This is a genomic window from Humibacter sp., assembly GCF_051954055.1.
GTDB lineage: Bacteria > Actinomycetota > Actinomycetes > Actinomycetales > Microbacteriaceae > Humibacter.
Map to the genome: position 1 here is coordinate 57672 of NZ_JBQCIE010000035.1, position 57671 is coordinate 115342.

40 protein-coding genes, 1 tRNA gene and 1 pseudogene (2 of these 42 cut by a window edge) are annotated in these 57671 nt (G+C 68.3%); 15 read left to right on the forward strand and 27 right to left on the reverse strand.

Annotated elements, in window-relative coordinates; genetic code table 11:
* On the reverse strand, positions 1-3890 hold the 5' end (the start) of the coding sequence (locus ACTHNC_RS04845; protein WP_440293467.1) for a matrixin family metalloprotease. Its footprint begins 25039 nt before the window's first position; 3890 of the gene's 28929 nt are visible here — the first part of the coding sequence; its start codon is at positions 3888-3890; its stop codon lies off the left edge, out of view.
* Between the two features lie 22 nt (positions 3891-3912).
* Complete coding sequence (locus ACTHNC_RS04850; protein WP_440293468.1) at positions 3913-4203, reverse strand: hypothetical protein; 291 nt, start codon at positions 4201-4203, stop codon at positions 3913-3915.
* On the opposite strand from ACTHNC_RS04850, the gene ACTHNC_RS04855 reads away from it, so the two are divergent.
* The 4 genes and pseudogenes from ACTHNC_RS04855 to ACTHNC_RS04870 all read left to right on the forward strand — a co-directional run bounded on the left by ACTHNC_RS04855 (position 4198) and on the right by ACTHNC_RS04870 (position 8285).
* Entirely contained in the window at positions 4198-4341 is a 144-nt protein-coding gene (locus ACTHNC_RS04855) for a hypothetical protein (RefSeq protein WP_440293469.1), read from the forward strand. The two genes, ACTHNC_RS04850 and ACTHNC_RS04855, sit on opposite strands and share 6 nt — an antisense overlap.
* Before the next feature lie 608 nt (positions 4342-4949).
* Positions 4950-6932, forward strand: a complete 1983-nt coding sequence (locus tag ACTHNC_RS04860; protein WP_440293470.1) for an ABC transporter ATP-binding protein — start codon at positions 4950-4952, stop codon at positions 6930-6932.
* A 66-nt stretch (positions 6933-6998) separates the two neighbouring features.
* Positions 6999-7097: pseudogene (locus ACTHNC_RS04865) on the forward strand (hypothetical protein); the annotation flags it as partial.
* Between the two features lie 246 nt (positions 7098-7343).
* A complete protein-coding gene (locus ACTHNC_RS04870) occupies positions 7344-8285 on the forward strand; it encodes a sugar-binding transcriptional regulator (RefSeq protein WP_440293514.1) in 942 nt (313 codons plus the stop codon).
* Here ACTHNC_RS04870 and ACTHNC_RS04875 read toward each other — a convergent pair.
* From ACTHNC_RS04875 to ACTHNC_RS04895, 5 genes are all read right to left on the reverse strand, one after another.
* Positions 8233-11163, reverse strand: a complete 2931-nt coding sequence (locus ACTHNC_RS04875) for a glycoside hydrolase family 2 TIM barrel-domain containing protein (protein WP_440293471.1) — start codon at positions 11161-11163, stop codon at positions 8233-8235. The two genes, ACTHNC_RS04870 and ACTHNC_RS04875, sit on opposite strands and share 53 nt — an antisense overlap.
* 58 nt (positions 11164-11221) lie before the next feature.
* Positions 11222-11884 (reverse strand): aspartate/glutamate racemase family protein, encoded by a 663-nt coding sequence (locus ACTHNC_RS04880; protein WP_440293472.1) that lies wholly within the window; start codon positions 11882-11884, stop codon positions 11222-11224.
* Positions 11881-12786, reverse strand: coding sequence for a carbohydrate ABC transporter permease (locus tag ACTHNC_RS04885; RefSeq protein ID WP_440293473.1), 906 nt, complete (start codon positions 12784-12786; stop codon positions 11881-11883). Before ACTHNC_RS04885 ends, ACTHNC_RS04880 begins: the two co-directional genes overlap by 4 nt.
* A 1-nt stretch (position 12787) precedes the next feature.
* Entirely contained in the window at positions 12788-13669 is an 882-nt protein-coding gene (locus ACTHNC_RS04890) for a carbohydrate ABC transporter permease (RefSeq protein WP_440293474.1), read from the reverse strand.
* A gap of 70 nt (positions 13670-13739) precedes the next feature.
* The gene (locus ACTHNC_RS04895) at positions 13740-15074 is read right to left on the reverse strand and encodes an ABC transporter substrate-binding protein (RefSeq protein WP_440293475.1); all 1335 of its coding nucleotides are present in this window, start codon (positions 15072-15074) and stop codon (positions 13740-13742) included.
* Positions 15075-15274: 200 nt separating this feature from the next.
* On the opposite strand from ACTHNC_RS04895, the gene ACTHNC_RS04900 reads away from it, so the two are divergent.
* Genes ACTHNC_RS04900 through ACTHNC_RS04915 form a run of 4 tightly spaced genes read left to right on the forward strand, consistent with a single transcriptional unit; the run spans position 15275 to position 22685 of the window.
* Positions 15275-17257: a glycoside hydrolase family 127 protein gene (locus ACTHNC_RS04900; RefSeq protein ID WP_440293476.1), complete on the forward strand. Its 1983-nt coding sequence runs from the start codon at positions 15275-15277 to the stop codon at positions 17255-17257.
* A 1-nt stretch (position 17258) separates the two neighbouring features.
* Positions 17259-18518: a RuBisCO large subunit C-terminal-like domain-containing protein gene (locus tag ACTHNC_RS04905; protein WP_440293477.1), complete on the forward strand. Its 1260-nt coding sequence runs from the start codon at positions 17259-17261 to the stop codon at positions 18516-18518.
* Positions 18511-19806 carry a four-carbon acid sugar kinase family protein gene (locus tag ACTHNC_RS04910; RefSeq protein ID WP_440293478.1) on the forward strand — a complete coding sequence of 432 codons (1296 nt, stop codon included), beginning with the start codon at positions 18511-18513 and terminating at the stop codon, positions 19804-19806. The genes ACTHNC_RS04905 and ACTHNC_RS04910 overlap by 8 nt, the downstream gene beginning before the upstream one ends.
* Before the next feature lie 29 nt (positions 19807-19835).
* Complete coding sequence (locus ACTHNC_RS04915) at positions 19836-22685, forward strand: FAD-binding and (Fe-S)-binding domain-containing protein (protein ID WP_440293479.1); 2850 nt, start codon at positions 19836-19838, stop codon at positions 22683-22685.
* Here ACTHNC_RS04915 and ACTHNC_RS04920 read toward each other — a convergent pair.
* On the reverse strand, positions 22682-24694 hold the full coding sequence (locus ACTHNC_RS04920; RefSeq protein ID WP_440293480.1) for a phosphoenolpyruvate carboxykinase (GTP): 2013 nt from the start codon (positions 24692-24694) through the stop codon (positions 22682-22684). The two genes, ACTHNC_RS04915 and ACTHNC_RS04920, sit on opposite strands and share 4 nt — an antisense overlap.
* A gap of 171 nt (positions 24695-24865) precedes the next feature.
* Here ACTHNC_RS04920 and ACTHNC_RS04925 point away from each other — a divergent pair, with 171 nt between their 5' ends.
* On the forward strand, positions 24866-26317 hold the full coding sequence (locus tag ACTHNC_RS04925) for a helix-turn-helix domain-containing protein (RefSeq protein WP_440293481.1): 1452 nt from the start codon (positions 24866-24868) through the stop codon (positions 26315-26317).
* Between the two features lie 110 nt (positions 26318-26427).
* On the opposite strand, the gene ACTHNC_RS04930 is transcribed toward ACTHNC_RS04925, so the two are convergent.
* From ACTHNC_RS04930 to topA, 12 genes are all read right to left on the reverse strand, one after another.
* Positions 26428-27213 carry a 3-hydroxyacyl-CoA dehydrogenase gene (locus ACTHNC_RS04930; protein ID WP_440293482.1) on the reverse strand — a complete coding sequence of 262 codons (786 nt, stop codon included), beginning with the start codon at positions 27211-27213 and terminating at the stop codon, positions 26428-26430.
* A 43-nt stretch (positions 27214-27256) separates the two neighbouring features.
* Complete coding sequence (locus ACTHNC_RS04935; protein ID WP_440293483.1) at positions 27257-28456, reverse strand: thiolase family protein; 1200 nt, start codon at positions 28454-28456, stop codon at positions 27257-27259.
* 244 nt (positions 28457-28700) lie between these two features.
* Complete coding sequence (locus ACTHNC_RS04940; protein WP_440293484.1) at positions 28701-30974, reverse strand: CHAD domain-containing protein; 2274 nt, start codon at positions 30972-30974, stop codon at positions 28701-28703.
* On the reverse strand, positions 30956-31333 hold the full coding sequence (locus ACTHNC_RS04945; RefSeq protein ID WP_440293485.1) for a YciI family protein: 378 nt from the start codon (positions 31331-31333) through the stop codon (positions 30956-30958). Before ACTHNC_RS04945 ends, ACTHNC_RS04940 begins: the two co-directional genes overlap by 19 nt.
* A gap of 244 nt (positions 31334-31577) precedes the next feature.
* Positions 31578-33656, reverse strand: coding sequence for a D-alanyl-D-alanine carboxypeptidase/D-alanyl-D-alanine-endopeptidase (locus tag ACTHNC_RS04950; protein WP_440293486.1), 2079 nt, complete (start codon positions 33654-33656; stop codon positions 31578-31580).
* Between the two features lie 77 nt (positions 33657-33733).
* Complete coding sequence (locus ACTHNC_RS04955) at positions 33734-34717, reverse strand: Gfo/Idh/MocA family protein (RefSeq protein WP_440293515.1); 984 nt, start codon at positions 34715-34717, stop codon at positions 33734-33736.
* Between the two features lie 69 nt (positions 34718-34786).
* A tRNA-Thr gene (locus tag ACTHNC_RS04960) sits at positions 34787-34859 on the reverse strand.
* A gap of 154 nt (positions 34860-35013) precedes the next feature.
* Positions 35014-35670: a TetR family transcriptional regulator gene (locus ACTHNC_RS04965; RefSeq protein WP_440293487.1), complete on the reverse strand. Its 657-nt coding sequence runs from the start codon at positions 35668-35670 to the stop codon at positions 35014-35016.
* A 61-nt stretch (positions 35671-35731) separates the two neighbouring features.
* On the reverse strand, positions 35732-37261 hold the full coding sequence (locus ACTHNC_RS04970; protein ID WP_440293488.1) for an alpha/beta hydrolase: 1530 nt from the start codon (positions 37259-37261) through the stop codon (positions 35732-35734).
* A complete protein-coding gene (locus tag ACTHNC_RS04975) occupies positions 37258-38475 on the reverse strand; it encodes a DNA polymerase III subunit delta' (protein ID WP_440293489.1) in 1218 nt (405 codons plus the stop codon). The genes ACTHNC_RS04970 and ACTHNC_RS04975 overlap by 4 nt, the downstream gene beginning before the upstream one ends.
* Positions 38476-38484: 9 nt before the next feature.
* On the reverse strand, positions 38485-39204 hold the full coding sequence (gene tmk, locus ACTHNC_RS04980) for a dTMP kinase (protein WP_440293490.1): 720 nt from the start codon (positions 39202-39204) through the stop codon (positions 38485-38487).
* Complete coding sequence (topA, locus tag ACTHNC_RS04985; protein WP_440293491.1) at positions 39201-42080, reverse strand: type I DNA topoisomerase; 2880 nt, start codon at positions 42078-42080, stop codon at positions 39201-39203. The genes tmk and topA overlap by 4 nt, the downstream gene beginning before the upstream one ends.
* A 411-nt stretch (positions 42081-42491) precedes the next feature.
* Between topA and ACTHNC_RS04990 the strand changes: the two genes are divergently transcribed.
* A complete protein-coding gene (locus tag ACTHNC_RS04990; protein WP_440293492.1) occupies positions 42492-42737 on the forward strand; it encodes a hypothetical protein in 246 nt (81 codons plus the stop codon).
* Between the two features lie 44 nt (positions 42738-42781).
* Here the strand turns inward: ACTHNC_RS04990 and ACTHNC_RS04995 are convergent, their stop codons facing one another.
* The 5 genes from ACTHNC_RS04995 to ACTHNC_RS05015 form a co-directional block, all read right to left on the reverse strand.
* A complete protein-coding gene (locus ACTHNC_RS04995; protein ID WP_440293493.1) occupies positions 42782-43162 on the reverse strand; it encodes an Rv3654c family TadE-like protein in 381 nt (126 codons plus the stop codon).
* Positions 43159-43497: a TadE family type IV pilus minor pilin gene (locus tag ACTHNC_RS05000; RefSeq protein ID WP_440293494.1), complete on the reverse strand. Its 339-nt coding sequence runs from the start codon at positions 43495-43497 to the stop codon at positions 43159-43161. The genes ACTHNC_RS04995 and ACTHNC_RS05000 overlap by 4 nt, the downstream gene beginning before the upstream one ends.
* Positions 43498-43591: 94 nt before the next feature.
* A complete protein-coding gene (locus ACTHNC_RS05005; protein ID WP_440293495.1) occupies positions 43592-43762 on the reverse strand; it encodes a DUF4244 domain-containing protein in 171 nt (56 codons plus the stop codon).
* 229 nt (positions 43763-43991) lie between these two features.
* Complete coding sequence (locus ACTHNC_RS05010; protein ID WP_440293496.1) at positions 43992-44993, reverse strand: type II secretion system F family protein; 1002 nt, start codon at positions 44991-44993, stop codon at positions 43992-43994.
* Positions 44990-46144, reverse strand: a complete 1155-nt coding sequence (locus ACTHNC_RS05015) for a TadA family conjugal transfer-associated ATPase (protein ID WP_440293497.1) — start codon at positions 46142-46144, stop codon at positions 44990-44992. The genes ACTHNC_RS05010 and ACTHNC_RS05015 overlap by 4 nt, the downstream gene beginning before the upstream one ends.
* A gap of 389 nt (positions 46145-46533) precedes the next feature.
* Here ACTHNC_RS05015 and acs point away from each other — a divergent pair, with 389 nt between their 5' ends.
* Positions 46534-48507 (forward strand): acetate--CoA ligase, encoded by a 1974-nt coding sequence (gene acs, locus ACTHNC_RS05020; protein WP_440293498.1) that lies wholly within the window; start codon positions 46534-46536, stop codon positions 48505-48507.
* A 64-nt stretch (positions 48508-48571) separates the two neighbouring features.
* Here acs and ACTHNC_RS05025 read toward each other — a convergent pair whose 3' ends face one another.
* Both ACTHNC_RS05025 and ACTHNC_RS05030 read right to left on the reverse strand, forming a co-directional pair.
* Positions 48572-49042 (reverse strand): RidA family protein, encoded by a 471-nt coding sequence (locus ACTHNC_RS05025; RefSeq protein ID WP_440293499.1) that lies wholly within the window; start codon positions 49040-49042, stop codon positions 48572-48574.
* Positions 49042-49203 carry a hypothetical protein gene (locus ACTHNC_RS05030; protein WP_440293500.1) on the reverse strand — a complete coding sequence of 54 codons (162 nt, stop codon included), beginning with the start codon at positions 49201-49203 and terminating at the stop codon, positions 49042-49044. Before ACTHNC_RS05030 ends, ACTHNC_RS05025 begins: the two co-directional genes overlap by 1 nt.
* Positions 49204-49332: 129 nt before the next feature.
* On the opposite strand from ACTHNC_RS05030, the gene ACTHNC_RS05035 reads away from it, so the two are divergent.
* The 4 genes from ACTHNC_RS05035 to ACTHNC_RS05050 form a co-directional block, all read left to right on the forward strand.
* A complete protein-coding gene (locus ACTHNC_RS05035; RefSeq protein WP_440293501.1) occupies positions 49333-51996 on the forward strand; it encodes a transglycosylase domain-containing protein in 2664 nt (887 codons plus the stop codon).
* Positions 51993-53003, forward strand: a complete 1011-nt coding sequence (locus ACTHNC_RS05040) for a metallophosphoesterase (protein ID WP_440293502.1) — start codon at positions 51993-51995, stop codon at positions 53001-53003. The genes ACTHNC_RS05035 and ACTHNC_RS05040 overlap by 4 nt, the downstream gene beginning before the upstream one ends.
* A 74-nt stretch (positions 53004-53077) precedes the next feature.
* Positions 53078-55435, forward strand: a complete 2358-nt coding sequence (locus ACTHNC_RS05045; RefSeq protein ID WP_440293503.1) for a transglycosylase domain-containing protein — start codon at positions 53078-53080, stop codon at positions 55433-55435.
* Positions 55436-55505: 70 nt separating this feature from the next.
* Positions 55506-57671 carry the 5' portion of a transglycosylase domain-containing protein gene (locus tag ACTHNC_RS05050; protein ID WP_440293504.1) on the forward strand. It continues 123 nt past the right edge of the window, so the window shows 2166 of its 2289 coding nt (coding positions 1-2166); the start codon lies at positions 55506-55508; its stop codon lies off the right edge, out of view.

Sequence of the window (57671 nt, forward strand, 5' to 3'; positions counted from 1 at the left end):
AGTCCCACCGAGGCGCCGATTCCGACGGTTCCGGTGCCCTCCTGGTCCGCGTTCGCCGCGGTCTTGCTGCTTCCGGCGAAGGATGCCGTCATGGCCACGTCGCCGTTGCCGGTGATGAGGAGGCCGCCGCCTCCGCCGAGCGCGGCGTGCACCTGAGCGGTCGTGCTCGCGTTCACGAGGTTCATGGCGAACGAGCCGGCGAGCCCGAGGGTTCCGCTGGAACCGGATGCGCCGGAGGTCGCCTCCGCGTCGACCGTGTCCGTGCCGTCCGGAACGGTGTTCATCAGCGCCGACAGCACCGCCTGCGCTGCGGTGACGAGGCTACCCGCGCCGATCGAGGCGTCGTTCGTGATGTTCACCAGGTTGATGGCGACGGCCGCACCGATGGTGAGCGAGGAGCCCGTCGACGCCTTTCCGCTGGCCACCGACTTCGCGTGCGTGGTGTTCGTCGTGGCGAGGGTGACCGTGCCGGTCGACGTGACGTCGCTCCCGCCGGTGATGCGCGCGGTGCTCGAGGAGTCGATGAGGTTGAACGCGATGGCCGCGGCGACGGTGATCTTGCTGCCGCCGTTGTCGCCGGTCGAGGCGGACGGGGTCGTCGTCCTGCTGTGGGTGCCGCCGTTGGTCGTCGAGGCGCCGTCTGCGAAGGATGCCTGCTTGTCACCCTTGTCGTTGACGCTGGTCGAGTCGCCGCTCGGGTCGCTGGCGGACTTCTCGCCCTTCGCTCCCGCCGCGCTCGCCGTCGCCTCGGTGTCGCTGTCGCTCGATCCGTTCGCGTGGAATCCGACATCGCCGCCCGCGGACACCGTGCGTGCCGTCGACGAGTCGGCGTTGTGCTGGGCGAGGGTCATGGCGAACGAGGCGCCGATGGAGAGGTTGCCGCCCTTGGTCGCGCCGGTCGCGATCGTCTTCGCCTTCGCGGTCTGGGTGGCCGTTGCGCCCAGAGCTCCGCTGGTCGTGAGCGGTGCCCCGTCGGCGAGTCCGGCCGATGTGCTGACGTTGTCGACGCTCAGTGCCACGACGGCGGTCAGCACCAGACTGCTGCCGCCCGCGGCACCGCCGGTCGCCTCGGTGTCGCTGTCGCTCGCGCCGTTCGCGCTCAGGGTGAGCGCGTGCACGCCGGAGAGGTCGGCACCGCTGGTCACGCCGGCGTTCGTCGTGTCGTTCACGATGTCGATCGCGACGGATGCGCCGACGCCGACCGAGTTGCCGCTGCCGTCCTGCTTCGAGGTGGCCGACGCGCGGTCCTGCACGTTGGAGCCGCCGGTGAGCGCGAGGTCCGCGTTCACGGTCGGGGTGCCGTGTATCTCGGCGAGCGTCTTCAGCACCACGATGTTCGCGGCGATGGAGCCGGCGACGCTGACCGAGTCTCCCCCGCTGCCTGCTGCACCCGAGACCGCGGTCGCGCCGTACTGCGACTGTCCGGATGTCGCGGGTGCGACGGCCTCGACGGTCACGGTTCCGGCGTTCAGCGTGGCGTTACCGCCGACGTACGCCTGCGCGTCGAAGTCCGCGACATCGACGGCGATGCCGACTCCGACGCTGCCGTTGGTGCCCGAGCCGTCGGCGTTGCCACCGGAGGCGTTCGCCGCGTCGATGTTGACGGCTCCTGCGTGGACACGCTGCGTACCCCCCACAGTCGACACGGTGACCGCGCCGGATGCCGGCTGGATGTACGCGTGCGTGCCGCCGGTGAGCACCACGACGGCGAGCGCTGCCGCGAGTCCCTGGCTGCCGTCGGCCGTCTTCGAGTTGCCGTTCGCCCGGTCAGGTGCGTTCGCGTCCTCGCCGTTCGCGGAGGCTCCTGCCTTGCTCGTGTTCGCGGTGGATGCCGCGCCCGCGTCGCTGTCCGCGGTGACCGCGAGATCCTTCGCCGTGGTGGCGGTCGTCGACGCCGAGTCGATGTAGGAGTCCGTCGCCTGGTGCACGTAGATCACCGCGATGCCCGCGCCGTTCTTCGCCTGGCTGGCATCCGCCGTCGCCGCGACCGCGACGTGGTTGACCGCGGCGAGGGCGACATCGCCGGTCGCGCCGAGGCTCGCGGTGTCGGTGAGCGCCGTCGTCGCCGTGCTGAACACCGTGACCGTGGCGAGGGCGGCATCGACCTGTGCCTTGCCGTCGGCGCCGCTGCCGCTCTGGTCCTTCGAGCTGTCGGAGCCGGGGCTCGCGGTGCCGTGCACGTCCGAGGTCGCGGTGAACGTCATCCCGCCGCCCACAATGCGTGCCGCGCCGCCGATCGTCACGACGGCGGAGTTGTCGAACACCAGATTGTCTGTGTACTTCTCGTTCGCCGTGAAGGTCGGCACGGTGGCGGACGCGGAGAGCGCAACGGCCCCGGTCGTGGTGATCGAGCCGCCGGTGATGGTCACCGTTGCGTGGTCGTGAACGAGGATGCCGTAGAACGAGTCCGGCGTGACGTTCGAGGTCGCGGATGCGTTCAGGCTCGCGGCGTTCACCGTGGCGTTCGTGAACGTGATGCCGGTGTCGGCGCAGTGCGTGGCGAGCGTGCCGTTCGCCAGGCATCCGACCACGTTGGAAACGCCGCCGGTGACCGTCTGCGATGCGGTCAGCGACACCGCCCCTGCGGTGAGGTTCAACGCGTTGTCGAGTGCGATCTTGCGGAACTGCACGTTCAGCGCCGCCGACTGCAGGTCGACGGTGCCGGCGATGTCGAGCGAGTCGTTCCCGGTGCCCGTGATCGTCAGCGACGAGCTCGGGATCGCGAAGTCCGTCTGCTCCATGTTCTGGCAGCTCATGCGCAGGTAGCCGGCGGTCGGCGAGTCGGAGAGCGTGCATGTGTCGTCGTTCGTGCCGAACTGGAACGAGGCATCCGCCGTGGTTCCGGAGTTCGTCATCGGTGCGATGTTCGAGTACACGACGGTCGTGCGGTCGAGGATCATCGTGCCGGAGTGCTTGTCGACCGGAAGCGAGCGCATGCCCGAGGTGGAGCCGGCGAAATTCAGCGTGTTGTAGCCGGCGCCGCCGTTGAAGTTCACGGTGACGGCCGGATCGGACGAGCCACGGTCGACGACGAGCGTGTCATCGTGGCCGCCGACGACGTCGATCTCGGTGATCGCGTTCAGCGTGGTCGATTGTGTGCCTGCGTCCGTGGTGAACGTCACCGTGCCGTCGGCGTGGAATGCGAGCGTGCCGGTCCCGGTCGCCAGCTGAACGACCCAGGCGCTCGGAGCTGCAGGAGCGGATGCCTGCATGGACTCGGTGGAGACGCTCGGTGCGGCCGGCGGCGTGGAGGGCGCGGTCGTCGCGCCGCTGGAGGTCGAATCCGCCGAGGGGGCCGGCGGGGTCGAGGGCGAAGTGGATGAGGCCTGGCCGCCGGATGTTTCCGTCGAGGACGTGTCGGTCGACGGCGCGGATGCGGCGGGCGACGGCGCGGTGGACGGCGATGCCGTCGCGGGCGCCGGGGCCGGAGCGGGAGCAGGCGCCGGGGCGGGCGCAGGTGCCGGAGCGGGCGCAGGCGCAGGTGCCGGAGCCGGAGCCGGAGCCGGCGCCGGAATGAGGCTTCCGTCGACGCCGTAGCTCTCGCCCGCCGCGAGCGTCGGCGTCATCACGGTGCCTGGTGTGTGCGAGAGTCCCAGCACGTGGCCGAGCTCGTGACGCACGACGGTGATGAGGCTCATGTGCGCGGCGGGGTCCGCCGGGAAGCTGACATCCCATCCCCAACCGGATGCCGTCGCGTCGATCACGACGGACCCCGAGTTCTCGCTGCCCAGCCATCCGCCTCCGAGGGTTCCGATGCTCGCGCTGAACCCGGAGAAGTCCGCGTGCGGGTCCACCGAGCTCCACTCGGATTCCGCCTGCGCTACAGCGCTGTCGAGCTGGCCCTGCGTGAGCGCCGTCGTGACCGGCGTCGTCGGTTGGGACGCCGCCATCAGGGGTTCCGGCGTACCGGAGCTACCGGTGTTCGAGCCCGTGTCGCTTGAGCCGGTCGTCCCCGTCGGGCCGGTGGAGCCCGTCGAACCGGTCGAACCGGTGGAACCAGTGGAACCGGTGGAACCAGTCGAGCCGGTAGAACCCGTCGAGCCGGTAGAACCCGTCGACCCCGTGGAACCCGTCGAACCGGTAGAACCCGTCGAACCGGTAGAACCCGTCGACCCGGTAGAATCCGTCGACCCGGTGGAACCTGTCGATCCTGTAGAACCCGTTCCCCCGGTACCCGTCGTTGACGAGGTCCCCGACGTGCATGTCACCGAGTTCCCGTCCGCCGAGCGCACGCAGTTCATCTGCGAACTCGTCGTCGGTGTCGGCTGCTGCGTGGTCGTCTGGGGCGTCGCGGGAGCCGATGGTGACGCCGGCGCGACCACGATCGTCGCTGCCGTCTGAGTCGGTGCCTGAGCCGCGGTAGCCACGTTCTGCGCCGCCTGCGCCTGGGCCTGGGCGACCGCCGCATCGTAGGCGGCCTTTGCGGCGTTGTACGCCTGCAGCGCGGCACTGTATGCGGCGTACTTCTGGTCGAATTCCTGCGCGTTGTAGCTGTAGTGCAGGTTGTCGATGAGGGGCGTCGTCGAAGCCGGAGTCGACGCGGCGAGCGTGGTCACCTGGGACGACTGGTCCGCGATGGCCGGTGAGCCGGTCGACAACGACAGCGTGACGACGGTCACGACGGCGGCGAGAACGGCGACCGCCTCGTGCAACCACGCACGGGCGGGACCGACGCGCGTCAGGCGATCGACGCTCGCGTCACCACTCTGGCTCTCACGCACCGAACCCCCGGCAAAAATACGGGCGGCCCGGGCCCTGATCCGCGCATCACCCGAGAAGGAGGCTTACGCCCGTCCAGCGACGGCGTCAACAGTGCGGGAAGCACTTGGGTGCGAACCTCCCTCCAACTGGGGGCATCGCAGTGCTTGCCTCACCCGCGAGTGTCCCCCGAACAGGCGATGTTGCCAGCCGGCATTGATAGCCTTCGTGCGCCCCCGACTGGAGTTCCCATGAGCACGTCCATGCCCTCGCGTCGCACCCCGTTCCGCCGCCCCACGAAAGACGACGGGCCCCGCGCCACCTTCGGGCAGTTGCTGCCCTACATCTTCGAGCACAAGGCATCCATGACGGTCGTCGTCGTGCTCAGCGTGCTCGGTGCAGCAGCCAGCCTCGCCCAGCCGCTGCTGGTCAGCCAGGTGATCGGCATCGTGCAGGGCGGCAAGGCGCTCGGCGGCCTGGTCTGGGCGCTCGTGGCGCTGGTCGTGATCTCCGGTCTGATCTCGGGTTATCAGCACTATCTGCTGCAGCGCACCGGCGAGAGCGTCGTGCTCTCCTCGCGCAAACGCCTCGTCGCTCGCATGCTCAACCTGCCGATCAGCGAGTTCGACGCGCGACGCACCGGCGACCTCGTCTCCCGGGTCGGCAGCGACACGACGCTGCTGCGCGCCGTGCTGACGCAGGGGCTCGTCGAGGCGATCGGCGGCACGCTCACGTTCATCGGCGCGCTGATCGCGATGCTCGTCATCGATCCCGTGCTGCTCGGGCTCACGGTGCTCGTGATCGCGGTCTCGATCGCCGTGGTGGTGCTGCTCTCCGGCCGCATCCGCATCGCCAGCCGCAAGGCGCAGGAGCGGGTCGGCGACCTGGCGGCGTCCGTCGAGCGGGCCATCAGCTCGGTGCGCACCATCCGTGCTGCAGGCGCTACCGAGCGCGAGATCCAAGGTGTCGAAGAGGATGCCGCAGGCGCGTACCGCATGGGCGTGAAGGTCGCGAAGATCTCCGCACTGGTCGTTCCGGTGGCCGGCATCGCGATGCAGGTGTCGTTCCTCGTGGTCCTCGGCGTCGGCGGATACCGCGTCGCCAGCGGCGCCATCACCGTGGCGAACCTCGTGGCGTTCATCCTGTTCCTGTTCATGATGATCCTGCCGCTCGGGCAGGCGTTCGGCGCGTTCACGTCGGTGAACTCGGCGCTCGGCGCGCTGGGACGCATCCAGGAGATCGTCGACCTGCCGAGCGAGGACGCGAACGATCTGCCGGTCGACCAGCGTGCCGTGATGGTGGGTCCGGCGAACGCCGCCGTGAATCCGGATGCCCCTGCCATTGCGTTCGACGACGTGCGGTTCGCGTACCCCGACGCGGTCGTCGCCGCGCGGGCATCCCGGGACGAGGAAGACGCGGACACGATCGACGACTCCGCGGCGGGAGCGGCGGTGGAGGCGTTCGAGGGCAAGGACGTCGTCGCGGAGGCCGAAGCCGTTGCGGGCGGCGTCTCGGTGACCGGGCTGACGGCATCCGATTCCAGCGTGGTCGAGGAAGGCGTGCTGCACGGTGTGAGCTTCGCGGCTCCGCGCGGCAAGCGCACCGCGCTCGTCGGCCCCTCAGGGGCGGGAAAGAGCACGATCCTGGCGCTGATCGAGCGGTTCTACGACCCGACGAGCGGCGTGATCTCGATGGGCGGCCTGGATGTGCGCACCGTCGACCGCGCAGAGCTGCGCGCGCAGATCGGCTACGTGGAGCAGGACGCCCCGGTGCTGGCCGGTTCGATCCGCGACAACCTCACGCTCGCCACGCCGAACGCGACGGACGCCCAGTGCGTCGACGTGCTGCACGCCGTGAACCTCACGGAGGTGCTGGAGCGCAGCCCGCTCGGCCTCGACGCACCGGTCGGCGAGGACGGCGTGATGCTCTCCGGTGGTGAGCGCCAGCGACTCGCGATCGGGCGCGTGCTGTTGGCCGCGCCGCCCATCCTGCTGCTCGACGAGTCCACCTCGAGCCTCGACGGGCGCAACGAACAGCTCATGCGCGAGGCGATCGACGCCGTGGCCGAGAATCGCACGCTGATCGTGATCGCGCACCGGCTCTCGACCGTGGTCGACTCCGATCAGATCGTAGTGCTCGAGAAGGGCCGCGTCGTGGGCGTCGGCACCCACTCGGAGCTGGTGGAGACGACGCCGCTCTACCGGGAGCTCGCGAAGCACCAGCTGCTGGTGTGAGCGGTCGGCGCCGCGGCGGCCAGCGCCAGTCGTGGTCGGCCGAGAAGCGGTGCTCACGCGACGACCATGCGGGAGCGGTGGGACTCGCTGCTGCCCGAGGGCACGGTCAAGCCGGGCACGATGACGTCGTTCGACCATTATGCGCTGGGCGCGGTCTCGGACCGGACATACCGCGTGGTTGGCGGGCTCGCCCGCGCCGATCATGGTCGCTCCACGGGACCGCCGAACGGTGGCGATCCGGTCCGAGCACTAGCAGAATGCTGGTACGTGCGCGCCAGGCTGGCGCAGGGCCGAGGGGTTGAATATCCTTTCGTAAGCGAATGTGCATCCAGCAGACATTCGCCGATCCGAACGGGAGCCCTCGTGTCAGTGCCTCACTACGGTCGAGCCGCCGACGGGCAGGTCAGACTCATGACCAAGGTAGCCCGCATGTATCACGAGCGCGGCATTCGGCAGGCGGACATCGCCACCTCGCTCAACATCTCGCAGGCGAAGGTTTCACGGCTGCTTAAGCGCGCCGAGACCGTCGGAATCATCCGCACGACCGTGACGGTGGCGCCCGGCGTGCACGCCGAGCTGGAGGAACGGCTGGAGCAGCGATTCGGCATCGCCGAGGCGGTCGTCGTCGACGTGGATCCCGACGCGGACGAGCACGAGACGATCGGCGCACTGGGCGCCGGCGCCGCCGCCTACCTGGAGGCCACGCTGAGCGGGAACGACCGCATCGGCGTCTCCTCGTGGAGCCAGACGCTGCTCGCGATGACCGAGCACATGCGCCCGTTCACCACGGGTGGGGCGACAGAGGTCGTCCAGCTGCTCGGCGGCGTCGGGTCGCCCGAGGTGCAGAGCCACTCGCACCGGCTGCTCGGCGACCTCGCACGCATCCTCGGCGCCGACCCGGTGTACGTGCAGGCTCCGGGTGTTGTCGCCAGCTCCGCGATCCGCGACAGCCTCCTCGGCGACCCCTCGATGCAGGAGGTCGCCCGCCACTGGCGCGACCTGACGATGGCGGTGATGGGCATCGGCAGCATCGAGCCATCGGACATCCTCGCCGTGAGCGGCAACGCTTTCGCCACCTCCGACCGCGAGCGGCTCATCGCCGACGGGGCCGTCGGCGACATCTGTCACCGCATCTTCCGGGCCGACGGCACCGCGATCACAGGCGCTGTTGACGACCGCATCATCGCGATCCCGGTCGAGGATCTTCGCCGCATCCCGCGACGCATCGGCATCGCGGGCGGAAAGCGCAAGCGGGAGGCGATCCGCGGGGCGGTCTCCGGCGGCTGGGTCAACGCATTGGTCACCGACCTGCAAACGGCGGAGGAACTGGCGGGACCGGCCGAGGCGAACTGAACCGCAGCCGCCACGACGCGGGTTCGAGCGGGACGCGGTACTGCTCGGGCAACGCAGGCCCGCACGACGCCGATCCCAGCCCCTGTTGCGCGTGGTCGAGGTTCAGCCAGACACATCCAGAATCGACGAGGTCGGCAGGATGCTCCGCCTCGGCGAGCGCCAGGCTCGACCATCGACGTGCCGTGAACGCGAACGCAGGGTCGCCCGTGACACGAAGGGGCGCGCATCCGTCGCCGGTGAGTTCCAGCACGCGGGTGTCCAGATGGTTGCCGTTCTCCTGCGGGTACGGATAGGGCGTCTGCAGCTCGTCGATCTCGGCCACGTAGCGTCCGACCGCCGCAGAGGCGCAAGAGTCGACATACGATTCGTTCGGTCCTCGACCGAACCAGGCCGCCGATCGGTACTCCCCCGGCAGCCGGAACAGCAGACCAAGCCGCGGGGGAACGACCTCGTGATGCCCATACGGAGTGTCCGACCACGGCCCGTCGAACGCGACGTCGACGACTAGCTCGACGGCGTCGTCCTCCACCAGCCAGGCGAACCGGTACCGCAGTCCGAACGGTTGCGACGCAGGCGCGACGCGCCCCGTGACGGTAAGCCCGTTGCCCTCGCGCGTCACGGACTGGGTGGTGGCGATGAGGTCGTCGAGTCCGGTTCGGTGCCAGACGGTCGCCAGGTCGTTCCGGCCGCCCTGCCCGCGATCGTTCTCGGTCGGCGCCCGCCGAAGATCGAGGTCCGGTCCGTCGAGCTCGATCGAACCGAAGCGCAGCATCCGGCCGCTCGCGGCGTCGAACAGCGCGTCACCGACGCGAAGAGGTTCGCCCGGTAGCGGCGCCGCTCGCTCGCGCTCGTTCACGGTCCAGGCGTTCACCGGAGGGGCCTCGCGCACAGCAGGGCGAGCATCCAGTCGTCCCTGGCCCCAGGCGACAATGTGTCCGGCAGGTGCCCACAAGGCGTCGTGCGCGAGTCGTGCTTCGACGGTCAGCCACCACTCTCCGGCGTCGATTCCTGGCCGGCAGGGCAGCTGGGCGGTGAGCGACTCGCCGGGCCGCAGAGGCGGCACGGCCAGGGCGCCGGAGCCCGAGGGCTCGCCGTCCCGTTCGAGCCGCCAGACGAACTCGAGCTGATCGGTGCGCACCGCGTCGAACCCGTTGCGGATCCGGACGACGTCGCTCACCGAGATGGTGATCGGCTCGTACGCCTTCTTGACCTCCGCCAGCGCCGGCGAGGGCGTTCGGTCGGCGAACAGCAGACCGTCGAGGCAGTATCTCCCGCCGTTCGGCGTCGCCGCGACGTCGCCGCCGTGCATGACGAACTCCCGGCCATGCTCGTCGAGCGCGCGGAAGCCGTGATCGATCCACTCCCAGATGAAGCCGCCGCAGAACCGATCGGACGACGAGAGGATGCCAGCGTAGTCGACGAGCGAGCCGGGCCCGTTGCCCATGGCGTGCGCGTATTCGCAGAGCAGGAACGGGAGCCCGCGACGTCTGCGGTCGTCGTCGTCCGCGACTCCTTCGAACGGCTCCTCCTCGCGCCGGCCGATCGCCTCGAGGTCGTCGAGAGACGGATACATCACGGAGTGGAAGTCCGAGTTGTGGTAGGTGCGGTCCCGCTCGTAGTGAATCGGACGAGACGGATCGCGATCGCGGATCCACCCCTCGACGGCATCGAAGTTCTCTCCGCCCTCGCTCTCGTTGCCGAGCGACCAGATCACGACGCTCGGCCGATTCTTGTCGCGTTCGACCATGCGTCGGGTGCGGTCGAGGAAGACATCCTTCCACCGCTCGTCCGCCGGCGGATTCCCCTCCCACTCGGTGTAGATGAAGCCGTGCGTCTCGATGTCGCATTCCTCGACGACCCAGAGCCCGTACTCGTCGCACAGCCTGAGGAACTCGGGATGCGGCGGGTAGTGCGACGTGCGCACCGCGTTGATGTTGTGCCGCTTCATCAGCTGGATGTCGCGCACCATCGTGGCTGTGTCGAGCGTGCGACCCGTCTCCCAGTCGTGCTCGTGCCGGTTGACGCCGCGGAAGAACACACGGTGCCCGTTGACGGTGAGCACGCCGTCGACGATCGCGACGGTGCGGAACCCGATGGCCAGCTCGACCGTCTCGGTGGGAGACCGCAGGGTGCCTCGATAGAGACGAGGATGCTCGGCACTCCACGGCTCGGCGGCCACTGTCGCCGACTCACCCGCCGGCATCCGGATGCCCAGCTCCGGCACCTCGACGATCGCCTCGGTCGTGGCGTCGACCCGCAGCGTGCCCATGCCGGTCTCGTGGTCGAAGCCGGCGTGCACTGTGTGGTCGTCGATCGAGGCGACGGTCCGCTCGATGAGTTCGACGTCGCGGAAGATGCCCGGCAGCCACCACATGTCCTGGTCTTCCAGATAGCTTCCCGCCGACCACCTGTGCACCCGCACCGCGAGCACGTTCTTCCCTGGCCTCACCGGCGCGTCGAACTCGAACGGGAGGCGGCTGCCTGTCGACCAGCCCAGCTCCTCGCCGTTCAGCCACACCTTGGCGCACGAGTCCACGCCCTGGAATCGGAGCACCGCGTTCGCCCAGCCATCCGGAACCGTGAAGCAGAGCCGGTAGTCGCCTGTCGGGTTCGCGTCGGGCACGCGCGGAGGGTCGATCGGGATCGGGTAGGCGGTGTTCGTGTAGCGCGGGCCGTCCGCGGTGCCGAGAAGCGAGCGGGGTGACGTCTCGCCGGGTGGAGTGACGCTCTGCAACACCCAGTGCGAGGGAACGGCGACGCGGTCCCACGTCGAGTCGTCGAAGGCGTCGAGCATGAACTCCTCGCCGGTACCGGCGGCGGTCGGCGACAGCCGGAACGCCCAGGTGCCGTTCAGAGACAGCACGCGGGCGTCGGTCACGGCATCCGCACGCGGTTCCCGTCTACCGGCGCCAGGGCGAACGATTCCCAGTAGTGGCTCATCCCTCGGCGGCGAGGCGGTCGCGGAGTCGCTGGATGCCCGGCTCGAGACTCGTCAGCACCGGCACGTCCACCTCGACGGCATCCGCCGCGCTGGCCATCGAGGCCTGCGCGAGCACGACGACGTCCGTGTTCGGGGCGACGCGTTCGATCGCCGCGGCGACGAGCCGGTCGTGCGTGCCCCGGTCACCGCCGGATACCGCCGCGAAGGCGCCGTCGATGACCTCGCTGGTGATGTCGCGTTCGACTCCGGCCAGCGCAGCTCGCTCCTGGAGGAGCGCCACGGTCGGCGCACACGTCGTCGGAAGCGTCGCGAGAACCGCGATCCTCTCCCCCGACTGCACCGCCTGGTCGGCCATCGCCTCGTCGATGCGCAGCACCGGGATGCCGACGCGCTCGGCAGCGGTCGCCGCCAGCCCGGAGATCGACGAGCAGGTGAGCATCACGACGTCGGCTCCGGCACTCTGAGCCGCCTGCACGAGATCGGCCACGCGGTCGGGCACCGAGGCCGCCCGCTCGGCGTCGCCCAGATCGGCAACGATGCGGTCGTCGAGATAGTTGATCGTTGTGGCGTCGGGAAGCAGCTTGCCCGCAAGCTCCATCACGGGCGGAATGACGACCGCGCCGGTGTGCAGGAAGGCGACTCTCGTCACTGTGCTCATCCCTTCAGTGAGCCGGCGGCGAGGCCGGCCATGATCTTCTTGTTGAGGAAGACGAAGACGACCATCATCACGATGATGTTGATGCTGACCGCCGCGAACAGCGGCCCGTACTGCGTCGATCCGTACTGGTCGTTCAAGCTGAGCAGACCCACCTGAATCGTCGCAAGAGAGGGATCGGTGGTGAACGTCAGCGCAATGAGAAGGTCGTTCCAGACGCTGAAGAACTCCACCAGCGCCACGGTCAGGATCGCGTTGCGCATGAGCGGGAAGCCGATCAGGAAGAACGACTTGAGCGGCCCGCAGCCGTCGACTGTCGCGGCCTCGAACATCTCGCGCGGCACCGATCGGAAGTATGCCGCCATCAGGAAGGTGGTCAGCGGGAGCCCCATCACCGTGTAGGTGATGATCATCGGCAGGAGAGTGCCGGTGATCCCGATCTTGAAGTAGATGACGAACAGCGGCACGAGGATCATCTGCCCGGGAACCATGATGCCGCCGAGGATCAGCAGCAGGGTGGACTTCTGCCCGCGCCAGATCATCACCTCAAGCGCGTACCCCGCGGCCACGCCGAGCGCGATCATGAGCGCCACCGACGGGATCGTCACCAGGATGCTGTTGCGGTAGTTGACCGCGACGTTCCCTCTGGTGAACGCCTCGACATAGTTGCTGAGGTCCCAGTGCTGCGGAAGGCTCCAGGTCGAGTTGGAGAGGAACTCCGTCTGTGACTTGAACGAGCCCATCAAGACCCAGAACTGCGGGTATAGCACGACGATGAGGAGGACCGTGACCACGATCCACACCGGGATGCGGCGCAGGATGCGCCTGACCCGTCGCGAGGCGGAGCTTCGTACGACGCGGGAATCGGTCATGCTCGAGGCGACGAGCTGCTGTGTGGATGTCATCTCAGCTGTCCGCCTTCCTGCTGGAGGAACGGAAGATGGCGAGGGTGAACACCAGGCAGAGCAGGGTGAGCACCAGCGCGATCGTGCTCCCGTATCCGTAGTCGGAGTAGTCGAAGGCCGTGCGATACATGTACAGGGTGAGCGGTGACGTCGAGGTGCCGGGACCGCCGTTGTTCAGCGCGAGCAGGCTGTCGAACACCTTGAGCGTCGAGTTCAGGCTGAAGATCACCGACGACAACAGGATCGGCATCGAGAGCGGGAGCACGATGTGCCGAACCAGCCGCGCGCCGCTCGCCCCGTCGAGGCGCGCGGATTCGATGATCTCGTCGGGGATGTCGAGCAAGCCGGTGTACAGGAGCACGGCGTAGAAGCCCATCGAGCTCCACAGCGTCATCGCGAGCGCGACGCCCATCGTTCCGATCGTCGACGCGAGGAACTCGACGCTCCTGCCGCCGAAGAAGTTGATGATGTCATTGACGGGGCCTTGGTTGTTGCCGACCGACACGAAGTTGCGGAAGAGCAGGGCGACAGCCACGGTCGGCAGCACCATCGGGAAGAACACCGCGGTGCGGATGAATGCCGATCCCTTGCGGAGCACGAAGACGTACAGCAGCGCGAGCAGGTAGCCGAGCACGATCTGCCCGACGGTGGCGAGAACGGCGAAGACAATGCTGACGATGAGCGACTGGATCGCGGCCGGATCCCCCACGAACTTCACGAAGTTGGCGAACCCGATGAACGTGAAGCCGCTCAGGGTGTTCCCGGTGAAGAACGAAAGCCCGAGCGACCAGCACACCGGCACGAGCTTGAGGAGAACGTAGACCGCCAGTGTCGGCCCGAGCAGGATGAGGATCGTCTTGCGATCGCCGAACACGCGTTTCATCGATTTCCCTTGATCGCCGCATGCGGCCCGGGCTGTGGGAACGGCCCGGGCCGCGCGCGAAGCGGTCGTATTACTTGTTGGCCTGGATGCTCGCCTGGAGCTGGGACATGTAGGTCTGCGCCGACATCTGGCCGGTGGTCAGCAGCGAGACGTTCGACTGGGCGAGGGCGGTGGACTTGGCATCCATCAGCGCCTCGAACCAGAGCACGGTCTGCTTGATGTCCGCGACCTTCTGCTGAACCATCTTGGTCGACGCGTCGATGTTCTTCACCGGCGTGTTGATCTTGAAGCCCGAGACGACCCCGGAGTCGGCCAGCGCCTGCGATCCGTAGTTCTGTGCAATGCACTTGAGCCACGCGCCGACCTTGGGTCCGTACGACTTCGGCGACATGGCCATCGCGGCGCCCGCGTTCGCCGGCCACTGATCGATGCTTCCGCTGCCGCCCGAGACGGCCGGGAACGACATCAGGCCGATGTGTTCTGCACCGATCACGTCTTGCGACTTGTCGTTGATGTTGCTCAGCACCCACGAGCCGTCATACATCATGGCGGCCTTGCCGGTCAGGAAGTTGTTCGTCGCTTGAGCCGCGTTCGTGGAGATGAAGCCGGTGCCGAAGTAGCCCTCTTTCGCCATGTCCTGGATCGCCTGGGCTGCCTTCACGTACTTCGCGTCCGTGAGCTTGGCCTTGCCGCTCTGGATGTCCTTCATCGCGTCGGGACCCAGGCTGCGGAAGATGTACATGCCGATGAGCCGAGTGATCGGCCAGGCGTCGGCGCCGTCCGTCGCGAACGGGGTGTAGCCGGCGTCCTTGATCTTCGCCGCGTCGGACATGAGCCGGTCGAACGTCGTCGGCTCCGAGATGCCGAGCTTGTCGAAGATCTGCTTGTTGTACCAGATGCCCTCGATGTTGTACTGGTACGGCAGCGAGACCATCTGTCCGTAGACGGACTTCACGGTGGATGCCGCGGCTGGCAGCACGTCGTCCCAGACGCCGAGCTTCTTCAGCGCGGTCTCGTAGTTCAGGACGAGGCCGTTCTTGCCGAGGTCGCCGTCCGGTCGCACCATCGCCGTTCCGGCGATGAAGTGCGCAGGCAGAGCGTTCTGGCTGGCGAGCAGCGTCACCTTCTGCACGACATCGGCCTGCGCAACGGTCTGGTCGGAGAGCGGCAACGCCTTGTTCTCGGCCTGACACTTGCCCGACGCGAGGTTCTGCAGCTCCTTGGACAATGTCGGGTTCTCGTTCGCCGTCAGCACCGTGAACTTGGCCGGGTCCTTGCCCGTGGCACCCCCGCCGGAGGTCGAACCGGCGCTCGGGCCGCCGCCCGAGCAAGCGGCGAGTGAGACCACCACGGCGAGGGCGATACCGGCCGCCACGGCGGTGCGGCGGTGTCGTCGATTGATCATGACGTCCTCCTTGACGAGGTGAATCGGGCATGCGGGTCTGATGAGAGCGAGATTAGGCATCGCCAGGCGTTCGTGTCAATACTCAGGCTTGAAATTCTATTCACTTCACAGCGAAATCGCGCTACGATGCACATCCATGCAGCCTCGTGAGCTTCTTCCCGTGGCTCGATTCGACCAGCGCTGATGCACGGGAGACCTCCATGCCGACCAGTACCCTCAGCAAGCCGCCTCTGCGGCCCCTGCACGCCCACGATGCGAGTTGGACCACCGGGTTCTGGCACGACGTTCAGCGGCGAACGTTCGACACGAGCATCCCCGCCATGTGGCGCTCGCTCAGCGACCCGGCGGTGAGCCCCGGGGTGCAGAACTTCCGTATCGCCGCCGGCGAGATCGAGGGCGAGCACCAGGGCCCGCCGTTCATGGACGGCGATTTCTACAAGTGGCTCGAGGCGGCGATCACCCAACTCGAGGTGGAGGACGATCCCGAGCTCGCGCAGCTCGTCGACGACGTCGCGCGACTCATCGCATCCGTGCAACGCGAAGACGGATACCTGCATACACCGACGCTCATCGCCGCCCTGAATCGTGAGGAGTCCCTCGAGCTCGCCGACCGCTTCCAGTTCGAGACCTACAACCTCGGCCACCTCATCACCGCCGGCGTGCGGCACCACCGTGCCACCGGATCCGCAACTCTCCTCACCGTCGCGCGCAGGGCGGCAGCGTTCCTCGAGCACCTGGCGACGGACAAGCCGCTCGAGCTCGCCCGCAGCGCGATCTGTCCCTCCCACTACATGGCCGTGATCGACCTGTATCGCGAGACGGGCGACGAACGATACCTTCGCCTGGCGGAGGCGTTCGTGCGCGTGCGCGACGACTTCGACGAAGGCGGCGACGACAACCAGGACCGCCTGCCGGTGCGCGAGCAGCGCACGGTCGCCGGGCACGCCGTTCGCGCCAACTACCTGTATGCCGGTGTCGCCGATCTCGCCATCGAGACGGGCGACGACGAGCTCGTCGGGGTGCTTCAGACGCTCTGGAACGACGTCGTCGACTCGAAGCTGTACGTGACGGGCGGCTGCGGCGCCCTGTACGACGGCGCGTCACCGGATGCCTCACCCTGGCAATCCGAGATCAGCCGAGTGCACCAGGCGTACGGCCGTGCCTATCAGTTGCCCAACACGACGGCGCACAACGAGTCGTGCGCCAACATCGGCATGATCCTATGGAGCGAGCGGATGCTGTCGATCACCGGCGACGCGCGCTACGCCGACGTGATCGAGCTGGTCGCGTACAACAGCCTGCTCGCCGGCGTCGGGCTCTCGGGAACCGACTACTTCTACACGAACCCGCTCCGACAGGTTCGAGACCTGCCGTATCCTCTGCGCCGCCCCGGCGACACCGCGCTGCACCCGACACCGGCCCCGCCGCCCTCCGACGCGCGACTTCGACAGGAGTACCTCAGCTGCTTCTGCTGCCCGCCCAATACGGCCAGAACACTGGCACGGCTGCACGAACTGGCCGGGTCCGTGTCGGAGAGTGGCGCGTACGTGCACCTGTACGGCGGCGCCGAGCTGCGCTTCGCTCACGGCTCTCGAGTGCTCGCCGTCACCGAGACGAGCGACTATCCGTGGGACGAAGGAGTGACCTTCACCGTCACCGAGGTCGCTGACGGCGGCATGCCCTTCCACGTGCGCATTCCGGGCTGGGCCCGCTCCGCCCGGGTCAGTGTCAACGGGGAGGCCATCTCCGACCCGGCTCCTGGGCAATATGCCGTCATCGACCGGGAATGGCAGGTGGGCGACACGATCGAGGTGCTCCTGCCGATGCCCGTGCGCATCCTGCGGGCCAACCGGCTCGCCGAAGAGATCACGAACCAGGTGGCCGTGCAGCGCGGTCCCGTCGTGTACTGCCTGGAGAGCAGCGACGTCGATGCGGGCATCCCGCTGGAGCGGCTCGCGCTGCGTCGCCATGCCCGACTCGAAGCCATCGATGGCGAGGTCCAAGGGCATCGACTGCGCGTCATACCCCTCGAACTCGAAGTGCTGCCGGAGGGCGGCGACGACCTGTACGAAGACATCAGCGAGGCAGAGCTGGCCAGGACGAGGTCTCGGTTGATCCCGTACTTCGCCTGGGGCAATCGTGGCCCCTCGGAGATGTCGGTGTGGCTTCCGGTGGTGTGGTGAGATGACGAACGAACGCTTTGTGACGGCGACGTACATCGTCGAGACCTGCCTTCCTCTGCAGCGCGCGGTGGATGTCCTGGCCGGCGAACAGTCGACCGGCACCTTCGTGCGCGTCGGCCGGGAAACGGCAGAGCTGCGAGCCGAATTCGCCGCAACGGCCGTCGAGGTCACCGAGTTGCCGCTCACCGGATCCTCTGCGTTGCCCGGCACGGTCGGCGACCCGGCCCATCGCCGAAGGGCTCGTGTCGTCGTGCGTTTTCCGCTCGACAACTTCGGCCCGTCCATCCCGAACCTGCTCGCCGCCGTGGCCGGGAACCTCTTCGAGATCAAGGAACTCGCGGCGATCAAGCTGATCGACCTCGACCTGCCCCAGGAATTCGCCGAGCGATACCGGGGGCCGCAGTTCGGCGTCGAGGGAACAAGACGCCTGGTCAGCAGACCCCGCGGCGCGATGCTCGGCACGATCATCAAGCCGAGCATCGGGCTCTCCCCCGAGGAACTCGCTGAGGTGGTCGGCGAGCTGGCCGGCGCCGGCATCGACTTCATCAAAGACGACGAGCTGCAGGGCAACGGACGGAAGGCGCCGCTGGCGGAACGGGTCAAGGCCGTGATGCCCGTGCTCGAACGGCACGCCGATCGCACGGGCGTGAAGCCGATGTACGCCTTCAACATCACCGACGACATCGATCGGCTTGAGGCGAACCATGATCTCGTGGTCGCCGCGGGCGGCACCTGCGTGATGGCGTGCGTCAACATGATCGGGCTCGCGGGGCTCGAGCACCTGCGGCGTCGATCGCAGGTGCCGATCCACGGGCATCGGGCCATGTTCGGCGCCTTCTCGCGCTCCGATCAGCTTGGGATAGGGTTTCGGGCGTGGCAGAAGCTGGTGCGGCTGTGCGGAGCAGACCACCTGCACACCAACGGCATCAGCAACAAGTTCTACGAGACGGATGACCAGGTGCTCGACTCGATCGCGGCGGTGCGGGCTCCATTGCTCGGGCTCAGATCGATGGTCCCCGTTCTCTCGTCGGGACAGTGGGGCGGCCTCGCGCACGCCACGTTCCGGGAGGTGGGCACCACCGACCTGCTCGTGCTCGCCGGTGGGGGCATCCACGGGCACCCGGACGGGGTCGCGGCGGGCGTCGCCAGCATGCGGGACGCCTGGGAGTCGGCTGCTCGTGGAGACGACGTGACGAGCGCACTCGAGCGGTCGACACCGCTGCGGCGGGCGACGGAGACGTTCGGGCCGGTGCGTGTCTGACGATCTGATCGCGTTCTACGGCGACGACTTCACCGGAAGCGTCGACGCGCTGCTCCAGTTCTCCCGTCGCGGGTTGAGCGGACGGCTCTTCGTTGGCCTGCCCTCTGCCGACGCGCTGGCGGAAGCCGCTGCCGGCTGCGATGTGATGGGTGTCGCCGGCATCGCACGATCGCTGCCGACCGAGCTGCTGGCGGACGAGCTCACCGCCGTCTTCGAGGCGTTCGTCGCGGTCGGTGCACGCGTCATCCAGTACAAGGCGTGCTCGACCGCGGACTCGTCGCCGACGATCGGGAGCCTCGGCCGGGTGATCGAGCTGGGCAGGATGCTCGTGGCATCGCGAGCGGTTCCCGTGCTTCTCGCGCAACCCGACTTCGGCCGGTACACGGTGTTCGGGCACCACTTCGCCGCAGAGAGCGGAACGGTCTACCGCCTGGACCGGCAGCCGACGATGTCGAGGCATCCGTCGACTCCGATGCACGAGTCGGATCTGGCGCTGCACCTTTCGGCGCAGACCACGCTGCCGATCGACCATATTCCGTTCACGGAGTACGGCGCCGGACCGGCACTGGGCGACCGCTTGGCCGCTTCCGATGCCGGCGCGGTGGTGCTCGATGCGTTCAGCGATGACCAGCTGCGGCCGATCGGCGAGACGATACTGGCGCTGCCCCGGCCGGTCTTCGCCGTAGGGTCAGGCGGCCTCAGCCGCGCACTGGCCGAAGCTCTCGTTCCCGTTCGCGACGCCGGTGACGCACCGGCGACCGAACCGCTCTCCCGCCCGGGTCCCACGCTCGCGGTCTCCGGAAGCAGATCGGCCCAGACGGCACGTCAGCTCCAGGCCGCGCGGGATGCCGGCTGGCAGGTCATCGCCCTCCCGCTCGGCCACGCCGACGCGATCGCGCGAACCGCTGAGCGGGCCGTTGCCGCGCTGAACGCGGGAGACAGCCTCGCGATCACGTCGCACGACAGCGAAGCACCCACCGAGGATGCTCTCGGCTCGATCGCGGAGAGCGCCGCCACGATCGTCGCCGCGGCCACCTCCGCCGGGGCGACGCGTCGCGTGATCGTCTGCGGTGGCGACACGTCGAGCCGGGTGACGCGACTGCTCGGCATCCAATCGCTGTCGATCGCAGCGAACCCGTGGGGGAACGTCATGCTCCTGCGCGGTCACGCTCCTGGCTCGGCGATCGACGGAGTGGAGCTGCTGCTCAAGGGCGGCCAGGTAGGCACCGACGACCTGTTCGAACGGGTGCGGCGACTCGGCGGCGCCACCGCACCGGCCATCGAGTAGACGGCATCGGGTAGACGATGGATTCGGCAATGCACGACACGAGCGTGGAGGTTCACGTGCCGCTCACCGGCGAACTGCAGGATGCGACCGAGGCCAGCGGACTGCTGACGAGCCTTCGGGCGGTCTCCGCGCACGTCGGCGCGACGGTCACCGATCGACTCACCGCCGCACACGATGCGTCCCACTACCGGCTCGTGCCGCAGGCCGTTGCTCTCGCGGGCGATGCGATTCAGGTGGCGGGCATCCTGGCGGCCTGCAGCGCGCGCGAGGTTCCCGTGACCTTCCGCTCGGGCGGCACCAGTCTGTCGGGACAGGCCGGCGGCGAGGGTGTCGTCATCGACACCCGGCAGCGATTCCGCAGCATCGAGGTGCTCGACGGCGGGGAGCGGGTGCGCACACAGCCCGGCGCGACCGTGCGCGCCGTCAATACCCGGCTCGCTCGGCATGGCCGCCGGCTGGGCCCTGACCCGGCGAGCGAGATCGCGTGCACGATCGGCGGCGTCGTCGCGAACAACTCCAGCGGGATGTCATGCGGCATCCACGCGAACACGTACCGCACGCTGCAGAGCGCCGTGCTCGTGCTGCCCAGCGGCACCATCATCGACACGTCGTCACCGGACGCAGCCGAGCTGCTGCATACGAAGGAGCCCGGCATCGAGCAGGGGCTGCTCGCGCTGCGCGAGCGGGTGCGCGGCAATCCGGAGTCCGTGGCGACGCTGCGCAGGCTGCACTCCATCAAGAACACGATGGGCTACGGGCTCAACTCGTTCCTGGATCACGACGAGCCGGTGCGCATCCTCGAGCACCTCGTCGTCGGCTCCGAGGGCACGCTCGCGTTCGTCGCCGAGGCGACGTTCCGCACGCTCCCGGTGCTGCCGCACGCCGCGACCGGGCTGCTCGTGTTCCCCTCGCTCGCCGAGGCGACCGCCTCGCTGCCCGCCCTGGTCGACGCTGGGTTCGCGACGATTGAGCTGCTCGACGCGGCCTCGCTCCGCGTCGCGCAGCAGGATCCGGAGGCACCCGACGACCTGCGCGACCTCGCTGTCGCGGAACACGCCGCGCTGCTCGTCGAATTCCAGGAGCAGACGGCGGATGAGTTGGATGCCCGCATCGCGCAGTCACGCGACCTGCTGGCCGGTCTGCCCCTGGACCGACCGGGCGAGCTCACGACGGATGCCCGTGCGCGCGCCGACCTGTGGCACATCCGCAAGGGCCTCTACACCGCTGTCGCGGGAGCCCGCCCGTCAGGCACCACCGCGCTGCTCGAGGACATCGCCGTGCCCGTCGACCGCCTGAACGAGACCTGCACGCGCCTCATCGCGCTGTTCGACGAGCACGGCTACGAGGGATCCGTCATCTTCGGGCACGCGAAGGACGGCAACATCCACTTCCTCGTCAACGAGCGCTTCGACGGGCCTGCCGCCATCGAGCGCTACCGTGCGTTCACCGAGCAGATGGTCGATCTGGTGCTCTCTGAGGGCGGAACGCTGAAGGCGGAGCACGGCACCGGGCGCATCATGGCGCCGTTCGTGCGGCGGCAGTACGGCGACGAGTTGTGCGAGGTGATGTGGGAGCTGAAGCGGCTCATCGACCCGGGCATGATGCTCAATCCCGGGGTTCTGCTGACCGACGACGCGGAGGGCTACCTGAAGCATCTGAAGGTCGCACCGACCGTGGAGGCAGAGGTCGACCGATGCGTGGAGTGCGGGTACTGCGAACCCGTCTGCCCGAGCAAAGACATCACGCTGACACCCCGCGAACGCATCGTCATGCGCCGTGAGCTGCAGCGCGCACGGGATGCCGGCGACGCCGAGCTCGTCGGCACGATCGAACGCGAGTACCGGTACGAGGGCGTGCAGACTTGCGCGGTCGACGGCATGTGCCACACCGCGTGTCCCGTGCTGATCAACACGGGCGACCTCGTGCGCCACCTGCGCGCCGAGGCGAACGGTCGCGTCGAGCAGGCCATGTGGTCGACCACGGCGAAGCACTGGGGTGCGACATCGCGTGCGGGCGGCGCAGCCCTGTCGGTAGCGAAGGCGATGCCCGCCGGGCTGCCCGAACTGGCGACCCGCGCCGCCCGCGGTGTGCTGGGCACCGACACCGTGCCGCAGTACTCCGCCGAGCTTCCCGGCGGGGGCAGCCAGCGTCGGCCCATTAGCGCTGACCAGCCGGTGGCCGTCTACTTCCCCAGCTGCACGAACACGATGTTCGGGCCGGTCGGCGGCGACGGCGTCTCCGAGTCGTTCCTGCGGCTCTGCGAGCGCGCCGGCGTCCAGGTGGCGACGCCCGAAGGCATCCCATCGCTGTGCTGCGGAACGCCGTGGAAGTCCAAGGGCCTCACCGACGGCTACGCGGCGATGTCGGACCTGGTGGTCGCGGCGTTGCTGAAGGCGACGGATGCCGGCAGGCTACCGGTCGTGTGCGACGCCTCCTCGTGCAGCGAGGGTCTCGACGTCATGCTCTCAGCGGCGGCGGCCACGGGCATCCGGGTGGTGGATGCCGTTGAGTTCGTCGCCGAACACGTGCTGCCGCAGCTACCGGCCGGGCAGAAGATCGACTCCCTCACGCTGCATCCGACGTGCTCGTCCACCCGCATCGGTGCGAACGCGGCGCTCGTGCGCGTCGCCGAGGCGGCCGCGGAGCGGGTGACCGTGCCGGAGGACTGGGGATGCTGCGCCTTCGCCGGCGACCGCGGCATGCTGCATCCCGAGCTCACCGCGAGCGCCACCGCCGCCGAGGCGGCCGAGGTCGCTCGCATCTCCAGCACCGAGCACGCGTCATTGAACCGCACCTGCGAACTGGGGATGACCCGAGCGACGGGCCACGAGTACCGCCACGTGCTGCAGGTGCTCGACGACTCCCTCGCAGGGACCTAGTGCCGTAGGCGGTAGCGCAGCGACTCGAGTTCGGCCGTCATCGCCGGCGGCACGCGTCCGCCGAACCGGGCGAAGAAGTGCTCCGTGAGGTCGCACTCGGCCAGCCAGGCGTCCGGGTCGATCTCGAACAGCCGATCGAGGGCATCCGGTGCCAGGTCCAGTCCGTCCACGTCGAGCGATGCCCGTGCCGGGACGCGTCCCACCGCGGTGTCCACCGCGCCGGCCGTGCCCTCGAGGCGCCCGACGATCCACGCGACAACCCGCATGTTCTCGGCGAATCCCGGCCACAGGAACGACCCGTCCGGCGCCTTGCGGAACCAGTTCACCTGGAACACGGCGGGTGCCGCCGCGTCAAGCTTCTCGCCGATGCTCAGCCAGTGCGCCCAGTGGTCGGCCATGTTGTATCCGCAGAACGGCAGCATCGCGAACGGGTCGCGGCGCAGCTCGCCCACGGTGCCCTCAGCCGCTGCGGTGCGCTCGGAGGCGATCGTCGCCCCGAGGAACACGCCGTGCTTCCAGTCCCGCGCCTGCAGCACGAGCGGAACGTTGGACGCCCGGCGACCGCCGAAGACGATCGCGTCGATCGGTACGCCGTCCGGGTCCTCCCAGTCGTCGGCGATGGTCGGGCACTGCTCGGCGGCGACGCAGAACCGGGAGTTCGGATGCGCCGCAGGACGCCCGGATTCCGGCGTCCAGTCCTCGCCGCGCCAGTCGATGAGGTGCGCCGGCGGCTCGTCGGTCAGGCCCTCCCACCACACGTCGCCGTCGTCGCGCAGCGCGACGTTCGTGAAGATCGTGTTGCCCCACATGGTCTCCACCGCCGACCGGTTGGTGGACTCCCCCGTTCCCGGTGCGACGCCGAAGAAGCCGCGCTCCGGGTTGATCGCACGGAGCCGGCCGTCGGCATCCGGCTTGAGCCAGGCGATGTCGTCGCCGATGGTCTCGACCTTCCAGCCCGGCAGCTGCGACCGAAGCATCGCGAGGTTCGTCTTGCCGCACGCCGACGGGAACGCCGCGGCGATGTGGTGCGTGCGACCGGCGGGCGAGGTCACCTTGATGATGAGCATGTGCTCGGCGAGCCAGCCCTCCTCGCGCGCCAGCTGCGAGGCGATGCGCAGCGCGAAGCACTTCTTGCCGAGCAGAGCGTTGCCGCCGTATCCCGAGCCGTACGACCACACCTCGCGGTCCTGCGGGAAGTGCACGATGTACTTCGTGTCGTCGCACGGCCACGGGACATCCGCACGACGGATGCCCGTGGCATCCACGAGCGGGTATCCCACGCTGTGCACCGTGCGCACCCACGGCTGCCCCGCCTCGATGAGGTCGAGGGCCTTGCGCCCCATGCGGGTCATGATGCCCATCGACACCACGACGTACGGGGAGTCGGTGATCTCGACGCCGAGCTGGGAGATCGAGCCGCCGAGCGGACCCATCGAGAACGGCACGACGTACATCGTGCGGCCGCGCATGCTGCCCTCGAAGACGCCTGCCAGTTCTTCGCGCATCACGGCGGGCTCGCGCCAGTTGTTCGTCGGCCCTGCGTCGTGCTCGTGCTCCGAGCAGATGAAGGTGCGCGCCTCCACCCTCGCCACGTCGCCGGGGTCGGTGCGGGCCAGGTAGCTGCCCGGCCGCCACTCCGGGTTCAGCCTGATGAGCTGGCCGCTCTCCACCTGCAGGCGGAACAGCCGGTCGGCCTCGGCGCGCGATCCGTCGCACCAGACGATCTCGTCGGGCTGCGTCAGCGCCGCGATCTCGGCGACCCACGCGGCGAGCGCGGGGTCGGTCGTTCCGGCGGAGCCGGCAGCCGATGCCCCGGCAGCGGTGCCGACGCCCGTCGAAGGCGAAGCCGGGCGGATGTCGGTGCCCTCGCCATCCGCCCGGCTGGTCTGTGTTGTCTTGGTGAGACTCGGCGCGAAAGCGTACGTGTTCCGCGGTTTCGTCGAGTTCTGCGTCGTCGCGCCTTGCGCCTTCGAGTTCTGCCCCGTCTTCGGCCGCTGGATGATCGTCATGCCCGCTCGTCCTCGTCTCAGCTCATGTCGTCGAAGCACGCTGTCGGCGCGCTGCGTTGCGCTGTGCTCCAGGCCTTGTTCGGCCCTTGTTCTTCACTCTCACGCCACATCGACCGCTCCAGAACCATCTTCGACGCTAAAGAATCGCGATTCTTTTGCTACGGTGAACGAATGGATGCTGACACCGCGGACATCGCCACGATCGGTCACCGAATCCGTCACTTCCGCACCCGGTCCGGCCTCACCCTGGAACGGGTGAGCGACCTCGTCGGGCTGTCGCAGAGTCAGCTGTCGATGATCGAGAACGGCAAGCGGGAACCGAAGCTCACCGTGCTGCAGTCCATCGCGACCGCGATCGGCGTCGACCTCGCCACGCTGCTCGTCGCCGAGCCGCCGGATGAGCGCACCGCCTACGAACTGGAGCTGCGGCGTGCTCAGGAGTCGTCGCTGTACACGGCGCTCGGACTTCCGGCCGTGAAGCCCACGAAGGGCACGCCGACGGAGACCCTTGCCGCACTGGTCGGCCTGCACAGGGAGCTCGCCCGGCAAGCGAGCAAGGCCATCGCGACGCCCGAGGAGGCCAGGCGCGCGAACACCGAGCTGCGGGAGTGGATGCGCGGCCGCGACAACTACCTGCCCGAGATCGAGCGTCTCGCCGAGGAGCAGGTGAAGGCATCCGGCCACGTCTCCGGCGCGCTCACGCACCGCGAGGTGAGTGTGATGGCGAAGCGGCTCGGCTTCCAGCTCGTTTATGTGGACGACCTGCCGAACTCGACGCGTTCCATCACCGACCTGGCGAATGGCCGCATCTACCTGCCGCCTGCATCCATCCCCGGCGGCCACGGCCTGCGCTCCATGGCGCTTCAGGCGCTCGCGCACCGGCTGCTCGGACATGAGCGGCCGGAGAGCTACGCCGAGTTCCTGCGGCAGCGACTGGAGATCAACTACTTCGCGGCGTGCTGCCTGATGCCGCAGAGCGCCGCCGTCGCGTTCCTGCAGGAGGCGAAGAAGGAGCGAGACCTGGCGGTGGAGGACTTCCGCGACGCGTTCGGTGTGACCCACGAGGCGGCATCCCTGCGCCTGACGAACCTCATCACTGTGCACCTGGGGATGCGGATGCACTTCCTGCGGGTCGGCGAGGACGGCGCGCTCTACAAGGGGTACGAGAACGACGGCCTGCCCCTGCCGAAGGACGTCACAGGGGCGATCGAGGGCCAGCTCGTGTGCAAGAAGTGGAGCGCGCGCGACGCGTTCGCGCAGACGAATCGCACCACCGAGTTGTACCAGTACACGGACACGCCCGCCGGCACCTACTGGTGCGCCACCCAGACCGGACGCGGCGACGACGGGAGCTTCACGATCACGGTCGGCGTGCCGTTCGCCGACGCCAAGTGGTTCCGCGGGCGTGAGACGACGCAGCGCGCCGCCTCGACCTGCCCCGACCCCGGCTGCTGCCGGGTTCCGGATGCCTCGCTGGAGTCGTCGTGGGCGGACAACGCGTGGCCGAGCGCCAGGCTGCACGCGCACATCCTGTCGCCCCTGCCGACCGGCGCCTTCCCCGGAGTCGACGACGCAGAGCTGTACGCGTTCCTCGACGCCCACTCGGGCCCTCTCGGGGAGTGAACTCCTCTCGCTGGTTGAGTAGCGCCGCAGGCGCGTATCGAAACCAGAGATACTGATCGCATCAGGTTTCGATACGCCCGCTTCGCGGGCTACTCAACCAGCGGAATAGATCACTTCGGCTGCATGCGGATGGCTCCGTCGAGCCGGATCACCTCGCCGTTCAGCAGGGGGTTCTCCACGATGTGCCGCACCAGGGCCGCGTACTCGGCGGGCGTGCCCATGCGAGACGGATGCGGAATCTGCTCCTCGAGCGAGCGCTGCACGTCTTCGGGCATCCCCGCCATCATCGGCGTCTTCATGATGCCGGGCGCGATCGTCATCACCCGGATGAACTGCTTCGAAAGGTCGCGGGCGATCGGCAGCGTCATGGAGGCGACGCCGCCCTTCGACGCGGAGTACGCCGCCTGGCCGATCTGCCCGTCGTAGGCGGCGACCGACGCGGTGTTCACGATCACGCCGCGCTCGTTCGTGGCCGGCACACCGGGAAGCGACTGCGTGTCCACCGGGTCGTTCTGCGCCATGGCCGCCGCAGCGAGCCTCGTGACGTTGAACGTGCCGATCAGGTTGATGCGGATGGTGCGCTCGAATCCGTCGAGGCCGAGCGGTCCCTCCCGTCCCACCGTGCGGCCCGCAGTGGCGATGCCCGCGCAGTTCACCGTGATGCGCAGCGGCGCGAGCGCCTGCGCCTTCTCGACGGCCGCCTGCACCTGCTCCTGGTCCGTCACATCCGCCGGCGCGAACACGCCGCCGAGCTCGGCCGCGGCCTCCTCGCCGCGCGACGACGGAAGGTCGACGATGACGACCTTGGCGCCCGCTTCGGCGAGCACCTGAGCGGTGCCGTTGCCGAGGCCGGATGCTCCGCCGGTGACGATCGCACTGCATTCCTGAATCCGCATATATCCCTCCGTGTTGTGTTGCCGGTGGCGAGAGTCGCTCGGGTCAGAGCCGTTCGATGATGGTGGCGTTCGCCATTCCGCCTCCCTCGCACATGGTCTGCAGCCCGTAGCGGCCGCCACTGTGCTCGAGCCGGGCGAGCAGGGTGCCGAGCAGTCGCGTACCGGTGGCGCCGAGCGGATGCCCGAGCGCGATCGCCCCGCCGTCGGCGTTCAGCCGGTCGGGATCCGCTTCGAACTCGGCCAACCACGCGAGCGGCACGGGCGCGAACGCCTCGTTCACCTCGTACGCATCGATCTCGTCGAGGTTCAGGCCGGTCTGCTTCAGGATGCGCTCGGTCGCCGGCATCACGCCCGTCAGCATGTAGAGCGGGTCGCTGCCCGTCACCGCGAAGGCGTGGAACCGGGCCCGGGGCGTCAGCCCAAGCTGTTCGGCGCGGCGAGCGCTCATGATGAGCGCCGCGGACGCGCCGTCGGTGAGCGGCGACGAGTTGCCCGGCGTGATCTTCCATTCCACGTCGGGAAAGCGCTCGGCGAGGGCATCCGTGCGGAAGGACGGGTTCAGGCCGGCGAGGCCCTCGACCGTGGTCGCCGGCCGCACCGTCTCGTCGCTGCCGATCGTACGGGTGCCGCCGTCGGCATCCGCCACCTGCACCGGGACGATTTCGCGGTCGAATCGACCGGACTCGGCCGCCTGAGCGGCACGGCGGTGCGAGCGGGAACTGAACTCATCGAGTTCGTCGCGCGTGAAACCGTACTTCTGGGCGATCAGCTCGGCCGAGACGCCCTGCCCGACGAGACCGTCCGGGTACCGCGCCGCGACGCGGTCGCCACGCGGGTCGCGCCGCAGAGTGGAGGTTCCGAGCGGAACCGCGCTCATCGACTCGACGCCGCAGGCGATCACGACATCCTGCACGCCGGCCATGATCGCCTGAGCGGCGAAGTGCGCGGCCTGCTGACTCGATCCGCACTGCCGGTCGATGGTCGTGCCCGGCACGTGCTCGGGGAATCCGGCGGCGAGCACCGCGTTGCGCGCGGTGTTGTACGACTGCTGACCGACCTGACCGACGCATCCGGCGATCACGTCGTCGATCGCGCCAGGGTCGAGGTCGTTGCGACGGACGAGCTCGGCGAGCAGGTCGCCCAGCAGATCCACCGGATGCACGCCGCTCAGCGCACCTCCCGGCTTGCCGCGCCCGCTCGGGGTGCGCACGACATCGACGATGACGGCCTCTTCGACGCTCATCCCTCCAGCCTAGGGTGTGTCTCACAATGCGGGCTGGGCTGCGGTGCGCTCGGCACGGCCGCTCCCTGCGTCCTCGTCGTCGGCGTCACCACCAGTGACGCTCTCCTCCTCGTCCTTGCGATCGACCGCACCGAGCACATCCTCACCCGCCCCCGCATGGTGAGACACACCCCAGGCGGCGGCGAACAGAGAATTGCGGACGCGAGATGCCGTTGTCGCGCGAACTAGCGGCACGAGGCGTCCATTAGTTCACTGCGCGTACCGCCCGCGCAACGGCGTCGACGAGAGCGTCGAGGCCGGCGAGTCGCTGCTCCGCCTCGTGACGGATGTCTCGCGCGAGCCCTGCGAGCCGCGCCGCAGCGGGAGCGTCGACGCCTTCCGACCACGCCTCCACCTGACGCGCGAGCAGGATGTCGTCCCGGTGCTCGCCGAGCACGTCCTGCACCGCCTCCGCCGCTCGGGCGAGAGCGGCGAACTCGTCGGCCGCTTCCGCGCGTGAACGGTGCGGCCCGTTCTCCGGACGCGTCCTGCGCACCCCCTCCACCGCCTCTGCGGCGTAACGCAGGCGCCGCGCGGCCTTCCGCAGGGCGTGAAGCTCGTCGAGATCGCGCCCCTTCGCCCGGTGTGCTGCGGTCGCCACCTTCCCGGCAGCCGTCGTCAGTGCGGGCGCCACGACGTCGAGCGCGCCCCGGCCGGCATCCGGTCCCGGCTCCGGATGCTCCGCGAAGGCGCGGACGAGCCGCACGTCCTCATCCGCACGCGACGAGCCCAGGTATCCGACCACCAGCATCCGGCACTCCTCGGCCCGCCGCTCGGCTTCTGTCACGGGGCCGCCCAGGGCCGAGCGCAGCTCCGGGTCGGGCGACGTCTCCCGCCGTTCACGCAACGCCTCGGCTCGCACCTCCGCGTCGCGGGCTTCCCCGAGCACGCTTCCGAGCGCCTCCAGCGGCGGGCGGAGCGCACGCGCTGCTTCGCTGTCGAACACCGAGCGATACACCGAAAGGATGCTGCGCACGATGCGCACGCGCGTGCGCGCCTGGTGCAGGGCATCCGGAGCGTTCGCGGGTATGCCCGCCGCGTGTTCGCCGAGTTCCTCGACCGCGAGCCGCAGGGCTCCGGCGAGCACGTCCATGCACGTGCTGCCTCCGCCGAGTTCCGAACGACGCCGCTCGAGGTGCGCGCGCAGCACCGGGTCGACGGTCAGGTCGATCGCCCGCTGGTACGCGGCATCCGCCTCGTCCCGTCGACTCGCAGCGGCGAGCAGGTGGGCCCGCGTCGCCCAAGCTGGTTGGAACCGCGCGACGCCAGGGTCGTCGATCGCGTCGAGCTCGACGAGGCCGGGGTCGGGTCCGTCCACCTCGGCGATCGACGCGGCGAGCGCCACCCGGGCGCCCAGGGTGGGCGCGACGGCGACCAGCGCCCGGTGCAGCGTGACGAGGGTGCGGCGGTCGACCCGTCCGGTGCGAGCGCGATCGTCGTGCGCGGACTGGATGGCCGCCTCAAGCTGAAAACGCCCCACCGTTCGCAGCTGCCCCCGGTCGTCGATCACCAGCCGGCTCGCGGTCAGCAGGTGCCGCTCTCCGCGAGCGATGAGCGAGGCATCCCACCGATCGACGTCCTGCTCGTCGATGGGCACGAAGCGCCCACGGTCGTCGAGCCGAGCAGATGCCCGCGCCAGCGACAGGCAGAGCAGCGCCGCGAGACCCAGCACCTCGGGTTCGCGGGGCAGGAGCTGAGCAGCGATCTCGGCGAGGGCGAGAGCCTCGCCGCTGAGCGAATCGCGGAGGACGCCGGGTCCCGAGCCGCTCGCACCCGTGTCGCCTCGCTCGGTGGTGCCGGCCACCAGCGGCCAGTCGATCGCGTACGCACCGTAGATCGCCTCGAGCACGGCCGGCAGCCGCTCGGCGAGGGCGTCGGTATTCGGCTCGGAGAACGGGATGCCCGTCTCCTTGATCCGACGTTTCGCCCGCACCAGCCGTTGGGCCATCGTCGGCGCCGGAACGGCGAACGCGCGTGCGATCCGCTCGGCGTCCAGCCCGAGAACGGTCTGGAGCATGAGCGGCGTTCGGGCCGCCGGATCGATCGCCGGATGCGCACACACGAACAGCAGCGCGAGCCTGCGGTCCGGGATCTCGTCCGGCTCCGGCGTCTCCCGCTCGGGTGCTGCCGGCTCACGCCGCGGCTCGCCGTCATCGCCCACCTCGAGCGACGCGTTCCTGTGCTCCGCCGAGCGGAACCGGTCAAGCATCCTGCGCCTCGCCGTCACGACGAGCCAGCCGGCCGGGTTGTCGGGCACGCCGTCGGCCGGCCACGAACGCAAGGCCCGCTCGAACGCATCCTGCAGACAGTCCTCGGCGAGCGCGATGTCGCGCGTTCCGGCGGCCAGCACCGCGAGCATCCGACCGTACGACTCGTGCACGGCGGCGTCGAGCGCGCGCCGCGCGGATGCCTGCGCTGCCCCGCTCGAACCGCTCGCGGCGCGGCCGTTCGCGGAGTCGGTCAGCCCGGCCACACCCACTGGCCGTCCACGAGCGAGATCGCGGAGGGCCGCACCTCGATCACCCCGTACTGCGCGCCCGGGCACTTCTCCGCCCAGGCCAGTGCGGCATCGAGGTCGGGCACATCGATCACGAAGGTGCCGGCGAGCTTCTCCTTCGTGTCGACGAATGGGCCGTCCTGCACGGTCAGTCCTCCGTTCCGCAGGGTCACCTGCGTGGTGTCGGCCACCGGACGAAGGATCTCGCCGGCCACCAGTACGCCAGCCTTCGCGAGCGCCTTGCCGTACTCGTCGAATGCGACCTTGAACGGCTCCATGTCTTCTTCGGAGATGCCGGCATCCTGGGCTTCCAGGCTGTGCAACAGCAGTGCGTACCGCATTTCGTCATCCTCTCATCGCACCGCCTCGTGCGGTGCTGACGACGTGATGACGGATGACCGGCATCCGGATCGACAGCCGCGACGGGGGGACCGTGCCAGCCACCCCACTGCACCGTGCGCAGTTCAGGACCACTGGGAGTTCGGCCGCGATATGTCGCCGAGCCGCTTCTCCTCCTGAACTGCGCACGAGGTCCGAGTCGCCGCCGCTGGGCGGCGCGCGGGTCACTTCGCGATGCGGGCCCCATCAATTGTTCGACAGGTTGTTCCCGCACTCGTAGAACGCTGTCGTGAGGTTGTCTATCGCGTTCAGCGCCGCGTTGTCGCTTCCGTAGTTCAGCGCGTAGATCGCGAAAGTGAGGTCGGTGCCATCCTTCGCGTGGATGACGCCGGCAAGCGTGCGCGACGTGTTGATCCATCCGGTCTTCGCGTTCACGTGGCCGACGGCGTTGGACGAGAACGAGCCGTCGAACCGGTCGTAACCCGGGCCGAGCGTGCCGGTCTTGCCGGCGATGGGCATCCCGTCGTAGATGTCTCCGAGCGAGCCCTGCCGGTTCAGCACCTTCACCAGGAACTGCGTGAGGTACGACGCCGGAACCTTGTTGTCCGCGCTCAAGCCGGAGCCGTCCGCGAAGTAGAGCCCGTCCTCGGAGATGCCGTACGCCTGCAGCCCCTTGAGCGTGCCCGCGTTGATCGCCGAGAAGCTGTTGCCGGCACCGGTCTTGATGGCGACGAGGCGGGCGAGCTCCTCCATGATCGTGTTGTCGGAATACGTCAGCGCCTGCTCCGCCAGCGCGGACACCGGCTGCGACAGCACCTGGCCCAGCTGCTTGGCGCCCGCAGGAGCAGTGCCCTGGCTGATCGAGACGTTCCCGCCGAGGTCGTCGGCAAGCGCGTTGGCCGCCCGGCCCACAGGGTCGGTGCTCCGCGGCGACTCCACGGCGGTCGGGTCGTTGCGGTCGCCGTCCACCATGAACGACGTCATGTACGGCGTGGAGCCCTCGACGACACGCTCCTCGTGCTCATCCCAGCTGGGCAGCCAGACCGGCCCCGAGTACAGCGACGTGTCGACGACGAGCGAGGTGATCGGTTGACCCGCGTTCGACGGGTCGGATGCCCACGCCTGCTTCACCTGGTTCGCGAGGTCGTCGAGATGGGGTGCGTTCGTGTAGAACGACTGCTCGCCAGTCGGGAGCCGGGTCAGGGTGACGTCGCCGCCACCGATCACGACCACCTGGCCGGGCTGTGATCCCTTCACGACGGTGGTCGGCACGCGGTAGTCCGGACCGAGCACGCTGAACGCGGCGGCGGCCGTGAGCATCTTGAGCACGCTGGCCGTCGGCGCGGGGTTCGATCCGTTGCGGTCGAACAGCACTTCGCCGGTGGATGCGTTCATCACCTGCGCTTCGAGCGTTCCGAATCCACCATCGCCGGCGTACGACGCCACGGAGCAGGTGCGGATCTTGCTCGCCGAAGGCGCCGGGCTCGGGATCGGACGCACGGTCGGCTTGGCGGTCGGCGTCGCGCTGGCCTTGGTCAACGCCATCGCACTGTCCGCTCGCGCTGGGGAGGTGGCAGCGCCGATGCCGAACGAGAGGCCGCTCAGCACGACGACGCCCACGGCGACGGCGGCGATCAACGAGGTGCGCGGGTTGTTGCGGATCCAGGTGAGGATGCCGGCCATGGGGCCGTCTCCGCGTCCCGGTCCGCTCGTGCCTCTACCGCCCGAGCCGGACCCGGACCCGCCAGAACCACGGCCCGAACCTCGACCACCGGAACCGGACCCGCCGGAGCCGCGACAAGAACCTCGGCCGCCGGAACCGGAGCCACCGGAGCCCGAGGTGCCGGCCTCCGAACCACCGGTGGCCTCGTCTCGGCGAATGGAGGCGAACGCGCCGCTTACGGCGCCGAGAACACCGGCGAACCAGCCCTTGTGAGCGGGCCCGTCCGCGGAAGGCTTGAGCGTGCCGTCTGTGTCATCTCGAGAAGCCGACTCAGCGGCGGCGATGTCGCGAGCCCGCAGGGGGAACTGTGCGACGTGCGGCGCCGGCTCCGGCTGAGTGGGTGGTGGGAAGGCGTCGGCAGCCGGCGGCTGGATGATCGGCGCCTGCGGCGCGGGCTGCACGGGCGGCTGCGCGGCAGCCTGCATCGGCGCCTGCGCCGCGGGCTGCTCCGGGAGCGGTGGCTGCGCGGCGGTGGTCTCGACCACAGGATTCTCCTGCGTCGGGTCGCCGAAGAGCGCGCTCAGGCCGAGCGCATCGTAGGCCGATTCGGTGGGATCGCCCGAGCGACGATCACGGCGCGACTGGGGGGACTCGTCGTGCATTCCGCCGAGTGTACCGACGGGTCCTGAGAGAGTTCGGCGCGGGCCACCTCCGCTGAGCGTGCTGCCAGGGGCGCCGGTCACCGCTCCTGCGGGTACACCAGCCCGATCTCGGCGCGAACCGCGTCGAGTGTTCGCATGATCGAGACCGACTCCTGCGGCGACATGACGTCGCTCGCGGTGCGCCCCTCGGCGATCAGTCGCTCGGCCTCGCGCGCCTGGAACTGCTTGCCGGCTCCGGTGATGCGTGTCTTGTACTCCTCGATGACCTCGTTCCCGGCGCCGATCACGCGGAAGTTCGTGGGGGTGTACCAGACGCTGTCGATCTCGATGCGGGCATCCGTTCCCACGATCGATGCGGTGTTCACGCCGCGAAGATCGAGTGCGCAGCGTGTCACGGCGAGCGCGCGGTCGCCGTAGCCGAAGACGGCGTCGGTGGCGGCATCCGCTCCCGTGGCTTCGAATCGAGCGGATGCCTTCACCGTCTCAGGCTCACCGAGCAGCATCGAGGCGAACGAGATCGGATACACGCCGAGGTCGAGGAGGGCTCCGCCTCCCAGCTCCAGCGCGTTGATGCGGTGCAGGGGGTCGCTCGGCAGCAGCTGCATGTGGTCGGCGCTGAATTCGCGCACGTCGCCGAGCGTGCCGTCCGCGAGGATCCGCCGGATGCGCTCGACGTGCGGCAGGAACCGGGTCCACATCGCCTCGAGCACGAACAATCCAAGGTCGGCCGCGAGGTCCACGACCCGCTGAGCCTCGGCCGCGTTGAGCGTGAAGGGCTTCTCCACGAGCACGTGCTTGCCCGCGCGAAGGGCCAGTTCGGCGTTGGCGGCGTGTTCGGGATGCGGCGTGGCGACGTAGACGATGTCGATGTCGTCATCCGCCACCAGCTTCTCGTACGAGCCGTACGAGGTGGGGATCTCGAACTCGTCGGCGAAGGCATCCGCCCGCTCCTGAGTGCGGGAGCCGACCGCCGCGACGTCGTGCTCGTCGTCGAGCAGATCCCTCGTGAACGTGTGGGCGATGCCGCCGGTGCCCAGGATGCCCCATCGGATGTCGCCCATCGCTCCCCCATCGTGCTCGCGCCGATAAGCCACGAAGAGGGCCCCTTCCGGGACCCTCTTCGTGCTGGGAGCCGCCTGTCGGAATCGAACCGACGACCTATTCATTACGAGTGAATCGCTCTACCGACTGAGCTAAGGCGGCGTGTCGCGGCCTCCCGCGCACAGCAGACAAGCCTAGCGGATTCTCTGCGCGCTTCAGACCACCAGGGATGCACCCTATCGCGGCTTGCGCCGCTCAAAGACTCAATCGGGTCGGCCACGCGAGCAGGCTCGCGCGGCTCTCCCCTCAATCGCCTCTAGCGAGTCTCGTCGCTCACCAGCTCGTGCAGCTCGTCGAACGTGTCCATCAGACGGTCGGCCAGGGCGCCATGGCCGCCGGTCTCCGCCCAGCACGTCCAGGCGTGACGGATGCCGGCGAACGCCACATAGGTCACGAGCCGTGCCCTGCTGTGCAGCCGTTCCGGGTCGTCAGCGAGGGCACCGTCGTCGCGCCTGAGCCGCCGCTCCACCACGGAGACCAGCTCCAGCTCGAGCTGCTTCATGCTGGCCATGCGCAAGGTGAAGAGGTACGGATGCTCGCGCAACAGTTTGCGGCGCAGAGTCTCGATGTCGGCTCCGTCGGGGTTCGGCTCCTGGTCGACCGTGGACAGCAGCAGGTCGCGGATGCCTTCCAGCATCGGTTGCTCGGATCCCGCCGCGACGAAGCGTTCGATCGCTTCCTCGTCGGGCATCTCCGGTACGTCGCCGATCACGGCGGCTTCCTTGGTCGGGAAGTAGTTGAAGAACGTGCGCGGCGATACTCCGGCCGCGTGGCTGATCTCCTCGACCGTGACGCCGTCGAATCCCCGCTCCAGCGCGAGCGTCAGCACGGCGCGCTGGATCGCGTTGCGGGTGGCGAGGCGCTTGCGCTCGCGAACACCGCTGCGTGCAGGGGCCGGACTGGTGGCGATCACGCACCCATTATTGCAGTCAGTGCAAAGTCCCGCCCCGAAGGATGCCGCCGCCCAGCTCGAATCAGCACTCGGGGTCGGTCTTCGGCACCGTGCCGTTCACGAGGAAGCCGTCCACCGCGTCGTTCACGCACGAGTTCGACTTGTTGTACGCCGTGTGACCGTGTCCGTGGTAGGTGACGAGGTGTCCGCTGTCGAGCTGGTGCGACAGATTGACCGCCCACTGGTACGGGGTCGCGGGGTCGCCGGTCGTGCCGACCACGATGATCGGCGGCGCTCCGGCAGCGTGGATCGGTGCCTCCTGACGGGTCGGCTTGTACGGCCAGACCGCACATCCGATGTCTCCGTAGGACATGTAGGGGCCGATCACCGGCGCGGCCTTCGTCAGTTCCGCTGCCTGCTTGCGCATTGTGGCGGGGTCGGCATCCGACGAGTAGTCGAGGCAGTTGATGGCCGTGAAGGCTTCGGTCGAGTTGTCCGAGTAGGTGCCGTCCGAGTTCCGGTCGTAGTAGCCATCCGCGAGGATGAACGCCACCCGCGCGCTGCCGTGCATGACGTCCTTGAACAGGCCGTCGAGGGTGCTCCAGGCCGAGGCGTCGTACAGCGGGTAAATGATCGCCGTGACCATGGTGTCGGCGCCGAGTTCACGGCCGTCCGAGTTGCGGATCGGGCTCGCATCCAGCGATGCCAGCAGGTTCGACACGGTCGACAGGGCGTCGTCGAGCGAGCCCGAGAACGGGCATCCTTTCCGCCCCAGGCAATCCGTGAGATACGAGCTCAGCTCCTGCTCGAACCCCTTCGACTGGCCGAGGTTCACGTCGAAGCTCGTCGACGACGGATCGAGCGCGCCGTCGAGCACCATGCGGCCCACCCGCTTCGGGTAGAGGCCGGCATAGGTGGCGCCGAGCAGCGTTCCGTACGAGTAGCCGAGGTAGTTGAGCTTGGCGTCGCCCAGCACGGCGCGCAGCACGTCCAGGTCGCGCGCGGCGCTCGTCGTGCCGACCTGGCCGAGGAGCGAACCGGTGTTCTGCTTGCACGCCGCGGCGAAGGCCGTCGCCTCGCGGGTGGATGCCTGGATCCAGGCGTCGGACCCGCGCTGTCCCGGCGTGATGCCGAACAGGTAGTCGTCCATCTGCTTGGCGCCGTAGCACTTGACCGCCGTGGATGCGCCCACTCCGCGCGGGTCGAACCCGACGATGTCGTAGTGCTGCTGAAGGTTCTTGTCGACCGCGTAGTCGAGGCTGTCGCGCACGAAGCCGACGCCGGACGCCCCTGGTCCCCCGGGATTGACGAGCAAGGACCCGAGTCGCTTTCCGGTGGCGTAGTGCCTGATCAGCGCCAGCTCGATGCTTCCCGACGAGGGGTCCGACCATTCCAGCGGCACCTTCACCTTCGCGCACTGGAACTTGCCGCACGTGCTCCAGCCCACGTGCTGTCCGTAGAACGGGGCGAGCGCAGACGACACCTTCTCGGGTCGCGGGGTCGAGGTGACGGGCGGATGCGCGACCGGGAAGCATCCGCTCAGCGCCAGCGACAGCGTCACCGCGATCGCGGCGAGAAACCCCGCGCGGCGCCAGCGCCTCGATCGCGTCATCGGATCTCCCTTCCCGCCCCGTCGGCGGTTCGCGGTCGTCGCGCGGTCACCAGCATGGCCTCCAACGCGAGCGCGGGCGCGACGTTGCCGTCGATGCGCTCGCGTGCCGTCTGCACGGCATCCATGGTCGCAAGCGTGGCTGCTGCACTGGATGCCTGTGCCGCCGCGAGCAGACGCTCCGCCAGTTCCGCATTCACGAGCTCCGCGCCGGAGTCGAGCTGCAGCATGAGGATGTCGCGATACAGCGACAGCAGGTCGGTCAGGATGCGATCGATGCCGTCGCGAAGACTCCGCGTCGCACGCCGCTTCTGGTCGTCTTCGAGCTGACGCAGCTGGGCGCGCAGACCGGGCGGAACGGGTCCACCCTCCTGCACCCCCAGGGACTGTAGGGTGTGCGCCCGCTCCTCGGCGTCGCGCTCCTCCGTGATCGCCTTTGCGTCGGCGCCCGCGATCTCCAGCAGCCGTGCGGCACCTGCGATCACGTCCGCGACGGTGCGGATGCCCAGCGCCAGCTCGAGGGTCTCCTCACGTCGCGCCCGCGCCTCCTCGTTCGTCGCCAACCGGTGAGCCATGCCGATGTGGCTCTGTGCGTGCCGCGCCGCGCGTTCGGCGATCTCGCCCGTTACCCCGTCGCGCCGCTCGATGAGACCAGCGACGTCAGCGACCGACGGCACACGGAGGCGCACAGTACGAACGCGGGAGCGGATCGTCGGCAGCAGATCGGCGTCGCTCGGAGCGCAGAGGATCCACACGGTGCGCTCCGGCGGCTCCTCCAGCGCCTTCAGCAGAACGTTCGACGTGCGCTCCGACATGCGGTCGGCATCCTCGATCACCATGACGCGGAAGCGGCTCACCGACGGCGAGAACTGGGAACTCGAGACCAACGAGCGCACCTCGTCGATCGAGATGATCACGCGTTCCGTGCTGAGCACGCTGAGGTCGGGATGCGTTCGCGCCTGCACCTCGCGCGTGGTGACCTCGTCGCCGTCCGGACCATCGGGGCTGAGCAGTGCGGCCGCGAACGCGTAGGCGAGATTCGAGCGGCCAGAGCCCGGCGGCCCGGTGATCAGCCAGGCGTGCGTCATCGCCGCCGTTGCCGTCGCCCCTGCCGCCGCCCGCAGGGTCGCGATCGCGTCCGGCTGGCCGGTCAGATCGTCCCACACCGACGACCCATCGGTCGGCGCCGGTCTCACCGAGGTCTGGGCAGCTGGCATGGTTCGACGCTACCCGGTGCGTCCGTCAGCGCCGGCGGTTTCCGTGGCAGCGGCCGACCGTCGCGGCACGATCCCGCGCGCGGCGAGCAGCTCATGGACGTGCGCTCCGATCCGGTCGGCGAGGGACTCGGCGGATGCCGCGCCGTCGACGACGAGAAAGCGGTCGCGTTCCACCTCGGCCAGGGCGAGGAACGCAGTGCGCACCCTGGCGTGGAACTCGCCGGCTTCGGCCTCCATTCGGTCGAACCGCTTGTTGGCGGCGTCGAGGCGGCTTCGTGCACCGGTCTCGTCGATGTCGAGCAGCACCGTGAGGTCCGGCAGCAGGTTCTCGGTCGCCCAGAGCGAGAGTTCGCGGATCTCTGCCGCATCCAGCTCCCGGCCGACCCCCTGGTAGGCGATCGACGAGTCGAGGTAGCGGTCTTGCACCACGATGGCCCCCGCGTCCAACGCGGGCCGCACGACGGTGGCGACGTGGTGTGCTCGGTCCGCAGCGTAAAGAAGGGCCTCGGCACGCGGAGCGATGTCGCCGTGATGGTGCAACACGAGCTCGCGGATCTCCAGCCCGGCCTCCGTACCTCCCGGTTCCCTGGTGTGCAGCACGTCGTAGCCCGCCGTGCTGAGGCGCTCCGCGAGGAGGGATGCCTGCGTCGACTTGCCCGAACCGTCGCCTCCCTCGAAGGTGATGAAGAGGCCGCGCGTGACGTTGACCGGGCCCGAGGAGTCGGTCACGAGTCCGTGCCAGGTTTTTTCGCGGCTGTCGACTTCGGCATGCCCGTCTTCTTCGCCGTCGAGGATGCCTTCTTCGCGGTCGACTTGGTCGCGGTCTTGGCGGTCGCGGTCTTGGCAGTCCCCGTCTTCGCGCCCGTCGCCTTGGTGGTTCGACGGGTCGTTCCGGTGCGCTTCGCCGGACCCTTGGCACGCTTGTCGGCCAGCAGCTGCACGGCACGCTGGAAGTCGATGTCTTCGACGGACTCGCCGCGCGGGATCGTCGCGTTCGTCTCCCCGTCCGTGACGTACGGACCGAATCGGCCGTCCTTCACCCTCACCGGCTTTCCGCTGACGGGGTCGGCCTCGAACTCCTTCAGCGCGCTTGAGGCTCGTCGCGCACCGTACTTCGGCTGGGCGAACAGTTCGAGCGCACCGGGAAGGTCGATGTCGAAGATCGCGTCCTCGCTCGGAAGGGATCGCGTGTCCGCCCCCTTCTTCAGATACGCGCCGTAGCGCCCGTTCTGGGCAAGGATCGGCTCGCCCGATTCAGGGTCCTCTCCGACCGTGCGCGGCAGGTCGAGCAGCTTGAGCGCGGTCTGCAGATCCACGCCAGCGGGATCCATCGATTTGAAGAGCGAAGCCGTACGCGGCTTCTCGGCCTTGGCGACCTTGGTCTTGGCGGCCTTCTTCTTCGGCGCGCTGACCTCGCCGGTCTCGAGGTCGACCACCGCGTCAACGGCATCGGTGATGTCGACCGAGTCGGGGACCGGGTCCTCCTCGGCCTCCAGCTCGGTGACGTACGGCCCGAACCGGCCGTCCTTCAGCACGACGAGCTTGCCGTTCGCCGGGTTCACGCCGAGTTCCCGGTCGGACTGCACGGGTGCCTCGATGAGCTCCTTGGCCTTCGGCACGGTGAGTTCGTCGGGGGCGAGATCCGGCGGGATGTTGACACGCCGCGGCGTGGCATCCGGGTCGGTGTTGGGCTCGCTCACTTCGAGGTAGGGGCCGTATCGCCCGATGCGCAGCGTGATCTCGTCGGTGATGCGTACGGAATTGATCTCGCGGGCGTCGATCTCGCCGAGGTTGTCGACCACCTCGCGCAGCCCCCGATGATCGCTACTGCCGAAGTAGAACCCCTTCAGCCAGTCGGCCCTGGTCTCCGCACCGTCGGCGATGCGGTCGAGATTGTTCTCGAGCTCTGCCGTGAAGTCGTACTCGACCAGGTCACCGAAGTGATCCTCCAAAAGCCGCACGACCGCGAACGCGATCCAGTTCGGCACCAGCGCCTGGCCCTGCGTACTGACGTAACCGCGGTCGACGATCGTGGAGAGGATGGTGGCGTACGTCGACGGGCGTCCGACGCCGAGCTCCTCCATGCGCTTGACGAGGCTGGCCTCCGTGTAGCGCGGCGGCGGAGACGTCTCGTGCCCTTTCGCCTCGACCTCGCCGACGACGAGGCTCTGGCCCTCCGTCAACGGCGGCAGCTTGGCCTCATCGGGCGTCGCCTCCGCGTTCCGCTCCTCGTCGCGGCTCTCCTCGTAGGCCTGGAGGAACCCGCGGAACGTGATCACCGTGCCACTGGCCGTCAACTCGGCGATCGTGCCGTCGAGGGCGCCCTCGTGCACGTGGGCCTCGATCGTGACGGACGCGGTCTGACCCTTGGCGTCGGCCATCTGCGAAGCGACCGTGCGCTTCCAGATCAGTTCGAACAGTCGCAGCTCGTTGCCGTGCAGAACGGATGCCATCTGCGCTGGCGTGCGCCACGTGTCGCCGGCCGGCCGGATGGCCTCGTGCGCCTCCTGGGCGTTCTTGCTGCGGTTCGGGAAGGTGCGCGGCGCGCTCGGGATGGAGTCGGCACCGTAGAGCGCCTTCGCCTGTGCGCGGGCCGCACTCACCGCCTGCGCCGACAACGCCGTGGAGTCGGTGCGCATGTAGGTGATGTGTCCGTTCTCGTACAGCGACTGCGCGACGCTCATCGTCTGCCTCGCCGTGAACCGCAGCTTGCGCGCGGCCTCCTGCTGGAGCGTGGAGGTCGTGAACGGTGCCGACGGCTTGCGTGTCAGCGGCCTGGTCTCGAGCTTCGCGACCGTCACGGCCGTGGACGGCTGCCGCAGGGCATCCGCCAGTGCCCCGGCCGAGCTCTCGTCGAAGACGCGAGCCTCGCTCTTGAGCTGACCGCGGTCGTCGAAATCGCGCCCCGTGGCCACCCGCTGCCCGTCGACACGGCTGAGGCGGCCACTGAACGACTGGGCATCCGCGTCGGCCGCCAGCTGGGCGGTCAGGTCCCAATAGGATGCCGCGACGAACGCCATGCGCTCACGCTCGCGGTCCACGATGAGCCGGGTCGCCGGGGACTGCACCCGTCCTGCCGACAGGCCCTGCCGCACCTTGCGCCACAGAACGGGCGACACCTCGTAGCCGTACAACCGGTCGAGGATGCGCCGGGTCTCCTGCGCGTCCACCAGCGACATGTCGAGGTCGCGGGTGTTGTCCTTGGCCTGCTCGATGGCATCCTTGGTGATCTCGTGGAACACCATGCGCTTGACCGGCACCTTGGGCTTGAGCTCCTCGAGCAGGTGCCAGGCGATCGCCTCACCTTCGCGGTCCTCATCGGTGGCGAGCAGGAGTTCGTCGGCGTTCTTCAGCAGCTTGCGCAGCTTCGCGACGACGCTGCGCGCCCGGTCTGAGACGACGTAGTACGGCTCGAAGCCGTTGTCGACGTCGACGCCGAACTGTCCGAAGGCTCCCCGCTTCTTCTCCGCCGGAATGTCCTTGGGCTCGATGAGGTCGCGGATGTGCCCGACCGATGCCTCGACCGTGTATCCGTCGCCCAGATACTTCTCGATCGACTTGACCTTGGTCGGTGACTCGACGATGACCAGCTTGTTCCCTGGCACCTGTCTCCTTACCTCGACTCCTGTTGGATGTCGACTGCTGCTTATCCGGCTGCTGCGCTGCCGGCTTCGGCGGCCTTCGGGTGTTCGAACTGATGAGCGCGACCCTGGAACTGTGCGCCGGGCTCGGTTCGACGGATCGTCGATCAGGATGCCTCAGCGCGCGTCGTCGCGTCGACCGATCGTCGTGGGAACAACCCGGCAGTGCGGTCGCCGATCCCCCGCTCTCTCCCCTTCAGTCGCTCCGGCTCACCCTGTCGAGTGGAGCCGCGCCGCTCATCAGGCACACCATACACACGTTCTCCGGCGGACTGCCTAATCTGCGACTCCGTCGTGGCGCACGTCCCGAAGGAACGCATCGAGCACCGGTTCCGTACGGGTTGACCCCCGTGGCGGGCGGAGGACAATGACAGCATGGGTACTTCATCGAGCGGTGCCTACACCGCAAAGCTGACCGACGGACCACTTGAGGGCAAGACCGTCACCACGGACTTCCTGGACTCCGGAGAACCCCAGCCGCGCATCGAGATCCCCGCGTCGAGCGGCGAGAAGCGCTACGTGTACACGCGCTCGGGCGGCGTCGAGTACGCCTCGGACTCGGGCGACTCCGATCGTCCCACCGCGGTCGACTACCGCTACATCGAGGCCGTCTTCAGCTGATCGGCGAGCCGAACCGCTTGCGTCGCCACAGCCAGTGGACGCCGTCAGTCGGGTGTGCCCGGTGGGCCGGCCCTCGCCCAGACGGCGATGGGAACTCCGCCGACGTCGTCCTCGGCGCTGACCAGCGCGACGAGCCCATCGACAGAGCACGAGCCGAGGCGCGCACCATTGAGTCGCACGGCCTGAGCCGCTCGATCGCACGGCGCGCCCGCCACGCGTCCGCTCGCGGTGTCGGCTGCGGCGAGTGCGGCGGCATCCGCCGCAGCCGACACGTGCTGCTTCGCCGCGAGAAGCGCACAGGCACCCACCGCCGCTGCACTCGCCAGCAGCAGCGCGGCGAGCAGTCCGACGACGACTAGCGCCGCGGAGCCGCGTTCCGCCCGATCGCCCGAAGATCGACCATCCGGCTCCTTCACTCCGCTCACCTTCCGGTCCCCTTCTCTTCAGACGCGTCGTCGCCCAGCGCGCATACCCGGCTCTGCACCGTGAGTCCGGTCAGAGCGGCCGGCCCGGCGGCCTTCTGGGTCAGCGAGACGCAGACGAAATCACCGCTTCTACTCACCGACACCATCGATTGCCCGACGGCTCCCGCGATGTTCGAGCGGGCGACCCCCTCGCCGTCTCCTCGGGCGAGCGAGCGGGCTCCGTCGGCTGCGGCATCCGTGAGCCGGGCCTGCTGAACCACCACCTCGATCGCGCCGAGCCCGAATGCCAGCACGAGCAGCACCGCCGGCACGATCGCGGCGAACTCTGCGGTCACGCTGCCCCGTTCCCCGCCGGGTCCCCACTTCCGGCCCGGTGCCCGCAGTCGGCAGGGCGCCAGCCGAGTTGCCGCGCTCCTTCGCGGCGACACGTCAGCCCGCCACGGTCAGCGCGCGGCGAACCAGATCGGTGAGGATGCCGCGCACCTCATCGCCGCGGAGGATGAGCACGAGCAGCCCGGCGAAGCCGACCGCCGCCATCGTGGCGACCGCGTATTCCGCGGTGGCCGAACCGCTCTCATCCGCCAGCGCGCGCCGCAGCATCGTGGCTCCTTCCGTTCTCACTCGGGCTGCCGCTGCCCGTCGTTCGGGTCGAGCGTTCGTCGTTCGCGATTCTTTGTGTTGCATGGCGTCCTCCTCGTGACAGTTCTGCGCCGGATGCCATCGAGGGCCGTCTCGCTCGGCGAGACCGCGCCCCGTCGCGTCCGGCACTTCGAGCATTGTTCGGAGCCCGGTTCGCCCGGGAGCCGAACAAGCGATCGGTGTGAAGCGGTCAGATTCCGTGCAGTGTGGACGACAGGATCGACATCACGAGTGGCGCCACCGAAAGAAGCATGAACGCGGGCAACACGCACACGGCCAGGGGCGCCATCAGCCGCACACCGAGCGCGGCCGAGGTCGCCTGCGCGTTGCTGCGTGCATTCCGCCTCGCCTGCTCCGCCTCGGCCCGCAGAAGTTCGACGGTTCCCACTCCGGCGCGCTGTGCCAGCGCGAGCACGGAGTCGACGGCGGCGGGGTCGGGTGGGGCGAGGTCGAAGCGGGTACAGGCATCCGCCACCCGACCGAGTGCGCCGGGTGCGGACCCGCCGCCTGTCATCGCCACGGCCACGAGCTCGATCGGGAGCCCGGGCATCCGTTGTCGCGGCCTCGCTCGTCTCAGCAGCGCTCGGTTCCACGCCCGCGCTGCGAGCAGAAGTGCTGCTCCGGCGGCGAGGCAGCCGAGCCCTGCCGGCGTCGCGACCAGCACGTGCAGCGTGTCGAAGCCGAGGCCAGCACCGAACAGGATGCCAACGGCCGGCAGCGCGAGCACCATCCGCGCCGTCGCTCGCGGGCCGGCCAGCGCCGTCTCACGGTCGCGCTGCGTCTGACCGAGGTCGCGCAGCGACGAGGCGAGATCTCGGAGAGCCTCGGCGAGCGGCGCGCCGGATTCCGTGGCGACCTGGAGGGCGACGCCTAGCCCGCGCCACGCCTCCTGCACGTCCGTGTTCCGTCGCCGCGTGCTCCGATGCTTCGTCCCCGGAGCGGCGGCGTCGGCTGCCGCCGCGATGGCTCGCGGCACGTCGCCGCCCCGTTGGGCGGCGCCGGCCGCAGCACGGATCACCGCATCCGTGACCGTGAGACCGCGTCGAGCATCACCGGTGGTCTCAGCGAGGTCGACCGACTCCGAGAGATAGCCCCACGCGGCACCGGGCGGCACGCCGGCGGCGAGGAGCACCGCGAGTCGTCCCGCGGCGTCTGCGACGTCTTCGACGGCCGGTCGGCGCGGCGTCGTCATGGCTCCCGAGCCTCCTCCACGATCAGCCGGCCCGCACCATCGGTACGGAACGAACCGCAGTGAGCGACGCGACGGATGCCTCCCACTCGCTCCAGGTGCACCACCAGGTCGAAGGCGCTCACGGCCTGACGCGCGACGGCCCAGGCATCCAGGTCAGCGAGGGCGCCGAGAGCTTCCAGCCTCGCCGGTACGTCCTCCATGGAGTTCGCGTGCAACGTCCCGGCGCCGCCGTCGTGACCGGTGTTCAGCGCCGACATCAGGTCTCGCACCTCGGCTCCGCGGCACTCGCCGACGACGAGGCGATCGGGGCGCATGCGTAGCGCCTCTCGCACGAGCCGGGCCAGGCCGATCGCGCCGGCACCCTCGAGGTTGGCCTGCCGCGCCTCCATCGCCACGACGTGCGGATGCCGCACGTGCAGCTCGGCGACGTCCTCGATGCAGACGATCCGCTCGTGCTCGGGCGCCTCGGCGAGCAGAGCGGAAAGAAGAGTGGTCTTGCCGCTGCCCGCCGCGCCGGTCACGAGAAGGTTGGCCCGGTCTCGCACGGCGGCCTGCAGTCGCCGGCGATGCGGGCCGAGCATGCCGACCGCGTCGAGTTCGTCGAGCGTGAATCGGCTGGGCCTCGGGACGCGGATCGAGATCAGCGTCCCGTCGGTTGAGACGGGCGGAAGCACGACATGCACGCGGATGCCAGCGGCCAGCCGAACGTCCACGCAGGGATTCGCCTCGTCGACGTGTCTGCCGCCCAGTGCGACAAGACGCACCGCGAGTGCGCGCAGCGATCGCTCATCGCACGACCAGGTCGGATCGTGCACGGCTCCGGCTCCCGTGTCGACCCAGAGCCCGGCCGGGCCGTTGAGGAACACGTCGGTGACGCCCGGCGCCGCGACGTACGGGGCGAGCGGGCCGAACGCGGACCAGTCCGCGCGCTCGGCCGAGCCTTCGCCATCGCCGGGCGCCTGGTCGTCGAGCGCCTCGCCCTCGAGCGCTCCATCGCCGAGTTCGGCGTCTCTGACGACCTCGCCCCCGAGCTCGTGACGACGCTCGACGGCATCCGCCGGAATCCCAGGCGACGGCCGCGCGCCGAGCGCCGCGGGCGGGTGCGGCACGAACGGCACGGTCGCGCTGCGAGAGCGGTGAACGACGGGCATGGGGCGACGCTACGTGCGCGGCCCGACGCGCAAGGCATCCGTTCGCGGGTGCGTGCAGTTCGCTGTTACTGCCCGGACTGTGGACGGGAAGTCACCACGCACTTTAAATGCAAGGGGCGGCACCTATTGGGGGGAACAGGTGCCGCCTCAGCGACGAGGGATTGGGGGGAATCGCTCTCGCCGCACGCCAGAATTATCATTCGGCCGATCGATAGTGTACGCCATAGGTGCCATCATGCAAGAGGCATTTTTCACGACCCTGCAGAAGCCTCCCGACCGCCTGTTCCCCAGCATGTCGGCCCGTTCGCGACCACCCTCGGGCAACCGGTATCGTCGTAAAGCGTTGTGCCAGCCGCCCACGTGACACACCTCGCGAAGGAGCGAAATCCATGTCTTCCGACACGATCGACAACCTGTTGCACGAGTCCCGCCGCTTCGCGCCCGACGCGGAGTTCGCCGCGAACGCCGTGGCGACGGCGGAGCTGTACGAGCAGGCTGCGGCGGATCGTCTGCAGTTCTGGGCCGATCAGTCCCGCGAGCTGCTGCACTGGCACAAGCCGTTCACCCGCACACTCGACTGGTCCAACCCGCCGTTCGCGAAGTGGTTCGACGACGGCGAGCTGAACGTCGCATACAACTGCCTCGACCGTCACGTGCTGGCCGGCAACGGCGACCGAGTGGCGATCCACTGGGAGGGCGAGCCGGGCGACACACGCACCATCACCTACGCGGAGCTCACAGCCGATGTGAAACGCGCAGCGAACCTGCTGACGAGCTTGGGCGTGCGCGAAGGCGACCGGGTCGCGATCTATCTGCCGATGATCCCCGAGGCCGTCGTGGCGATGCTCGCCGTCGCCCGCATCGGTGCTGTGCACTCCGTCGTGTTCGGCGGTTTCAGCGCCGACAGCCTGCGCCAACGCATCGACGATGCGAACGCGAAGCTGGTGATCACAGCCGACGGTGGCTACCGCAAGGGCTCGGTGTTCCCGCTGAAGAACGCGGTGGATGCCGCGCTCGCCGACGGCGGCACGAACGTCGACAAGGTGCTCGTCGTGCGCCGCGGCGGTAACGACGTCGAGTGGGTCGAGGGGCGTGACCTGTGGTGGCACGAGGAGCTCCCCCAGGTCGACGCCGACCACGAGGCGAAGCCGTTCGCAGCCGAGCATCCGCTCTATATCCTCTACACGAGCGGCACGACGGGTAAGCCGAAGGGCATCGTGCACACCTCGGGCGGCTACCTCACCCAGGCGGCGTACACGCACAAGAACGTGTTCGATCTGCATCCCGAGACGGATGTCTACTGGTGCTCCGCCGACATCGGCTGGGTCACCGGTCACACGTACGTCGTCTACGGCCCGCTCGCCAACGGTGCGACGCAGCTGCTCTACGAGGGCACGCCGGACTTCCCGGAGCCCGGTCGCTGGTGGCAGCTCATCGAGAAGTACAAGGTGAGCATCTTCTACACGGCGCCCACGGCCATCCGCTCGTTCATGAAGCAGGGCCGGCAGATCCCGCAGAAGTACGACCTGTCGTCACTGCGCGTGCTCGGCTCGGTCGGCGAGCCGATCAACCCCGAGGCGTGGATCTGGTACCGCGAGGTCATCGGCGGTGACACGACCCCGGTGGTCGACACCTGGTGGCAGACCGAGACCGGCGCCATCATGATCTCCGCGCTGCCCGGTGTCACCACGCTCAAGCCCGGAAGCGCGCAGGTGCCACTGCCCGGCATCTCGATCGACGTGGTGACGGATGCCGGCGAGTCCGTCGGCGCGGACGAGGGCGGCCTGCTCGTCATCACCGAGCCGTGGCCGTCGATGCTGCGCGGCATCTGGGGTGATCCCGAGCGCTACAAGGAGACGTACTGGGCGAAGTTCGGCGACAAGTACTTCGCCGGCGACGGCGCCCGCAAGGACAAGGACGGCGAGATCTGGCTGATGGGCCGGGTCGACGACGTGATGAACGTCTCCGGTCACCGCCTGTCGACGGCGGAGATCGAGTCGGCGCTGGTCGCGCATCCGTTCGTGGCGGAGTCCGCGGTGGTCGGGGCATCCGACGAGACGACCGGACAGGCCGTCGTGGCGTTCGTGATCATCAAGGGCAACCAGCGCGAGGCGGCCGGCGCAACGGATGTCAACGCCGAGCTGCGCTCGCACGTCGCCCAGCAGATCGGAGCGATCGCCCGTCCGCGCGACATCTACGTCGTCGAGGAGCTGCCGAAGACCCGTAGCGGCAAGATCATGCGCCGCCTGCTGCGCGATGTCGCCGAGGGCCGCCCGGTCGGCGACACGACGACGCTGGCGGACACCACCGTGATGTCGATCATCACCGAGAAGCTGAGCGGCCCGGCCCCCGCGGAGGACTGAGCTGCCGCAGTCGGCACCGTGCCGATCGCGCTGACTTGCACAATTAGTGCGACGACCGACGCCGCTACTCGAAGGCGACGACCAGCTCGATCTCGACCGGGGCATCCAGAGGCAGCACGGATACGCCGACCGCGGAACGGGCGTGGCGTCCAGCGTCGCCGAACACCTCGCCGAGCAGGAGCGATGCGCCGTTGATCACGCCGGGCTGCCCGGTGAACGACGGATCGGATGCCACGAAACCGGTCACCTTGACGACCTGCGTGATGCGATCCAGCGACCCGATCACCGACTTGACAGCGGCGAGCGCGTTGAGGGTGGCGGTGCGTGCGAGGTCTTTCGCGTCATCCGCCGGCACGAGTCCGTGTCCATCGCCCACCTTGCCGGTGAGCGGCAGGGCACCGGAGACCATCGGCAGCTGTCCGGCGGTGTAGACGAGCGAGCCGTTCACCAGAGCGGGCACGTATGCAGCGACCGGAGGAACGACCTCCGGGAGCTCGATGCCGAGCTCCGTCAGGCGTGCCTCGAACGCACCCATCAGTCGTCCTCGCCGATCTCGCGCTTGAGGTAGGCGACGAGGCCGCCTTCCGGGCCGGTGACGACCTGCACGAGCTCCCAGCCTTCCGATCCCCAGTTGTTCAGGATCGCCGCCGTGTTGTGCACGATCAGCGGTGTGGTCACGTACTCCCACCGACGCATGTGTCCTTCTTCCTCCACGCTGCTTACGGCTCCATCGAGCCGCCCTGACGATCGTGCCACGGCGGCGGCGCTCTTCGCATGCCGTGCCAGGCAGGCGGTTTGCCAGCTTCTGCCGATAGCCTGGGCCCCATGTCTGCCCAAAAACCCACGGCTAGAGGTGCGCTCGGCGCGCTTGGGGCGTTCGTAGGAATGAGCGTCGTGGCCGGCCTTCTTGTGACAGCAGCAGTGACACCGGCCATCGCGGTCACCGGAATGGCGGCGAACAACGGCATCGGCGCGTTCGACGGCCTCCCCGAATACCTCCAGATCGGCGCGCTCCCCCAGGTCTCCACCATCTACGCGAACCAGGGCGGTCAGCCCGTTCCGATCGCGACGTTCTACTCTCAGAACCGCGTCGAGGTCGGGTGGGACGACATCTCTCAGCTGATGAAGGATGCCACGATCTCGACCGAAGATCCGCGCTTCTACCAGCACGGCGGCATCGACCTCGAGGGCACGACGCGCGCGATCGTTCTCACCGGACTCCTGCACAAGTCGACGTCGGGCGGATCGTCGATCACGCAGCAGTACGTGAAGAACGTCAAGGTGCAGCAGTGCGAGACGTACAACATCATCGTCAGCGCTCCCACCGAGGCCGAGCAGAAGAAGCGCCAGGCTGCCCAGGACAAGAAGTACGAGGACTGCTACAACGAAGCGACCGATCCCACTATCTCCCGCAAGCTGCAGGAGATGAAGCAGGCGATTGGACTGGAGAAGAAGTACTCCAAGAACGACATCCTCAAGGGCTACCTGAACATCGCCGGCTTTGGCGGATCGGTGTACGGCGTGGAGTCGGCGGCGCGCTACTACTTCGGTGCGACGGCGAAGACGCTGACGCTCCCCCAGGCGGCGACCCTCGTCGCCATTCTGAACAACCCGGCGAACCTTCGTATCGACCAGGACAAGGCGACGAACCCGGGCAACAACGCCGATAACGGGTTCAAGCGCACGCTGGAGCGTCGCGACTACGTGCTGCGCAGCATGCTGAAGAACCATAAGATCACGCAGAAGCAGTACGACGACGCGGTCAAGACCAAAATCGAGCCGAAGATCACGCCGCAGCCGAACGGATGCGAGACCGCGGCTCAGTACAACGCGGCGTACTACTGCGACTGGGTGCAACACCTGGTCACTGAAGACACCGGTCTCGCCAAGACGCCGGATCAACGTAGCGCCCTGCTTCGCGCCGGCGGTCTCAAGATCTACACGCCGCTGAATCTGGATGTCCAGGCCGTAGCGCAACAGTCGCTCAGTTCCATCGTTCCGTCGTCGAAGCCCGGCGTCGCACTGGGCGGAACGAACCTGTCCGTGGAGGTCGGCACCGGGCGCGTCATCTCCATGGTGCAGAACACCAACTACACGGCCACGGCGTCGGATGACCCCAATTTCTCGGGCATCAACTACAACACCGACTTCAACGAAGGCGGCTCCGGCGGCTTCCAGACCGGCTCCACCTACAAGCTGTTCACACTGCTCGAGTGGCTGAAAGAAGGCCATTCCATCAACGACTACGTCACCGCGCCGTCGTCGCGTACGACCTTTCCCGCGAGCAGGTGGCATACCACCTGTTCCGACACGTCTCCGGCGGCGAGTTGGACGGTGGAGAACGACGGTCCCGGCGAGGGCGGCACCATGAGTGTCTCGAGAGCGACCGCCAACTCCGTCAACACGGCTTTTGCCGTCATGGGCACGAAGCTGGACCTCTGCGGCATCCGCCAGAGCGCACTCAACATGGGCATCCACCCGGCGAGCGACAAGGTGTGGACGACTGACGCGGCAGGTAACGAGGTGCAGGTCGCCAATCCGCTTCTGGGCAACCCGGCCGCGATCCTCGGTACGAACGACCTTTCCCCGCTCACACTGGTGAGCGCGTACGCGGGTGTCGCCAACGGCGGCAAATGGTGCACGCCGGTTGGCATCGACAAGATCATCGGTCCGGACGGAAAAGATCTGCCGGTGACGCCGACCAAGTGCACGCAAGGGGTCGACCCGAACGTCGCCGCCGGTGCGATCAAGGCGCTTCAGGGTGTCGTGAGCAGCGGAACGGGCACCATCGCCAATCCGCATGACGGTGTGCCGATCTTCGGCAAGACCGGCACCACCGACTCGGCTGCCCAGAACTGGTTCGTCTCCTCCACGACGAAGACGGCAACCGTCTCTTGGGTTGGTCAGACCAAGCAGACGAACGGCAACTGGGTCAACTTCGGCAACTTCAGTCTCGGCGGCCACGGCGGTCGTGACGCGAAACTGTTCGTCGCGAGGCCTGTCATCGCGGCTCTCAACAAGATCTACGGCGGGGACCAGTTCCCGCAGCCGACGGGCAGCGTGCTGCAGGCGAAGCAGGTGACCGTTCCCGACGTGACGGGCAAGTCCCCGTCCGACGCGCAGTCCACACTGGAGGGCCTCGGCTTCACCTACCAGGACGGCGGTCCGGTCGATTCGGCCCAGCCCGCCGGCACCGTGGCGAGCACCAACCCGCCCGCGGGCAGCAGCGCAGGAATCGGCGCGGTGATCACCGTGTACACGTCGAAGGGCAACCTGGTGGCCGTACCCGACGTCTCGGGTAAGAAGGCATCCGATGCGGTCCAAGCGCTGACAGGCGCCGGGTTCACCGTGCAATACAGCGGCGATCCCAACGCAACGGTCACCGCGACAGACCCGCCCGCCGGCACACCCACCCCGACCGGCTCACCGGTGAAGCTCTCCGTGAAGAGCGACAAGGGCAACGGCAACAACACCGGGGGTAACGGATGACACGCGGCCGCCGCGTGAGCGCGGTCGGAACCGTCGCGCTCGCGCTAGGCGCGGCATCCGCCGGTGCGCTGCTCTGGGGCACGCTGGTCGAGCGACGCTGGTACGTGCTGCGGCAGGTCAGCGCCCCCGTGCTCCCGTCCGGGTCGAAACCGATTCGAGTGCTGCATCTGAGCGACCTGCACATGGCGCCGTGGCAACGCGACAAGCAGCAGTGGATCCGCTCGCTGGCTGCCTTCGCGCCCGACCTCGTCGTCGACACCGGGGACAACCTCGGGCACGAGCGAGGCTTCGACGGCGTGGAGCACGCGCTCGACGCGTTCCGCGGCACGCCCGGCGTGTTCGTGAACGGATCGAACGACTACTACGGGCCGATCCCGAAGAATCCGATGCGGTATTTCAGTGGCCCATCGCCCTTGCACGCGAAGCCGTCGAACCTCGACACGGACGAGCTCACTAGGTACTTCACCGGCGACCTCGGCTGGGTCGACCTCAACAACCACGCAGGCGCCCTCACGGTGAACGGAACGCGCCTCGAGTTCTTCGGGGTGGACGACCCACACCGCAACTTCGATCGACTCGACCGGGTGACGGGCGAACTCGATGAGTTGCGGGCATCCGAGGTGACGGATGCGACGTGGCCGGAAGCCAACGCCGACGGCGAGCACGACGCACCGACGGTCGCGATCGGGGTTGCGCACGCACCGTACCGGCGCATCCTCGATTCGTTCGTCACGAACGGCGCGAGCATGATCTTCGCCGGACACACGCACGGCGGCCAGGTCTGCGTGCCCGGGTTCGGAGCGCTCGTCACGAACTGCGACCTCCCCCGCCGTCAGGCGAAGGGTCTCAGCACCTGGACGCACGCACTGCGCGTCGCCTACCTGAACGTCTCGGCGGGACTCGGCACATCCATCTACTCGCCTGTGCGATTCGCCTGCCGGCCAGAAGCATCCCTCGTCACACTCGTGCCCCACGACACGACGTACGACGGGGTCGACGTTCGCTGAACGTTCTGGCTTCTCTGAGAGACGACATAGACGGCACAGACAAACGGGTCAGAGTGACCGCGTAGCGTATTCGGGTGAAGACCACTCGCAGAACCTGGGGTGCTCTCGGTGCCTTCGTGGGTATGAGCGCGGTGGCCGGAGTGCTCGTCGCCGCAGCGGTGACACCGGCCGCGGCCGTCACCTCGCTGGCCGTGAGCGACGCGACGAACGCGTTCGACGGCCTGCCCGACTACCTCGTACTGCAGCCCCTCGACCAGACGACGACGTTCTACGCGACGAAGGGCGGCCAGGAGGTGCCGTTCGCCACCTTCTACGCGCAGAACCGGCAGGACGTGTCGTCGAGCCAGATCGCGCAGAGCGTGAAGGATGCCGCGGTCGACACCGAGGACCCGCGATTCTTCTCCGAGGGCGGCATCGACGTGTACGGCACGATCCGTGGCGCGCTCGCCACGGGCACCGGCGGCAACGTGCAGGGTGGTTCGTCGATCACCCAGCAGTATGTGAAGAACATCCTGGTGCAGCGCTGCGACCAGGAGGATCAGCTCGATCCCAACGCGTCGGCGGCGGCACAGAAGAAGCAGCAGGCGAAGTTCGAGCAGTGCTACCAGGACGCCGCCGGCGTCACCATTTCACGCAAGCTGCAGGAGATCCGGTACGCGATCGGGCTCGACAAGCGCTACAGCAAGACGCAGATCCTGCAGTCCTATCTCAACATCGTCGGGTTCGGCGGTCAGGTCTACGGCATCCAGGCGGCCGCGCAGTACTACTACGGCGTCGACGCGAAAGACCTCACGCTGCCCCAGTCCGCGACCCTCGTCGCCATGCTGAACAACCCGGCGAATCTACGCATCGACCAGGACGCATCCGCGAACCCGGCGAACAACGCGACGAACAAGTTCAAGCTGACGCTCGCTCGACGCAACTACGTGTTGCAGCGGATGCTCGTGCATCACTCGATCACCGAGGCGCAGTACGACAAGGCGGTCGCCACGCCCATCACGCCGAAGATCACGCCCAAGCAATCCGGATGCCAGTCAGCGGTCGCCTACGACGCCGGCTTCTTCTGCGACTACGTCAAAGACGTGATGCTGCAGAATCCGGCCTTCGGCAAGACGGCGGACGAGCGGCAGCTGCGCTTCCAGCGCGGCGGCATGAAGGTGTACACGACGCTGAACCTCGATCTGCAGAGCACCGCGCAGAGCGCGCTCAGCAAGTACGTGCCTTCAACGGATCCGGTGGTGGACATCGGTGGCGCGAACGTGTCGGTCGAGGTCGGCACCGGACGCATCGTGACGATGGTGCAGAACAAGCAGTTCGACAACTCGGCCGGTGGTGGGCCCGGGACCACCGCTATCAACTACAACACGGATCACGCGTACGGCGGATCGAACGGGTTCCAGACCGGCTCGTCTTTCAAGGCGTTCGACCTTGGAGAGTGGTTCGAAACGGCGCACACGGCCTACGAGAGTGTCAACGCGCACTACTCCGGTTACTCGTTCCCGTTCAGTGCGTTCAAGTGCCACGGCCAGGCACTGAGCGGTGGGACGTATCCGGTGAGTAACGACTCCTCATCGGAAGGCGGAACGATGAGCGTGCTGCAGGCGACCGAAGAGTCGGTCAACACCGCATTCATGCAGATGGCGACCGAGACCGACCTGTGCGGTATCGCCGATGTGGCGAAAGCGCTGGGCGTGCACTCGGCCAATCCCGCCCAGAACCCCTTCGAGACCGTACCGTCGATGGTCATCGGGACGAACTACATCGCTCCGCTGACCATGGCGACCGCATATGCCGGAATCGCGAACAACGGCAAGTTCTGCACCAACGTCGCGATCGACAAGGTCGTCACGAATGACGGTTCGACGATGGCGGTCCCGAAGTCGACCTGCACCCAGGCGATCCCTCCGACGGTGGCCGCAGCACTGGCGTGGACCCTGGAGCACGTCATCACCGCAGGAACGGCGACCTCGGCCAACCCGCACGACGGCACGCCGATCCTGGCGAAGACCGGTACGACTGACAGCTACCAGCAGAACTGGCTCGTGACGTCGAGTTCGAAAGTGGCGAACGCGATCTGGGTCGGGCAGATCTCGGGATCCCACGATCTTCGCTCCTACGACTACAACGGCACCGAGCTCGCGTACTCGAAGTTCTACGCCGACCGCCTGATCCTGACCGCCCTGGATGCCGCGTACGGCGGTTCCGAGTTCGCCACACCACCAAGCTCGCTGCTGTACGGATCGTCGAAGAGCTCGACGCAGTCCGGTAACGGCAACAGCGGCGGGAACAATGGCGGCACCAGCGGCGGGAACAACGGTGGCAACGGCGGCGGCGGCAACGGTGGCTCGTCCACGAACAGTCCTGCTCCCGCGCCGACGACCTCGCCGCTACCCGTGCCGACCAGCACCGGACTTCCGTCATCCGGCGGATAGATGACCGAACCCACGCAACCTCCGGAGGGTCCCGATGACGAAGTGGAACCGCGAGCGTAGCCTCGAAAGGGTGACATCACGAGCCGGAGCCTGGGGAGCCCTCGCAGGGTTCATCGCGATGAGCGCCGTTGCCGGGGTCCTCGTGGTCAGCGCGGTGACGCCCGCTCTGGCCGTGACATCCTTGGCGATCAGCGACGGCACAGGCATGTTCGATGGCCTGCCCGACTACCTCGCCCCTCAGCCGCTTGACCAGACGACCACGTTCTACGCGACCAAGGGCGGGCAGGAGGTGCCGATCGCCTCGTTCTACGCGCAGAACCGCGAAGACGTGCCCTGGGATGGCATCTCCCAGTCCGTCAAAGACGCGGCCGTCGCCACTGAAGACCCCCGTTTCTACAGCGAGGGCGGCATCGACGTCTTCGGTACGGTGCGCGGGGCGCTGTCGACCGCGAGCGGCAAGGACGTGCAGGGCGGATCATCCATCACGCAGCAGTACGTGAAGAACATCCTCGTTCAGCGCTGTGAGCAGAACGACGCGGTCGACCCGGATGCCTCCGCCAAGGTGCAGAAGCAGCAGCAGGCGAAGTTCGAGGCGTGTTACACGGACGCGACCGGGGTGACCGTGCAGCGCAAAGTGCAGGAGATCCGCTACGCGATCGGCCTCGACAAGCGCTACAGCAAGGACCAGATCCTGCTCAGCTACCTCAACATCGTGGGCTTCGGCGGACGCGTGTACGGCATCCAGGCCGCCGCCCAGTACTACTTCGGAACGGATGCCAAGAGCCTGACGCTGCCGCAGGCTGCGACCCTGATCGCCATCCTCAACAACCCGAACTACCTGCGCATCGACGACCAGTCGACGTCATCGACGAATGTCGCGGCGAAGGGATTCCCCGCCACCACCGAGCGCCGCAACTACGTGCTGCAGCGGATGCTCGTCAATCACAAGATCACGAGCGCCGAGTACAAGCAGGCGATCGCCACGAAGATTCAGGCGCACATCACGCCGAAGCAGTCAGGGTGCACGAGCGCCGTGCAGTTCGACGCGGGCTTCTTCTGCGACTACATGCGCCGCATCATGCTCTCGGATCCGTCCTTCGGCAAGACCGCGGAGCAGCGGCAGGCGCAGTTCCAGCAGGGCGGGCTCAAGGTGTACACGACCCTGAATCTCGACCTGCAGAACACGGCGCAGGCGGCGCTGAGCGGCTACATTCCCCCGACCTACGGCAACCTCGATCTCGGCGGTGCGAATGTGTCGATGGAGGTCGGGACGGGCCGCGTGGTCACCATGGTCGAGAACAAGCAGTTCGACGACAGCGGCGACGCACCACCCGGCACGACATCCGTCAACTACACGACGGACTACGCGTACGGCGGGTCCAGCGGCTTCCAGACCGGATCGTCGTTCAAGGCCTTCGACCTCATCGCGTGGCTGGAGGCCGGGCATTCGCTTTACGAGTCGGTCAACGCCAACACTCACCTGTTCCAAGAGAGCCAGTTCGCCACCTGCGGGCCGCCGACCACCGGCCCTTGGTCTGTCGCGAACGATGAGTCCTCGGAGGGTGGCACGATGTCCGTCCTCCAAGCCACAGAGGCTTCGGTCAACACGGCGTTCGCGATGATGGCGACGAAGCTCAACATGTGCGACATCTCGAAAGCGGCTACCGATCTCGGTGTGCATTCGGCGAACCAAGATGTGAATCCTTGGACGATCCTTCCGCCGTTCATCATCGGCGTGAATTACATCTCGCCGCTCACCATGGCGCAGGCCTATGCAGGCATCGCCAACGGCGGGCGGATGTGCACCCCGATCGCCATCGACAAGGCCCTGGATGCCAACGGGAACCCGATCACGGTGCCGAAGACCACGTGCACGCAGGCGATCCCGGAGAACGTCGCCGCGACGGTCACCTGGGCGCTGCAGCACGTGATGACCGGAGGAACGGCGACCGGCGCGAATCCTAACGACGGCGTTCCGATCATGGGCAAGACGGGCACGACCGATTATGCGCACGAGAACTGGCTGGTGACCTCGACCTCGAAGGTGGCGCAGGCGACCTGGATCGGACTCATCTCCGGTGCCACCGATATGCACTACGTGTATTTCAAGGGCATCCAGGGCAACAACGTGAAGTTCAGTGTCGTCAAACAGATCGACACCGCTCTGGACAGCGTTTACGGCGGTGGCGCGTTCCCTGCGCCGGACAACACGCTCATCTACGGCAACGGTTCGAAA

Coding starts and splice junctions, on each gene's coding strand:
- ACTHNC_RS04850 (WP_440293468.1), bottom strand. CDS start 4,203: ATGCACGTCGGGGACCTCGTCAACGACGGGTACCGGGGGAACGGGTTC.
- ACTHNC_RS04905 (WP_440293477.1), top strand. CDS start 17,259: ATGACGAACGAACGCTTTGTGACGGCGACGTACATCGTCGAGACCTGC.
- ACTHNC_RS04920 (WP_440293480.1), bottom strand. CDS start 24,694: ATGACGATCATCCAGCGGCCGAAGACGGGGCAGAACTCGAAGGCGCAA.
- ACTHNC_RS04870 (WP_440293514.1), top strand. CDS start 7,344: ATGACCAAGGTAGCCCGCATGTATCACGAGCGCGGCATTCGGCAGGCG.
- ACTHNC_RS05040 (WP_440293502.1), top strand. CDS start 51,993: ATGACACGCGGCCGCCGCGTGAGCGCGGTCGGAACCGTCGCGCTCGCG.
- ACTHNC_RS04915 (WP_440293479.1), top strand. CDS start 19,836: ATGCACGACACGAGCGTGGAGGTTCACGTGCCGCTCACCGGCGAACTG.
- ACTHNC_RS05035 (WP_440293501.1), top strand. CDS start 49,333: ATGTCTGCCCAAAAACCCACGGCTAGAGGTGCGCTCGGCGCGCTTGGG.
- ACTHNC_RS05025 (WP_440293499.1), bottom strand. CDS start 49,042: ATGGGTGCGTTCGAGGCACGCCTGACGGAGCTCGGCATCGAGCTCCCG.
- ACTHNC_RS04970 (WP_440293488.1), bottom strand. CDS start 37,261: ATGACGCGATCGAGGCGCTGGCGCCGCGCGGGGTTTCTCGCCGCGATC.
- ACTHNC_RS04880 (WP_440293472.1), bottom strand. CDS start 11,884: ATGAGCACAGTGACGAGAGTCGCCTTCCTGCACACCGGCGCGGTCGTC.
- ACTHNC_RS04930 (WP_440293482.1), bottom strand. CDS start 27,213: ATGCGGATTCAGGAATGCAGTGCGATCGTCACCGGCGGAGCATCCGGC.
- ACTHNC_RS04890 (WP_440293474.1), bottom strand. CDS start 13,669: ATGAAACGCGTGTTCGGCGATCGCAAGACGATCCTCATCCTGCTCGGG.
- ACTHNC_RS04935 (WP_440293483.1), bottom strand. CDS start 28,456: ATGAGCGTCGAAGAGGCCGTCATCGTCGATGTCGTGCGCACCCCGAGC.
- ACTHNC_RS04900 (WP_440293476.1), top strand. CDS start 15,275: ATGCCGACCAGTACCCTCAGCAAGCCGCCTCTGCGGCCCCTGCACGCC.
- acs (WP_440293498.1), top strand. CDS start 46,534: ATGTCTTCCGACACGATCGACAACCTGTTGCACGAGTCCCGCCGCTTC.
- ACTHNC_RS04945 (WP_440293485.1), bottom strand. CDS start 31,333: ATGCGGTACGCACTGCTGTTGCACAGCCTGGAAGCCCAGGATGCCGGC.
- ACTHNC_RS04950 (WP_440293486.1), bottom strand. CDS start 33,656: ATGCACGACGAGTCCCCCCAGTCGCGCCGTGATCGTCGCTCGGGCGAT.
- ACTHNC_RS04895 (WP_440293475.1), bottom strand. CDS start 15,074: ATGATCAATCGACGACACCGCCGCACCGCCGTGGCGGCCGGTATCGCC.
- ACTHNC_RS05030 (WP_440293500.1), bottom strand. CDS start 49,203: ATGCGTCGGTGGGAGTACGTGACCACACCGCTGATCGTGCACAACACG.
- ACTHNC_RS05005 (WP_440293495.1), bottom strand. CDS start 43,762: ATGCTGCGGCGCGCGCTGGCGGATGAGAGCGGTTCGGCCACCGCGGAA.
- ACTHNC_RS04955 (WP_440293515.1), bottom strand. CDS start 34,717: ATGGGCGACATCCGATGGGGCATCCTGGGCACCGGCGGCATCGCCCAC.
- ACTHNC_RS04990 (WP_440293492.1), top strand. CDS start 42,492: ATGGGTACTTCATCGAGCGGTGCCTACACCGCAAAGCTGACCGACGGA.
- ACTHNC_RS04885 (WP_440293473.1), bottom strand. CDS start 12,786: ATGACATCCACACAGCAGCTCGTCGCCTCGAGCATGACCGATTCCCGC.
- ACTHNC_RS05010 (WP_440293496.1), bottom strand. CDS start 44,993: ATGACGACGCCGCGCCGACCGGCCGTCGAAGACGTCGCAGACGCCGCG.
- ACTHNC_RS05015 (WP_440293497.1), bottom strand. CDS start 46,144: ATGCCCGTCGTTCACCGCTCTCGCAGCGCGACCGTGCCGTTCGTGCCG.
- ACTHNC_RS04925 (WP_440293481.1), top strand. CDS start 24,866: ATGGATGCTGACACCGCGGACATCGCCACGATCGGTCACCGAATCCGT.
- ACTHNC_RS04860 (WP_440293470.1), top strand. CDS start 4,950: ATGAGCACGTCCATGCCCTCGCGTCGCACCCCGTTCCGCCGCCCCACG.
- ACTHNC_RS04975 (WP_440293489.1), bottom strand. CDS start 38,475: ATGCCAGCTGCCCAGACCTCGGTGAGACCGGCGCCGACCGATGGGTCG.